The following is a 57,671-nucleotide window of genomic DNA, read 5'->3' as shown; positions in this document are numbered from 1 at the left end:
AACCATTTTTGCTGACTTCACTTCCCAAAGTCTGACCAGTCCATCCATGGAAGTGGTGAAAAAGTACTTTGAGTCGGGGGAGAATCCTGTTTGGAGAGGCCACTGGGAATCATTTTCCACAGTAAGAATAAGTTTTCCGTTTGAGGCATCCCAAATTACCACAGTTCTGTCCCACGAGAGGGTGACGATTAATTTCCCGTTCGGGCTGTATTTCCCCGATTCTATGGTTCCCGTCTGTCCCTTGAGAGAAAAAGCGACTTCACCTGTGTTTACATCCCAAACATTGATAATCCCTTCGTATCCTGTTACAAGGACATGTTTACCATCGGGACTGAACTCAGCCCCTGTAATTGATACAGTATCGATAAAGAGATTGTGAAGCATCATCCCTGTTGCAGTTTCCCAGATTTTTACCGACTTATCCCATGAATGGGTTAGAAATCTGGTTCCGTCAGGACTAAAAGAGGCCCCATTGATCTGTTTTGTGTGGCCTGTCATGTTTCGCAGGAGGTGTCCGGTTTTATTGTCCCAAAGTTTGGCTGTGTTGTCCCAGCTCGAGGAAAGGAGAAGACTGCCATCGGGATTGAAATCCACAGAGCGGACAAGATCCTTGTGTCCAACGGGAAGAATCAGTTCGGGTTTATTCTGTGAAAGGCAGGTGAGAATAGCGAGGAGTAAAAAGAAAAACACTCTCATGGGAGTACTTTCAAATAAAAATTGATCATTTTTGCTTTTATAAGACTAAAAATAATCAAAAGCAGGAACAGAGCAAAGTAATTTGAAAAAATATCATTAGGTTGTGATTCAGGATATAAATTATCCTGCCTGGAATACATAAGTTTGGCCAGGTGACACTTCCACCGTGTGGTTGGAAGTGTAGTTACCCACTTTTTTATTGGCGTTAGAATGAAAACTCTTTTCTTTATTGTTTCCTTCAGCCTGATGTTTTCCATTACATTCCCCGTGGAAGCACAAGTCAACCATGGTAAAAAGTGTCTGATAGTTGCCATAGGTGACTACAAATATCTAAAACGCATCTCCTCCGAAAACGACATTCCACTTATAAAATCAGCACTTGAGAAACAGGGATTCAAGGATTTTCGTATCCTTGAAAACAGTCAGGCTACGAAAAAGAACATACTCGCAGAACTTACAAAACTCGAAAAAGATACTAAATCGGGTGATATAGTCGTCATTCATTTTTCGGCTCACGGACAGGGGATTCCCGATGATAATGGCGATGAACCTGATGGTGTGGATGAAAGCATCTGTTGTTACGGAGCGGAGCAATATCTGTCCGACACTTACAAAGGTGAGGAGCATCTGCGTGATGATCTGCTCGGGGAAAAGCTCGACAAAATCAGAGAGAAGGCGGGTGCAAAAGGCCAGGTTTTGGTTCTGCTCGATGCCTGCTTTTCAGGTTCAGGAACAAGAGGGGAAGGAAAAGTCTCCCGTGGAGTCGGAAATCTTTTGATGAAAAAGGGTTCGGCTATTGAAAAAGCAATAAAAGACGGTCTGACATTCGGCGAAAAGGATTTGATAAAAGGGAACGGCAAGCTTTCACCCATGACCGTTTATTCAGCCGCAAGAGCCGATGAACTGAACTACGAATACCTCGATCAGGGCTCCCTTTCTTACGCTTTCAACAAATCTCTCACAAGCAACACCGGGAAGGAAGTGTCATACAGGTCGCTGTTTGCCGGAATAATCTCCACCATGTCAACCATAGTCCCGTATCAGAATCCTGTTGCAGAAGGGGAAGGGATAGACCTCCCCGTTTTTGGTGAAGGATTGATAGTTGCTCCCGATTATTTCAATGTTCTCGAATTTGATCGTGAAAAGAACCTCGCACTTCTCTCAGGTGGAAAGATTGCCGGCATTTATCCATCGTCAAAAATTGCATTTTACAAGGCGGGTATAACCGATACCACGGGACAGACACTCTATTTTACTGGTGAAGTTGTTTCTTCCGGTTCACTGACATCAATAGTGAAACTTCAAAATCTTCCCGCTGGTTTAACACCGCAGGGTGTCTGGTGCTGGTTGAGAGACGCAGTATTGCCTTTGGATACCGTGAAAATTACAATAAAAGGGGATGTGCTGCAGATTCTTCCGAAGGGTTTTCTCGAAGATGTGAAGAAGTTCAAACTCGCCAAAATAATCGATAAAAAAGATGCAGGTGATTTATCGATAGAAAAGTCAGTAACCCCCGGTCTCTTTAAAATTGTCTCGACAGGTACGGGCACTATACTGCTTGATGAAACAAAAGATGAAGCCAAGCTAAAGAAAGTGATCAAGAATTTCACCAAAGCACGGCTTTTTGAATCGATGAATTTCAATTATCCTGATATCACGCCCGGCATGGAACTGATCCCGGTCAGGTTTGACAAGGAGAAAAGGAAGATTACAGACACACTTCAGATAAGAGATTACTTTAAAGACGGAGTGTTGACGGTTGGTGACGATGATTATTTTATGCTGAAGATCAGTAATTCAGGGGAGAGGAAGGCATTTTTTAACATCGTCAGTATTGAAGAAGATTCCAGGATCATGCTGCTGATCCCCTGGCTGAAAAAAAACGAGAGTCCTGCAAACTATTTTATTGAGCCGGGAGAAGAATTTATTATACCAAATTTTGTCTATCGATTCAGAAACAAGTCTCCTTTCAACTACACATCCGAGACCATTAAAATTATTTTTACCCTTCAGCCACTCGACCTCCGGTATGCGTTTATGCGCTCCGCAGGTGATGATCCCGGAAACTATGGCGGCAACAATTCCATTCTTGAAGAGATAATGAGAATGGATGACGGATTTATGAGCAGGGGTGCACTCGATGTCCGGCAGGATGAAAAAATTTCCACTTTTACGATCACAATTCGAAAAAAACGGTTGTGATAAAGATGTTAAAACCAGACAATATCATGAAACTTAAAATATTCTTTTTACTGCTTGTTTTGTTTTCGCTTCCCCTTTTTTCACAGACAGGGGAGGAGTATTATGCTACTGCATATGAATACTATAAAGCAAATGACTACAAGAATGCCTTGTACAATGCGGAAAAGGCAATAGCTGCATTCGAAGAGGACGACGATCTTGTGGCTGAATACTACTATGCAATTTTGGTGGCGGCTTTTTCCTGTAATGCTTCTTCAAATTTTTCAAAAGCAGCGACATTGCTCGAGAAAGGAATGAACAGCTATTCCGAGGGTGAGGACGCGACCTATGCGACAATAATAAGCACTCTTGCTCAGGCATGGCAGGTACTCGGAAGGATCAAAGAAGCCGAGGAACTCCTTCTTAAGGCAATACCAATATACGGGGACAATTACGGAGAGGAAAGCGCCGAGTATGGAAAGTCTCTGACAAATTTGGCAACATTTTACTTTATCCAAAAAGATTATAACAAAAGTGAGATTCTATTGTTAAAGGCTTCGGATATTTACAAAGCGGTTTATGGCGAAGAACATCCTTATTATGGGGGCAGTCTAAATAATCTCGCCACTTTATACAGAGATATGGGAAATTATCCAAAAGCTGAACCGCTTTATCTTGAAGTAATTGGCATTTTCAAAAGGGCTTTTGGTGATGAGGATATTAATGTGGCAGACCCTTTGAACGGAATTGGTATGCTCTATTATTACACAGGAAATTTCAACAAAGCGGAATATTATCTTTCCCAGGCAGTGCAGATAAAGAAGAAAATTCTTGGCGAATCGAATGAAGACTATGCGACGGGTATTATGAATCTCGGTGTGCTTTACAATAACATGGGGAACTTCAGTAAGGCAGAGCCACTTATTCTCAAGGCTATCGAGATATATAAAAAAGTTTTGGGTACATCGGACCCAAGGTATGCACAATCTCTCAACAACCTCGCTTCTTTGTATTATTCAACAAAGAAAGTAGAGAAAATTGAGCCCCTTTTGCTTGAAGTGCTGCAAGTCTATAAAAAAGCGTATGGTGAAAAGCACCATTTGATAGCAACAACCAGACAAAATCTTGCCCAGTATTATGCAATGACGGGCAATTATTCAAAAGCTGAACCACTTTTGATGGAGTCTTTGAAGTACCTAAAAGAGGTGTTTGGAGAGGAACATTCAGAGTATCTTACTGTTTACAGCAACCTTGGAGTACTTTATTATTTGTCAGATCAATATGCAAAAGCTGAACCAATTCTCAAAGATGTACTAAGGTTGAGGAAAAAAGTTCTGGGAGAGGGGCATCCCGACAGTTTTACTTCCATGCTGATCCTCGGAGGACTCTATTTTTATGCAGGCAGAATAGCTGAAGTGAATCCGTTGCTTGAGCAGGCACTGTCTCTGTCACAAAAATGGATTAAATCTTCCTTTACCGGGCTGAGTGAAGTGGAGAAATCATATCTGGCAAAACAGTTTGATACATACTACAATTTTGCACTGAACACCATTTCTGCAAAACCCGATGCGGAGAAAAAGAGAATTTATGAAAAACTGATCTTTAGAAAAGGACTTGTGCTTAACTCAACCGTAAATACGAAAGCATTTGTTGGTTTTTCCAGTGATTCCGGGATAAAATCACTTTATTCAGAGCTTCTCAACACAAAGAAACTGATATCGGATCTCTATTCCCAGACTGAAGATCAGCGGAAGAGTTCGGGTTTTAACCTCGATTCCCTCGAAGAAAAATCGAATACGATCGAAAAAGAACTGATGAGCAGGTCTTCGCTGTACAAAAACTTCGTTATGATTCCCGATTACAAGTGGGAGGAGATTAAAAAGAGCTTGAAGCCCGATGAAGCAATAGTTGATTTGATCAAATTCCCATATTTCGATAAGAAATGGACAGAGCTGGCAGTATTTAACCTTAACAGGTATGCAGCATTCATTACGAGAAATGATTCAACAACAGATCCGGTATATTACGAATTCAAGGACGGGAACCGATTGGATACCCTCGTTATTCCCGCATTGAACATCACAAATCAGGAGGGAAGCAGGGAAACCTCACCTGATCCTGACGATGACAAGGTTATAGATTTGAATGCAAAACCTGAACTGAAGCCTGACTTTTATGCTGAACTTTTTGCCCCGCTAGCAGAACGGTTAAAGGGGATTAAAAGAATTTATTTCAGTCTTGACGGCGAGTTTTACAAGGTTAATTTTAATACAATCAAAAACACAAAAACCGGCAGATATCTGATAGAAGAGTATGAGATTGTGTACATTTCAAGTCCTGTTGATCTGGCAAAAACAGACGGGAAACAATCCCTGAACAAAACTGCTGTACTGGTCGGATATCCCAACTATGATCTCACTTTGGACAGTCTTAAAGATGCTTCGGGAGCCAGCAGGGATGTTTATGTGAATACAAGTACAATGAAGAAATATGATCTGCAGATGCTGCCCGGAACCAGGGAAGAGGCGATGAGTACGGCAGGGATATTGAAAGGAAACGGATGGGAAGTGGAGTCATTGTTGTTTGATCAGGCAACCGAATCGAATGTTAAAAATGTATCAGCACCCGGTGTGCTCTCGATTTCAACTCACGGATATTTTTCACCATCTCCCAAATCAGATTATAAAGAGAGCTTTTTTATGGGGACAGAAACCAAAAAAGCCTCTGAGAACCCCATGCTTAGAAGCGGGCTTTTTCTGACAGGGGCGGAAACTTTCCTTAATTCACCGGATGATAAGAGGTCACAGTTTTCTGAGAACGGGATTCTGACTGCTTTCGAAGCTTCGCAAATGAATCTTGTTGGAACCGATCTGGTTATCCTCTCAGCCTGTGAAACAGGGCTCGGTGAGGTAAACAACGGTGAAGGGGTTTTCGGGCTGCAGAGGGGCTTCCTGGGAGCCGGAGCGGGGTCTGTTCTGATGAGTCTCTGGAAAGTTGATGACAACGCAACGAAAGAGTTAATGATAAAGTTTATGGGGAAGTACGCTACAGGACTTAACAAACCGGCGTCACTTCGACAGGCACAGATTGAACTTATGAAAGAGTACCCGCAACCCTACTATTGGGGAGCTTTCGTACTGATCGGCAGGTAATAAAAAAAGCGGAACGACTAAAAATATGCAGTCATTCCGCTTTTCTGAAAAGTTATTTACCTCTATTTCCTGAAGAAAATCTGCCTGCTTGAGGGTCTTCCATCAATCATTACTGTGGAGGTATAAATTCCCACCGGTACTTTTTTATCGAAGCGGTCGAGTCCGGTCCAGATGATTCTGTTGTCGTACGCAAGATCTTTCACCGGAATGGTTACAACATGGTTGCCGGCAATGTCTTTGATAACAATCTCGGTTGTTTTTGCACCTGTTTTGTACTTGGTGTAGATTCTTGGGTTCACACCGGTAAACTTTGCGATTTTTTCTTTGGAGAAGGATTTAATATCAATTTTCGCCGGATTTGAGATGAATACATTCTCATTTCCGGGGAGAGTATAGTATTTCCTTCCTTTTGAAGGGAAATTTGTTCCGTCGGTTTTTTCTCCGGCGTCAAAAGTAAATTCGAGAGTCTCTTTTTTTACTGAAGCGGGAAGTGTGACTGTGTAATATTCGCTGTTGACCTTGTCCATTTTGAGTCGTTCGGTTTTTTTGTAGCCTGTCTTGTAAACCAGATATACACTCTTGGCATTAACTTCATCTTTGAATCTCTTGTGCAGTTTAATATCACCGTTCTTCATCATTTCAAGATTTGGATGTGTTGCTGCTTCAAGTGCAGAGACAAGTCCGTAACCATAAAGGTTATCAGCCAGAAGTCTCTGATCGGATGTGTATCTCAGGATAAATCTTGCCTGAGTGTTTTTCAGATGAGGGAAAAGTGACAACAGTTGTCCACCGATACCAGCGGCAATCGGAGTGGCTGCCGAGGTTCCGTTTGATCTTTCAAATTTGTTTTTTGAGGATGCGAGGGCACCAAAAACCGATACACCGGCTGCCGAGAAATCAGGTTTAATTCTTCCGTCGGCGGTAGGACCACCCGAGGAGAAGTCTGCTATTTCTCTGTTCTTTGTTACTGCACCAATAGCGAGAGCCTGATATCCGTCACCTGGGGTTGATACATAAAACCAGGGGTCACCTGCGGAGTTACCGGAAGCAGTGAAGGTAAGAATTCCTTTTGAAAAAGCGTAGTTGATCGCCTTGGTACAGATGGCAGTTTCGCCCGTCAGGTCTTCATATCTGTATGTGGCGTCATCAAAAACTGTGTATCCGAGGGAGCTGGTTGTTATATCCACACCGATACTGTCCATCCACTGAATGGCGGCTGCATAATTGTCTTCTTCCACCATCCGTTCAAATTCTGTTGTTTCGGTTTTGGCGAGTACAAATTCAGCTTCGTGAGAGGGACCGACAAGTTTGCCCTCCATAAATCCGCCACAGACAGAGAAACAGAAAGTGCCGTGACCATGCTGACCCGCAGGGTCCCCATCCTGATTTGCAGTTACATTATCTTTTTTTACAAAGTCATATTCAGCAATTACTTTTCTGGTCTTCAGGGCTTCATGTCGCTGCCAGTCGAATCCTGAATCGAGAACGCCAATTCTGACACCCTTTCCTTTTGCACCCATTCTGTTTACATCGGGGACATCGGAAATTCTATATTGAATGTATGATCCACCGTAAAGTTTTGCATCTTCTTCAGACCTGTCAGATTGTCCCGAAGGCAATGAAAACGGAGTATTGAGAAGTGAAGCAGGTGAGCCTGAGGTGGAATTTAGCGATGCCAGCAATTCTTCATCGAGTGGATTGAGTGTATTCCTGAATTCGAGAGGAACTTTAATTTTGATCACGGGTCTTACATTTTTAACAAAATCGAGGTTTTTGATCTTTTCGATTGTCTTTTTGTCGGCGGAAACAGAAACACAGTCGAACCACTTCAATATCCATCTTACTTTTGCTCCTGCGAGCTCAAGTCGTGAAATGTAGCTGTTTGAAACGGGTATATCTTCTTCAGAGATAAAAGAGGTGCTGCCCAGATTTTTGATCCTTCTCATGATACTTTCTGAGGAGAGAGAAGCAGCCGTGAGGTTCCAAATCTGTGAACCGGGTGAAAAACTGCCTGAGAACCCTTTGTTTTTCAGGAATACCATGTAGTTTTCCTGTGCTGCGACAGGGATTAGGAAAAAAACGGACAAAAGAGAAAGGAAAAGAAGATTTTTCATGACAAAAACCTTAGTTAACTGTTTTAAAGAATCTGTTGAATTTAAGATCGGGGAAAAAGCCCGTTGAAAAGGGATTCACCGACCAGTAGATGAATGATACTTCACCAATAATGTAATCGTATGGGACATATCCCCAGAACCGGCTGTCGAGGCTGTTATCCCTGTTGTCTCCCAACACAAAATAATAATCGTTTTGTACAATATAACTATTTATTTCCTTACCGTTTAACAGGAATTTATGCCCCAAAACTGTGAGAGAAGTGTCACTATGTTCCTTGCTGATTACCTCTTCCCACTGCAGATAATTACTGATGTTAAGCGAAATGGTGTCGCCCTTTTTTGGAATGTAGAGGGGCCCGTACCAATCCTCGTTCCAGTCATCATAACCGGGGAAAAGTTGAGAATTATTTTCAGTTTTGGGCTTAATTTTTTTCTTCTTTAGGTGTTCGGGAAGTGGTGATTTCTTTCCGTTGACATAGACAACACCGGCTGTAATTTTTACGGTGTCACCGGGAAGTGCTATCAGTCTTTTCACATACGCAGGGTTATTGAAATCGTCTTTTCTCCCTTCGGGGAACTTGAAAACGATAACAGTATTCCTCTCCGGTTTGGAAGAACCCGCCCAGGTAAAGAAGGGAATTTCTATGCTTGTCAGCGGGATATTTAGAGGCTCCTGCCTTGAGAAAAGGAACTTGTTTACAACGATAAAATCACCCGGTTCAAGGGAGGCTTCCATCGAGTTGGTGGTGATCCTGAAGGTCGAGATGAAAAAAAGACGGAGAGTCAGGATCATCATGAGAAACAGGAATAGAATAAAACCTATTTTACCGTAAAACTTTTTATTTGGCAAGGATTATTCTTAATGGGAATTGATGTGTGGCGAATCCCGGAATCAGGCAGTAAAAGGGGAGAACCGGCTCCCCCGGACTGCGAATTCCTGTTTTAATCTTCAATCTGGAGTACTGCCAGGAATGCTTCCTGCGGTATTTCCACATTTCCTACCTGTTTCATCCGTTTTTTCCCCTCTTTTTGTTTTTCGAGGAGTTTCCGTTTACGGGAAATGTCGCCACCGTAGCACTTTGCGATAACATTTTTGCGCATCGCCTTTACAGTTGAACGGGAAATTACTTTTGAACCGATGGCTGCCTGAATGGAAATTTCGAACAACTGCCGCGGAATCAGGTCTTTGAGCTTATCGCAGACTTTTCTTCCCCAGTCGTAGGATTTGGACCTGTGAACAATCATGGAGAGGGCATCAACAGGTTCAGCATTCAGGAGAATATCAAGTTTAATCAGATCAGATTCCTGATAACCAATCAGTTCGTAATCAAAAGAAGCATAACCTCTTGAGATCGATTTCAGTTTATCATAGAAATCGAAGATGATTTCAGAAAGAGGAAACTCAAAACTTAAGTCGGCTCGTGTGGGGTCAATATAGGTCGTATTTTTGTAGATACCCCTTTTGTCCATGGCGAGTTTCATAATTCCACCAACATACTCACTTGGAGTGACGATTTGAGCTTTTACATACGGTTCCTGAATAATGTCAATGTCTCCGGCAGGTGGCATATGGTCGGGGTTATCAACAACAACTTTTTCACCGTTTCTTTTGTAAACGATATATTCCACATTGGGGAGTGTGGTAATGATTGCCTGGTCGAACTCTCTGAAAAGCCGTTCCTGAACAATCTCCATGTGAAGGAGTCCAAGGAAACCGCAACGGAAACCGAAACCCAAAGCTGCAGAAGTTTCAGGTTCGTAAATAAGGGATGCATCATTTAAGATATATTTATCGAGGGCATCACGAAGGTCTTCAAAATCTTCGGTGTTCGTGGGATAAAGACCGCTGTAAACCATCGGCTTTATTTCCTGATACCCGGGCAGAGGATCTTCTGCACCGCCTCTGGAATGAGTGATTGTATCACCCACCTTGGTATCTTTTACATCTTTGATACCGCCGATGATATAGCCGACACTTCCTGCCGTGATGGAACCTGTTCTTATTTTCCCAAGTCGAAGTGTACCCACTTCCTCGGCAATATACTCTTTGTCGTGGGCAAAGAATCTGATTTTTTCCTTTTCTTTAATGACACCGTTCATTACTCTTACATAAGCGATGGCACCTCTGTAGGGATCGAAAACGGAGTCAAAAATGAGTGCCTGCAAAGGTTTGTCGGGATCGCCTTTTGGTGGCGGTATCTTTTCAACCACTGCTTCAAGGATATCCACGATTCCAATTTTTGTTTTTGCGCTGGCGTAGATAATCTCTTCTTTTTTACAGCCAAGCAGTTCAATTACCTGCTGGGCAATTCTGTCAGGTTCAGCACCGGGTAAATCAATTTTGTTTAACACGGGAATTATCTCGAGACCGGCGCCAATTGCAAGATAGAGATTTGAAATAGTCTGAGCCTCTACACCTTGTGAGGCATCAACAATCAGGAGAGCCCCTTCGCATGCAGCGAGGGAGCGTGAAACTTCATAGGTAAAATCGACATGCCCCGGGGTATCTATCAAATTCAGGACATAATTAGCACCATCTTTAGCCTTGTATTCCATCTGAATGGCGTGTGATTTGATGGTAATACCGCGTTCTCTCTCGAGGTCCATGCTGTCGAGTATCTGGGCTTTGGCTTCCCGGTCACTGACAGTTCCGGTGGTTTCCAAAAGCCTGTCAGCGATGGTGCTTTTTCCATGATCGATGTGTGCAATTATGCAGAAGTTTCTGGTATGATTCATTTATCTCCGGTTCGGAATTTTAAATTTTCGTAACTACAAAGTTACAAAGAAATAAGGGAAGGATTTTACCGGTTTATGGGGATTTTTTCATCCACTTAAAACAAACAACTTGATTTTTTGTTTAGTACTTGTTTTATGATCTGGCAAAATCCAGGAGCAGTTTATAGTTCATATCATCTGCTTCTTTCAGCGCTTTAAGATATACACCTCTTGCCTCCCCTTTTTTTACGAGACTCTTGCTTCCCCATGTAAACATTGTTTGATTAAAATATTTTGAAATCAGAATATCTGCCATAAGCCTTGAGTGTCTGCCGTTTCCATTGCTGAATGGATGGATCACGACCAATCTGTGACTTAACCGGATTGCTATTTCATCATATGAGAAAGATTGCTTTTCTATCCAAAAATTACAATCCTCCAAGAGGTTCTTGAGTTCAAGTCTGATTTGATATTTATCAACACCAATATTCTTGTTCGTCGTTCTGAATTCTCCAGCCCACCTCCACACATCCTGAAACATAACCTTGTGCAATTTCTGGATAAATTCAATAGTAAGAATATCCTCATTGTTAAAATTACTTAAACGAACCCATTTTACAGCGTTTGCAACACCAAGCTGTTCAAACTCATCGAGTTCTCCACGAGTTGATACAGTTTTGATCAGTAATCCTTCAATCTCATCCGGTTCTAACGGTGTCTGTCCGTCCTCGTAGTCAGGTATCAGTCCCATATTTTCCCCGGTTTGTTCTCAGTCAATTCGCGAATAATATCATTAATTGCTTCATCAATTCTATCATCAGAGACCCCTTGATTTTCCAATTTCATAGTGTGAGCAGATTGATGCACAATCTCCGTGGCAATTTGTCTTGCTCTCTTGAGTACCAGCTCTTCTATTGATTCATTTATTGGAATAAACCCGTAAACAAGTTTCATTCCCATGGCATTGCCTGCTTCGCGCAATTTTCCGAGGCTGATTGTCTCATCCCTCTCTCTTTCTTCCAATTGCGCAATCCCTTGAGGAGACATGTTAAGTCTCATAGCCAGCTGCCTCAACGACATACTCAGTGCTTTTCTGATGGAATAGAGCCACCCGGCCTGAGGAACAACTATCGCTGATTCCATTGAAGCTATCCTGGACATTTTGCTTTGGAGCTGGTTCAGCTCCAGTTTTCTTTTCTGCTTGTTCATTTTAAAGCTATAAATTGAATTTTATGGATAAAATTAATTATATATGTTTAAAATATGAAAAAATTATCAATATATAAGTTGAAAAATTAACATTCTGAATTTTGAAATTTTTATCTGCCCTCATCAAGTTTTTCCATGGTGGAGATGTAGCCAATCTCGATGAGTTCTTTTACTTTGGTGAAGTCCAGTAGGGAAAAGTCACGCGTGTCAGGGGTGATAAGGATATCCGGTTTTGCGACCATCATGTTCAGGCGACTGATCTGATCCTGGACAATGAAGAAGGACTGGGCCATTACATTCCACATGGTTGGATCGGGTTCTTTCTCCTCATTTTTACGTCCAAGCTTTTCGAAAGGTTTTTTGAGCAATTCCTGAATCTTCTCATTAATGGAGAGAGCGGCAACCCTGGGGTCGAGTGCCACAGGTTGTTGAATCTGCTCTGACTGGGCGATTACGGGGGATGTGCCGGTGATACTCACAGCGATGATTTTATCGATTTTTTTGTTTCGAAGTATGTCGACGGGAACCGGATTAACGAGGGCGCCATCCGCAAGTCTTCTGCCGTTTATGCTCGCCGGAACAAACATCACAGGGATGGAAACACTTGCCCTTATTGCAGTCTTCAGATCACCTGAATCGAGAATGACAGGTTCACCCGTATTTATATCAGTGGCTACAGCAGAGAAGGGAATTTTAAGATCGTTGAAATTTTTGTCTCCAAAAATAGAGAGGATAAATTCCTCGAGAAAAGTTGATTTAACGAGAGAGGCACGGGAAAAGGAAGGAAAGAACATTTTCGCCATCAGTTTCCAATCGTTTTGAGTAGCGATATCTTCCAGTTGTTTGACTGTCATTCCGGCAGCGTAAGCTCCTCCGATAAGTGCCCCCATACTGCAACCTGAAATGTAGTCAAGCTTTATGTTTTTCTCTTCGAGAGCTTTAAGTACACCGATATGTGCGATTCCTCTAGCAGCACCACTTCCGAGAGCAAGTCCGGTTGTCTTTTTTCTAAAAATATTGAGAAATTTCATGGAAGGAATCCTGTTTGAACAAACTGTCGGGAACTGAACGAATTACAGGGACAAATATATTCAAAACAGGTTAAAAACCTTCACATCGGGAATAAACACGATGGAAAGCTGTCGCAGATTCTACTGATTGTGGCTTTTAAATCTCTGAACGCTTTTTGATCTTAGCTTTAAGTGCTTCGTCTTTCTTCCGCTTACCCTCTCGCGCCACATCCTGAAACTCGAAGGTTTCATTTCCCGTCTCATAATGGCTCTGACATCGTTTTCTTTCAACCCGAATTGTGATTCGATGGCTTCGAAGGGTGTTCTGTCTTCCCACGCCATTTCAATTATTCTGGAGATTTCAGGGTGTGAAATTTCTTCTGTTTTCATTGAATCTCCTCGGGTGCTTTTCCTGGTTTGGCATATGAGAGGCGTGAGAGACGGGAAGTTGTGTGGTAACTGTCAAGTCCCGAAATTGCAACAGCACCTTCTTTTTCCAAATCAATAAATCCGTCCGGAAGAATCAATTCATCCGGAATAAACGCTTCGACAATTTCGCCAACAATAAAAATTGTGTTGTTTGCTTTGATTTCATGCATTTCGACAAATCTCATTCCTAATTTGACAGGGGATTCTGCAACATAAGGTGCAGGTACCGTCTGAGAAAACCAGGGAGTCAGACCGGCAGCCTCAAACTCGGAGACTCCTTTTGGATATCTCGCAGAAGTCTGATGAGCAGCTTTACAGAATTCCTTCGAGACATGGTTGATTGTGTAGAATCCAGTCGATATGATATTGTCATATGAATCTCTGACGACAGTAACGGGTCTCATAACAAGACCGATCAGGGGAGGATTTGCACCCACATGGACGACTGAGCTGAAAATGGAGAGATTATTGTTTCCCTTCCCGTCGACAGTGCCAATTAGATTTGCACTCTTAAAGCCTGTAACTGAATTTATGAGGTTCGTACGATACTGTTTTTCAAGTATGGCAAACGATTCTTTGTTGAATTCCATTTTGGTAAACCGGGTTGTTGAAGATTTTATACTCATTTAACCTGATTTCGCTGAAATAAATTCAATAGTAGAAGGAAATATTTTTTCGCCGGAGGTATAGGAAATTTCAAAAAAGAGTTTAGTTTTCAACTGTGAATTTCTGCTGACTTTGAATCACAGTAAACCATCGTGAAATCCAACAGGACCGGAGGTTGTCATGTTAAAAGACAAAGTAGAGTTACACTCAAGAGGCATCGATCACGCTGTTGTGGTCAGAACAATATTTCTTCCAAATGGTAAGATGGAACATGACTTTTATCTGTTTACAGGAATTGCCGGCAAGGGAGAATTTGATGACATTCATTATACAGGTGAAGGTCATTTGAATATAGAGCTGCATGATGCAGTTACCGGAATTGTGGTTGGGAATTTCTTCTATCCAAATGATCTTATTGCCGACCGGTACGATCTGAAAAAAGAGGAATGGGATTCAGCCTATGAAGAAAGAATGAAGAGCAGGATCTGATGGATTTGGGTTCAAAAAATTAATCTTTTCTAACAGATTAAAGTTCGTAAATTTAGCAGTTAGTTTAAATCGATTTTAGAGTATGATATCTCGAAAGGGATATACCGGTACTCAATGACCTGTAGAAAGTTAATTAATGGAATTTCTTGGCAATGTGTGGGAGATAGTAAATCATCTGGATGGCTATCTCAGTGTAATAATCTCCGAATACGGCAATATAACATACCTTTTTCTTTTCGTTTTAATTCTGTTGGAGACGAATTTTGTTCTTACACCACTGTTGCCCGGTGTTACCATTCTTTTTGCTGCCGGCACAATAGCCGCCGCCGGTCAGTTGAACCCCTATGCTCTTTATCTGCTCTTTACAATGGCGGTGTTTATTGGAGATATCTTCAATTATGGAATAGGCAGACGGCTTGGAGAAAGGGCATATAAAATGAATAACAGGTTCATACGACCTTCATATTTGATTGCCACGGAAGGATTTTTCAAGAAACACGGTAAAACCACCATGTTCCTCGCCCGTTATTTTCCGATGGTTCGAACCTTCGCTCCATTTGTTGCCGGTATCGTGAAGATGAAATTTTCAACATTTATCGTCACAAGTCTTCTTTCGGCTGCGATTTACATTCTGATTTATGTAGGCGCTGGTTATTTCTTCGGGCATATCCCGTTTGTCCAGAAAAATCTTACTCTCACACTTTTCATTGTTGCTTTTGCTTCATTGATACCAATGGGTTATAAAGCTCTCCACAACTGGCTGATCCACAGAAAACATTTAAAATAAAAAAGGCTGCGAACTTTTGAGCCCGCAGCCTGAAACACAGTAACTTCCAAATATTAGAAGTCAATCTTCATTTTGTATTTCTTTGAATAATCGAGAGCAAGGGCACTTGCCACGAATATTGAAGAATAAGTACCAACGATAATACCGAAGAAGAGAGTGAATGCAAAGGCTCTCAACACTTCACCACCAACCAAAAGAAGAACCAAAACACCCATAAGGGTCGTTCCACCGGTAAGGATGGTTCTGCTCATGGTTTTGTTCACAGCTTCATTCATCAATGCTTCTAGGTTGCCACCTTTATGAATTTTCATTGTTTCTCTCACCCTGTCGAACACAATAACAGTATCATTGATTGAGTAACCAATGAGTGTCAGGAATGCAGCAACAATGGTAAGGTCGATTTCCAGATTGAGTCCCGGAATCACTCCATAAAAGAGAGAGAAGAGGCCAATAGTGAGCAACACATCATGGAAAAGCGCGACAACCGCAGTGGAAGCAAAGAGGAATTTGAATCTGAATGCGAGATAGATGAGGATACCGAGCAATGAAAGAATAACTGCAATAATTGCATCTCTTTTCAATTCGTTTCCGACTTTAGGACCAATTCTGTCTTCTCTAAGCACTTTGAAGTTGTTTCCCGTAAGTTTTTCTTTCAGGCTCTCTTTGATAACATCAGAGACACCAACTCTTACGATAACTTCAGAATTGTTTGCCTCAAAAGAGACCCGTGAAGCCTGGAAACCCTGGTCGAAAAGCAACTGACTTACTTTTGTCGCGGTATCGGGTCCGGCAAACTTGTAGGTAAATGAACCTTTAGCTGGATCTTCGGTCTTTTCCAATTTGATTCCGGGATACGCTTTGGCAATATTGCCTTCAATAACTCCGAGCAGTTTAGGTTTAATCGCTGCAGGAATATCCTGAACTTCAGTTCTGATGAGGGCACCAGTTTCTGCACCGAAGGTTTTAACTTCGATGTTCCCAAGTCCAGAGTTCTCGAGATAACCTCTAACCTTGGTAATATCGATAACCTTTTCGAACTCCAGCACTACTTCAGTACCACCTTTAAAGTCGATACCAAACTGCAATCCTCTGGCAAAAATACTTATTAGACCGAGGACAAAAATTGTGGTAGAGAGGATATAAAAATATTTCCTCTTGCCCATAAAATCAACATTTAGATTATGAAAAATTCGCATTATTTATTTAGCTCCTTAAAAACCTTTTAAGATTAACCGATCGAAACAGGGTGACCCTTGTCGGTGAAATATTCGAAAATAACCTTCGCAATAACGAGGGCACCAAACAGAGAGGTAAGAATACCAATCATAAGAGTCAGTGCGAAACCCTGTACAGGACCTGTACCAAACTGGTAGAGGATTATACTGGTGATGAGAGTAGTTATGTTTGAATCCCAAATGGCAGCACCTGCTTTGGCGAATCCGCCTTCAACAGCAGCTTTCATGGTTTTACCCAGAGCCATTTCTTCTCTTATCCTCTCATAAATCAGTACATTTGAATCCACTGCCATACCGATGGTCAGCACGATACCTGCGATACCGGGGAGGGTAAGTGTTGCTCCGAAAGCAGCAAGAGTACCGATGATAAGGAGTATCACAAAGATAAGCGCAAAAGAAGCAATTCCACCGGCACCTCTGTAATAAATAATCATGAATCCTGCAACAAGAGCGAAGCCCAAAACAACAGAAAGAAGGCCGGCGGAGACGGAATCTTCACCGAGTGATGGTCCTACTGTTCTTTCTTCAATAATGTCAACAGGAGCAGCGAATGCACCGGCATTAAGGATGTTTGCAAGCAGTTTGGCTTCATTAAGATCTTTCATACCGTCTATCTGGCTTCTGCCGCCGGTAATTTTGTTTTTGATAACAGGAGCCGAGTAAACGACACCATCGAGCACGATTGCACATCTTTTGTCAACATTGGCACCTGTGATGCGAGCCCACTCAACAGAACCCTCTGAGTTCATTGTCATGGAAACAACAGCACCGGCAGCGCCTCCGGGATCGGGTGTGCCGACAGCTTCTGTAATAACACCACCTGTAAGTTCAGGTTTTTTGTTCACACAGAAGAGGGTGTAAATTTTTTCTCCCTTGTCAGACAGGAAGGTATGGTTTGAAAAGACGAACTCGTCATTTTCGCCCATAATTGCCTGAGCTATCTGAGAATTCAGGAGTCTCTGCAATTTATCCTTGTTTGAAGCGGGAACATAGATTTCACCAGTTTGTTCACTTGGCGAAATGAGAGCAAAAATTGGATTCTCTTTGGCAAGCTGTTCAGGAGATTTTTTTCCTGTGTCAGTTTTGGCAGTTTTGTTCGTATCAGTTTTTTTGCCGGAGTCAACTTTAGCAACAGCAGTCGAATCAGTTTTGGTCTCAGCTTTTTTATCAGTTTTTGCTACAGCAGTAGTATCGGTTTTTTTAGTGGAATCAACTTTATCAGTCTTTTCCTCTTCAACTTTGCCGCCTGCGAGAGAATTGTTAATTCTTGTAATCAGGTTAAAGGCATACTGAGGTTCTCTGACCATTTTGAATTCGAGAAGTGCGGTACTCTGAATAAGCTGTCTTGCTTCTTCTTCATTGGAGATACCGGGAAGCTCTACAACAATACGGTTCTGGCCTTGTTTTTGAATAACAGGTTCCGAAACTCCATACTGGTCAATACGGTTTCTCAAGATCTGTTCGGCTCTTGTAACCGCATCAGTTGCCTGGTCTTTAAGCTGTGATGAAATTTTGGCATCATCCTGATCGATATTGCCGAAATATCTGCTTAAGCGGATGTTTTTTTCCTGCAGTTTCCTGACCACAATGTCAACGACAGATTCATCGTTTGCGTTAGCTTCTTTGGAAGCTTCATCAAGGAGCTTCACAAATACCGGATCGGGGTCCTGGGCGAGCTTTTGCAGAAGCTGTGCAGTGTTCACTTCAAGAACGACACGCATTCCACCCTGAAGATCGAGACCGAGCTTAACTCTTTTGGCTCTAACTTTGGCATAATCCTCATCGACAGTTTTGAGGCTGTCTTCAAAGTTCTTCAGAAGATAAGAGAGGCTTTCCTTTTTCATCCCCGGGTAGGTCTTGTTCAAAAATTTCTCGTGAGCGGAAACTTTTTCTCTTATCTCTGCCGTTTTAAGGTAGTCCTGGTATGTGGGATATAAGAAGTATATCGCCAGAGCTACTAACGCAACAGTGATCAGAATCCTGTATAGGTACTTTTCCATAAATTTAACTTAACTCGACTATTTAATATGAAAAAAAATTCAGACAAGCAATTTACCTCTAACTCCTTAAAAAATCAACTAATTTGCGAGTGCACTACTCATATAATTTAAAAAAAAGATCAGAATTGTTAATTTTGTGTTAAAATTTGATAAAAATAAATTTGCGACCAACAAAACCGGATGAAAAAAGATGAAATTTGACGAGAGATTTGAGAGAATATTTTTGGCAACCGAGGGAGGATCACTCCCCGAAAGAGATGAGATAGACGAGAATTACAAGTGGGATGTGTCGCACATTTATCAAAACGATGAGGAATGGGAAGCGGAATTTGCAAAAATCCAGTCGATGATCGACGGGTATGACAAGTTCCGAGGATCCATTTCAAAGGACGCGACTGCTCTGGCTGAATGCATAAAATTTGACGAACTCGTTTCGATGACCGTTGAAAAACTCCATCTATTCGTGATGCTGAAAAAGGACAGCGACTTGCGGGTAAATAAATATCAGGGACTTAATGACAGAATAAGAAACCTATACACAATCGCCGGGTCGAAGGCATCATTCATCCTGCCGGAACTTAATGTTACGCCTGATTCAGTGATCGAAGAAGCCATTTCCAAATTTGGACTTGAAGGTTATGAACACTTTTTTGATGATTTGAAGAGAAGACGGGCTCACACCCTTTCAGAAAAAGAGGAAATGTTGCTTGCTCTCTCTTCAAGCGTAACCGGTGGGGCTTACGAGATTTTCTCGATATTTTCTGATGCTGATCTGAAATTCCCGACTGTTACCGGAGAGTCGGGTGAAGAACAGGAGATGTCGCACGGTCGTTTTTATGCCGCACTTTATTCAAAGGATTCAGCTTACCGGGAAAGGGCTTACAAAGCATTCTATTCTCCCTTTAAAGATTATGCGAATACTTTTTCAGTTATTTTCAACAATAATCTAAAAGGCAAGATTTTCAACGCTCGCGCAAGGAATTTCGGAAGTTCACTCGAAGCTGCACTTCACACCAACAACATCCCTGTATCTGTTTATGACAATTTGATAGAGACAGTCAGCCAGAATCTGGCACCAATGCACAGATGGGCTGAAATAAAGAGGAGGATGCTAAAGCAGGATAAAATTCACCCTTATGACTCATATGTAACCATTTTTGATTCGAGTGAAGTAAAAAAATATAGTTGGGAAGAAGCCCGAAAACTCGTGGTTGATTCACTTCAAATAATGGGAAGCGAGTATCTTGAAGCAATCAACAGGGCATTCGACAACCGTTGGATTGATGTTTATGAGACAGCCGGAAAGAGGTCAGGTGCTTATTCGTCAGGATGTACTTACGGTACCCATCCGTATGTTTTGATGAATTTTACGGGCAATCTAAATGATGTGTTCACACTTGCGCACGAGATGGGGCATAACATGCACTCATGGTTTACAGGTGAGACACAGCCTCCGGTATATGCAGACTACTCAATATTTCTCGCAGAAGTGGCAAGTACATTCAATGAATCTCTTCTCCTTGAGCATCTCATTAAGACAAGTGAAAGTAAATCTCAAAAACTCTCATTGATGGAAAAATTCCTGAACAGTGTTACAGCCACTTTCTACAGGCAGACAATGTTTGCTGAATTTGAGAAGATTGCCTACGCAAGAGTCGAAAATGGTGAAGCACTTACGGCGACAGAGCTTAAAGAATTGTACAAATCGCTTTACAGCAAATATTGGGGTGAAGCGATGCATGTGGATGAGGAAGAGGAGTACACCTGGGCACGAATCCCTCACTTTTACTACAATTTTTATGTTTACCAGTATGCTACCGGCATGGCAGCATCGGAAGCACTGGTTAGTCTGGTCAAGAAAGAAGGGCAGCCGGCAGTCGACCGTTATCTGAATTTCCTGAGGTCCGGAAAATCGAAATATTCAATAGAAATTTTGAGTGATGCGGGAGTGGATATGAGAAAACCGGATGCCGTAACTGCAATAATCAGCAGGATGAACAACATCATCGATGAAATGGAGACGCTGCTCTGATTATTTGAAGTTAATATTCACTTTGCCGGGGGGTGTTCTCTGCGTCTGCGGATTCTGTCCGGCAGTCGTGAAGAGAGACTGGCTTCTCATAGTAGCCTGAGTAGTCGATGGTTTTTCCGTTGGGGTGTACGAAATGGTACCCGTGCTGATCCCGCGGAAATTTGCCTGCTGATTGTTTACAACCTGAAACACATTTCTTTTTGGGATGCTCTGCTGCACAATATTCATATTAACGCGGCTTTGGGCTCGTGATCGCCGGGCTTCATCATTTCTTCTCAGTGGGGGATTTGGAGCTTTCAGTCTTTCGACATTTTCCACCGGAAGTTGCTCCTCTTTTTGTTTTGGAGCTTCTTTCTCTTTTGAAGGGATCCGTGCTTTTTTTACTTGTGGCTGATTTGGGTTTTTTTGCATCGCAAGCTGTGCGGCGTATAATTCGGGACCCGTCTTAGGAGGCTTTTTCCCCGTGATGAGAGCTTTCAGTTTGGCATAACCAAACGACAGGAGAATAAAAACAGTTATCACTATCGTAAAGATAATTACAACTTGTTTTACTAAAGGAATTATGCCGGTATCCATCTGTACGCTTTTACGCTTTCTACAATCTGCAAATTCAACAATTAAGATCGGAAAAATTTGTCAAATCCCGGGGAGATTTTATTAACCTCCCTCTAATCGAAGGACTCAACTGTTCTGTCATTTGATTTGGACATCAAAATAAATTCAAAGTTGATACTAAATGTAATAAAAAATTCATTTTCTAACGCAGACCTTTGGACGGGTAAATAAAAATATCGGTTCAAATAGTGTTAAGTTTCGGTAAAGTTTGCATTTTTCTTAAAATGGTTATAAATTGGAGGTTCGATTTGAAAAATTTTATATCCGGAGAACTGAATAATGACTAAAGCCGATCTGGTAGATATTGTAGCAGAAGGTACAGGGCTGACCAAACTTGAGACCGAAGCTGTTGTTGAGGGTTTTTTTAAGAGTGTTATAGAAGCCTTGAGCGCAGGTAAAGGAATTGAAATAAGAGGCTTTGGTACCTTCAAAGTGAAGAAAAAAGCGGCCAGATACGCACGAAATCCTAAAAATGGTGACAAGGTTTTTGTCCCTGAACATTTTATCCCTGTATTTAAGTTCTCGAAGGACTTTAAAAATCAGGTTGACAACGGATTGAAAAAAGAGAGTAAATAAGAACTAAACAAGATTGCAAATGGCAGAAAACAAAGATCAAATAAAATGTCCCGTCTGCGGAACGGTTAATCCGGGTTCAGCCACTTACTGTAACGATTGTGGCGCTTTGCTGAATCCGGAAAAGAAAAAGATGGCTCAGAAGAATCAAAAAGAACAGGGTGCTTCCAAAGGGAAGAACGCCGGCAAAGGTACTTCGTCGTCCGAGACAAAAACTGCAGGCATTGTTCTTGGAATTCTGCTTTTGGCAGGCATGTTCATTCTTATCGGTTCGGGAGTTTTTGAATCTCCAAAAGCTGTCGATCCGCACGCAGGCCATAATCATCCTCCCGGTGAGGGACATGATCAGCCTGCAAATCCAATCGGGAAAAATCCTGCGCTGGACCCTCAGATTATGAATCTGGAGAAACAACTTGCTGAATCACCCGACAATCTTGATGTGATGCTTAACCTTGCACACTCATATTTTGATTCGGGTATGTTTGAAAAGGCCGTGCCGCTTTACAAAAAATATTTGGAGAAAAAACCAAACATTCCTGATGTAATTGTTGATCTCGGAGTCTGCTATTTCAATATGCAGGATCTCAAGCAGGCAGAGGAAAGTTTCAAAAAAGCTTTGACAATAGATCCGAAGCATCAGATTGCACATCTTAACATGGGTGTAGTCAGCCTCTCGAACAACAATAAAGATGAAGCCACTAAATGGCTCACCAAAACAATAGAACTTGACCCTAATTCAAATCCTGCAAAGCAGGCTCAAAGTATTCTTGAAAAAAACAAATAACCTAATCTAACGGAGATTTAGATGCCCTGTGGAAAAAAACGCAAAAGACATAAAATGTCTACGCACAAGCGCAAAAAAAGATTGAGAAAAAACAGACATAAAAAAAGAGTAAGATAGTCCTCTTTTCAATCTTGTTATAAGAAGCCACCTTAGCTCAGCTGGTAGAGCAAATCATTCGTAATGATTAGGTCGCCGGTTCGAATCCGGCAGGTGGCTCCGTGTATTTTAAAATGCAGTAATCTGATAATGCAATAATTCAGTAATCCAATAATGCAGTAATGTGAGTTTTTGGGTATTTTTGGGTTGTGTATCAGGGAAGTTTTGCCGGATGTACTGATTAAATAAAATTTAAATCGGATTGAAGATATGGTTAACACGATTCTTTTTGGGCAATACGAAATTGAATCCACCATCGGAGCAGGTGGTATGGCTGTGGTTTACAAAGCACGACACCTCACTCTCGGTCAGTATTTTGCCATAAAGAAGCTTTCCGATTCACTCTCACAGAATTCTGATGCCCGTGAAAGGTTTATCAGAGAAGCAAAAACCCACTCGAAACTTGACCATCCCAACATCGTAAAATTCCACGACATCCTCAAAGACCCGACCTCTCAAAATGTTTTTATCGTAATGGAGTATGTCGAGGGTAGAACCCTTTCACAAATGATAGGCAGGGAAACGGGTCCAATTCCGTTCGACAGAGCGTATCCCATTTTCAAGCAGGTGCTTGACGGCATAGGCTATGCCCATTCGCAGGGAGTGGTTCACCGGGACATAAAACCCAGTAACATCATCATTACAGCTTCAGGCACTGTAAAAATCCTCGATTTTGGTATCGCAAGGGATGAAACAGGGCAGACACTTACTCAGTCAGGTACAGTTATCGGCACACTTCAGTATGCAAGTCCCGAGCAGATAAAAGGGGAGAGGGTGGACCAAAGATCTGATATTTACAGCCTCGGGATGACCCTCTACGAAATGCTCTCCGGGCGTCTCCCCCTGGAAATAAACACGAGTACAAGTTCCTATCATGTAATGCAGAGAGTGCTGAATGAACCGGTTCCCGACCCCCGCTCGTTCTATCCACACATCGAGGAAAGAATTGTGTCGGCAATTTTTATGGCAATAGAAAAGGATCATGGTAAAAGGATTGCTTCAGTAGCTGATTTTGAAGCTGTTCTTGAAGGAAAAAAAGGGGTTTCGGCGATACCCGTTCAAACCGGAATTCAGGACGATGCTCTCGAAAAAGCATATCGTGATTTAACAATGATACAGAGAACCAAAAAAAACTTTATAGTTTTTAAGAAAGATGATGGCACCATCGATATCAGAAATGGAGCAGATGGTTATCAATGGATTAGGATATTATTTATTTTCCTGATTTGCTTCTTTGGTCTCCTGCTGTTTGGGTCGATCGGAGCTTGCTCATCTTCATCGAGGAGTGAAAAATCGAACAGTATAATTGGTGTATTATTTATCGCGGGGTTGTTTGGGTCATGTTTATGGGGATATTTTTCTCTAAAATTTCAACAGATGTATGTCACACTCACCCGGGATGAAATTAAATTTCAAGACTCTAAAACAATAAAGAGTGTTGGAATAAAATACACGAACATCTTTGGAGTTTTTTACAACTCCGGCAAAAGAAGCATTTTGATTCAAGGAAGGGGGATGAGTACACAACTCTTTCGAAACTCAAAAAAGTCGGTACTACAGCCCCTCTCGATGATCCTTCGCGAGGTATGGTCAGCTAAGAAATAGATTTGAGTTTTAGTCTTAGACTGTTACTGACAACGCTCACACTGCTCAATGCCATGGCTGCCCCTGCGATCATTGGATCGAGGAGAAAACCGTTGATAGGGTAAAGCAACCCTGCTGCTATCGGAATTCCGATAACATTATAGATAAATGCCCAAAATAGATTTTGACGGATAGTATTTACTGTAGCATTCGAGAGCTTAATCGCCTTCAATATTTTTGACAGATCAGAGGATACAATTGTCATTTTCGCAACATCCATGGCAATGTCGCTTCCAGTACCCATAGCGATGCTTAAATCTGCTTGAGCGAGAGCGCCACTGTCGTTGATTCCGTCACCGGCCATACCGACTGTTTTGCCTTCTCGCTGAAGTGATTTAATAAAATCAATCTTGTCAGAGGGCAGCACTTCTGCTTCAAAGTGATCAATTCCTGCTTTTTTCGCAACTTCTGCAGCAGTGGCACGGTTGTCACCTGTCAGCATGTAAACTTCAATTCCCGACTCTTTGAGTGCTTTGATAGCAGCGGCAGATTCAGATTTGATTTTGTCTGTGATGGCTACAATTCCAAGGACTTCGCTTCTGTTCGCAAAGAAGATGACCGTCATGCCTTCCAGCATCCATTTTTCATGCGTTGAGACCATTTCTTCAGAGATTCTGATCTTTTCATTTTCGATCAACCTCTTGTTGCCGACATAATAAACCTCATTTTCCACTTCAGCCTGCACACCAAGTCCCGTCATGCTTTTGAAATTTTTCACTTCAATCGGGGAAGTGTTTCCGATATAGTTAACAACTGCATCAGCCAGCGGGTGCTCTGATCTGCTTTCGATCGATGCCAGTATGGCTTTTGATTGTTTCGTTTCATCCGGAAAAAATATGGAGTGAACTGTTGGTTTTCCCTCGGTGATTGTACCCGTTTTGTCAAAAACTATTGCATCCACTTTTTTGGCGATTTCGAGACTTTCCGCATCTTTAATCAATATTCCGTTCTCGGCACCCTTGCCAATTCCAACCATAATGGCGGTTGGAGTTGCCAGACCGAGGGCACACGGGCACGCAATCACAAGCACGGTAACCATCGCTATCAAGCCGTGTGTAATCTCCGACTCTCCACCAATAATTACCCAGACGAGGAGGCTTAAAATCGCGATTACGATAACGACAGGAACGAAAAGGGCTGCGATTTTATCCACAAGTTGCTGTACGGGTGCCCGGCTGCCTTGTGCATCCTGAACCATCTTGATGATATGGGCAAGAAGTGTATCGCTGCCAACTTTTTCAGCTTTGAATAAAAAGCTTCCTTTTTGGTTTATGGTACCCGCAAAAACTTTCGAACCTTCAGACTTTTCAACGGGGATGGGCTCACCACTGATCATGCTTTCATCGACGAAAGATTCTCCCGAAGTAACGGTACCATCTACTGCCACTTTTTCACCCGGTTTTACAACAATTGTATCGCCAACCATAACATTTGATATCGGAACCACTTTGCTTATTCCATCGAACATCACAGTCACTGAGTTTGGTTGAAGTCCTATCAGTTTTTTAAGGGCAGAAGAAGTACTTCCTTTCGCCCGGTCCTCGAGCATTTTACCGAGCAGGATAAAGGCTATTACAACCGATGCCGCTTCATAATAGACATGAGGGTGAACTCCCTTCTCACTCAAATACTCCGGAAAGAGTGTATTGAATACCGAAAAGACATATGCGACGCCGGTGCTTAGCGCGACCAGGGTATCCATGTTTGCGGTTTTGTTTTGCAACTGTTTCCATGCACCCGTGAAAAATCTTCTCCCGAACCACACGACAACAGGAGTTGAAAGTGCCCACGAAATGTAGTTTGCATAAGGCATGTGCATGAAAAACATCCCGATTATCACAACGGGGAGGGATAAAATTACTGCACCAATCGTCGTGTACTTTAATTCATCCGATTTCTTTTTATTGATGTCATCTATATCTGAATTGTCGCTGTCCAGTACAAGGTCATACCCATATTTTTGGACGGCAGTTTTCAGTTGTCCCGGGGAAACTATTTTGGGATCAAATTCTGCGACAAGTGTTGAGTTTGCATAATTTACCATCGCGGAGACGACCCCGGGTTGTTTTTCAATTGTCTTTTGCACTCTGGCTGCACATGAGGCGCATGTCATGTTTAGGACCGGATAAGTTTGCTTTGTCATTGTTTTAATTCCTTTTAATTACAAAGCAAAATTACGATTGGAGTCTTGGCGATTCATTACATTTTGAGGGAAATGATTTATATATAAATGGATTTAAAGATGATCCAGGTGTTTTCTTGAGCCAAGGCCCTGAACCTTGAACTGTGTGGGAGTGAATCCTGTAATTTTTTTGAATTGTCCCGAAAGATGGGCGACACTGCTGTATCCCAGTTTGTCGGCAATCTCACCAAGGCTATATTCATCATAAACGAGGAGTTCCTTAACCTTTTCAATCTTTTGCAGGATCACAAATTGCTCTATTGTGATACCCTCGGTTTCCGAGAACAGTTTACTCAGACTCGAGTATTCCCGGTGCAATTCCTTTGACAACACATCGGTAAAATTGAATTTTTCCTCTTCTTTGTGGTGGACATGGTTTATAATCAGAGTTTTTATTTTTTCAATCTGCTGTTTCCTAAGGTCATCGAGCAATTCGAAACCTGCTTCGGAAAGTTTTTCGCGCAATTGGGTGATTTGGTCGTCATTCAGAGGCTTTTCTGTCACCACTTCCCCAAGTCTTACCAATATGGGGGTGACGCCAGTTTCGTTAAAAATTGACTCGACAGCAGTGATACATCGTCGGCAGACCATATTTTTGATTGTGTAAGTGTTCATTTGCAGATCAAGTTAAATTGTGATTGTCAAATACGGAAAGTTAAACTAAAATATCTGAATAATATTGATTAAAACAAAGAAAGAAATGATAAAATTGGTTTCTTATATTTAGATAAAAGATTTTAGAAGTTTTGGTACCAAAATGAACAAGCGAAAAAAAATCCCTTACGGAATAGCTGATTTTAGAACCCTGATTCAATCCGACTGCTATTATGTGGACAGAACTCAGTTTATTAAGAAGCTCGAAGAATGCAGTAACTACCTGTTTTTTCTCCGCCCTCGTCGTTTTGGTAAGTCTCTCACGATTTCGATGCTCGAATATTATTACGGCCTTCAATTCAAAGATGAATTTGATTCACTCTTCTTAAATTTATATATCGGACAAAAAGAGCACACCACTCCGAATAAAAACAATTATTATGTATTAAGATTCGATTTCACAGGAATAAATACATCCAACCTTGATGATATTATGGATGGATTTAATAAAAAGATTCAAAATGCTTTGAGTATGTTCAATAGTAAGTATGAACTGCTTGATGAAATGAAGTATGCTGAGGTTATGGAAAATACATATCCATCTGACACGCTTGGGGATTATCTTTCAGAAATTAGTGAAAGACTTGAAAATAAAATCATGGTCTTAATTGATGAGTATGATCATTTTACAAACGAAATACTCTCATTCCATTTCGATACATTTTCAGACATTGTCTCAAAAAACGGATTTGTTAGAAAATTTTACGAGACAATAAAGTATTTTACAGGGAAGGGCATAATCGAAAGATTTTTTGCAACAGGGGTAACACCCGTGACACTCGATTCGATGACAAGTGGCTTTAATATTGGCACAAATATTTCCACTCATGAGTCGTTCAACGAAATGGCGGGATTTACCACAGCGGAAGTTGAAAAGATGATTTATGACCTTCTGCCTGGTATTCAAAAGGAGGCTGCAGAAAAGATTCTTGAAGATGTTGCCGCCTGGTATAATGGCAGTTTGTTCTCCCCTGAAGCAAATACAAGACTTTATAATCCGGCGATGTTACTAAGATTTTTCTCGGAGATAAATCAGGTTACGCTGAAATATCCCCGCGAAATGGTGGACAGTAATATTGTGACAGATTTCTCGAAGATCAAAAAGATTGTGGCTCTCGAGAACTACGAAGCAAATGTCGAGGTGATTGATACTATTTTGAAGACAGGTTATTACCCTTCCAATCTAACTCAAATTTTCACATTTGAGCGCAAATTTACCGTTCAGGATTTTATCACTTTGCTCTATTATAACGGTTTATTGACAATTAAGGGCGGGAGGGATTTCGATCTGTTGTTTGAGATTCCAAATTATGTAATTAAGGAAGTGTTTTGGGATTTTTTCGCGAATGAAATGAGTGAAAAAAATCAGATAGAACCCGATATTGAAGACCTGAAAAATGCTGCAAGAGCGATGGGAAACTCAAATGATGTTCAGCCGGTGATCAGGATAGTTGAGTCCATTTTACAAAATCTCTCCAATCGCGATTTTATGAATTTTGATGAGAAATATGTAAAACTGCTTTTTATCGTATATATTTCGCTCACAAAATCATTCAAAATTAAGAGTGAACAGGAAGTAAACCTTAACTACCCCGACCTTTTGTTTTTGAATTCACAAATCTACAGCCCTGCATTCCAGCACCTTTTTGAGATAAAGTACATTAAAAAAGGAGATGCTTCAACCCTTGAAGATGTGAAAACTGCCGCTATAAAACAGGTGGAAAGATACAAGCAACTGCCTGAGATAAAAGAAATCACCAATCTCAAATTTTGGGTGATAATTTTCACAGGAAGCAGTTGTTCCGTGGCATTGGAGGTGATTTAAATTATCAAGTAGTAAACCTTCTCCCGGCCCAACGAAATCCCTGCTATTTCACGAAATCGATTCAATATTGTAAATCGTTTTTCATCCCGTTTCCAAAAATTAAGACAAAATTTTATCGTTTGTGAGAAATTGAATTTTCGCTCATTAACAGATTCTTGCTTTAAGCATCAAAATTGACTCATTAAGTTTGGCATCAAATATGCATGCTTAAAAGAGATTATTGCGGAAGTTTAAGAATGTCCGGTGTAATATTTACCGTACCTGACAGATGTAAAAGGTGTTACTCGTGTATTAGAGAGTGTCCGGCGAAAGCGATCAGGGTAGTGAACGGACAGGCTCTTATAATACAGGATCGTTGCATTACCTGTGGCAACTGTGTGGTGGTATGCTCTCAGCACGCCAAATGCATCATCAGCAACATCGAAGAAACATACAGTGAAGTGCTATCAGATATTCAGTCTGAACGCATTGCCATTGTAGCCCCATCCTTCGCGGCATCCTTCCCCAATGATTACGAAAAAATACCCGCAGCTCTGAAGCGACTTGGATTTGACACAGTCGTTGAGACAGCATTTGGTGCCGATCTGGTAGGAAGCGACTATATTGATGCAGTAATGAATGCGGAAGTAAAGCCGGTGATTAGTACAGCCTGTCCCGCTGTCTTCAACTACATTCAAAAATACTATCCTGAGCTGGTTCAAAACCTTGCGGGAATAGTGTCGCCCATGATAGCACTCGGCAGGTATCTTAAAAAGGAGAAAGGGGAGAATACAAAAATTGTTTTTATCGGGCCGTGTGTCGCGAAAAAAGATGAATTCACAGACGACCCGGTGGAAAATGTTATCGATACCGTACTGACCTTTAGTGAGCTGAAGCAGATGTTTTTGAGGGAAAATATAGTTTTCTCCGATTTGGAAACAATACCATTCGATCCGCCGAGAGCGGCGCTGGGAAAGGCATTTCCTCTTGCAGGAGGGCTTTTGAAATCGACAGACCTTCCCGGGGATGTACTTGATGATGAGATCGTGGTAGTGGAGGGGAGAAAAAAAGTGATCGAAATTATTGACGAGATTGCAGCGAAGAATATCAATGCAAGGTTCGTTGACATCCTTTTCTGCGAAGGCTGCATTTCGGGACCTGCAATCGACAGTGATTTGAACTACTATTCCAAGCGGGAGAAGGTAATCGAGTTCATAAAGAAAGATATGAAGCAGGTGGATAAAAAGGTGTGGAAAAGCAATATTTTCAACAGCAGGGATATCGACTTCGGCAGGAATTTTGTCAAAACAAGTCAGAGAAGACCCGAACCTGATGAAGAGAAAATTAATGAAATTCTCTCCACATTTGGAATAAACCGGAAGAGGGATGAATTAAATTGTGGTGCATGCGGGTATAATACCTGCAGGGATTTTGCGATAGCGATTGCCAAAGGACTCAGCGAAAAAGAGATGTGTCTGCCACACCTCCTTGATGAGATACGGGATGCATATGACAACCTGCATGAGACCGAAGCCGCACTTCATTCAGCGGAAAAACTCGCATCAATCGGACAACTGGCTGCCGGGGTGGCTCATGAGATCAACAATCCACTGGGGACAATTATGGTTTATGCCGGATTGTTGAAGAAACTTTGTGAGAAGCATAAAATAGAAGCGGATATTACCGGGGACCTCGAAATGATCATGGGTGAGGCAAACAGATGTAAAAATATTGTTGCCAATCTTCTAAATTTTGCAAGGCAAGGCAAGCTAAATGTCTCAACTTTCGATATATTTGCAGAGATAAAGAATCTTGTTAAAAAATTATCGGTGACCGGGAAGCTGGATGGGATTGAAGTTAAAGCGGAGCTTCCTTTGGCTGCAATGGTAATACAGGGAGACAAGGATCAGATAGAGCAGGTGTTAACCAATCTCCTGATTAATGCAACTGACGCACTAAGAAATGCTCCTGTAAAAAAGATCAATATCAGATTTGAGGATTTGGGTGAGAGCATCAAACTGTTTGTTGCTGACACCGGAGAAGGAATAAAAAAAGAGAATCACAGCAAACTGTTTACTCCTTTTTTCACTACTAAGGAAGCCGGTAAAGGGACCGGACTCGGGTTGGCGATCGCCTATGGTATCATGAAAATGCACAAAGGTGATATCAACTTTACGAGTGAAGAGGGGAAAGGAACCGAATTTCATATTCGACTCCCGAAAAAACAGTACTTAAACATATGAAGGTATAAAATGGACTACGAAAAAAAAATATTACTGGTTGATGACGATATAGACATACTTGAGCAAAACAGGCTTCTTTTTGAGGCTGAAGGATTTACTGTTGAAACAGCCGAAACAAGTAACGACGGTTACGAAAAGTTCCTGACATTCAAACCGGCTTGTGCGGTCATCGATTTGATGATGGAAGAATATGATTCAGGTTTTATCCTGGCTCACAAGATCAAGAGGCATCCACATGGTAAAAAGATGCCTGTTTACATCGTAACGGCAGTTGCAAACCAGACAGGGATGCAATTCGATTCAATGACTCAGGAAGAGCAGGAGTGGATCAACGCAGACGACATCCTAAACAAACCGGTCGTTCTCGAAGATATCTTAAGCAGGATATCCGATTTTTACGAAAAACAAGCAGGTTAATCCGGAGATAACAGGGTGGAAGATTCAGACAGCCCTGCCAGGATACTCTTGGTTGACGACGAAGATTACCTTCGTAATGGCGTAAAAAGGATACTTCAAATCGAAGGATTTGAAGTGGACACTGCAGAGAATGGCGTTGAAGGAATTAAAAAAGGGACGGAGGGCGATTTCGATATCGCTCTCCTCGACCTTAAAATGCCCGATGTCAGCGGAATAGATGTATTGCGTGAAATTCGTCTGGCAAGACCCAACACCATCTGTTTCATGGCAACTGCCTACGCAAGTTATGAAACTGCAGTCGAAGCCACAAAACTTGGAGCAGAAGGTTACATATTAAAGCCTTTCACCCCGGATGAACTGATACACAACATCGAAAAAGGGATGCAGAAACGAAGGCTTATACTTGAAGCTGAAAGACTGCGTCGTGACCGTGAAGCCCGCCTTTTAGAGCTTGCTTTCGAGAGAAGCAGGCTTAATACCATAATTAATCTTCTTGCTGACGGTGTACTGGTAATGAACCAGTTCGGTGAAATGGTTTATTATAACCCTGCTGCTTTGAGATTACTCGATCTGGATGAGATACTTCTGGCAGAACGGATACTTGAAGTATTACCGGAGGAAGTACGGGAAATCGCCACAAGAATGATCAACCGGGAAGTCTTTGAAGATGTAAGTGAATCGGTCCAGTTGAAACTGTCAACTCAACCGGAAATGTTCGTCGAAGTTTCCTGTTCACCAATTCCCGACAATGAAAAGAAAAAGACGGCGGGAATTGTAGTTGTAGCAAAGAACATCACTCAGTTTAAGCAGATAGAAAACCTCAAATCGCAATTCGTTTCGATGGTATCTCATGAGCTCAAAGCTCCCGTTGCGGCTACCATCGGCTTCCTCGACATTCTAAGCAATCCAAAAATGAAAATCACTGACGAGCAACGACAGGACTTCCTGAACAGGAGTACAAGCCGTCTTCGCAGTCTTTTGACGATGGTGAACGATCTTCTTGATATTTCCCGGATTGAGCTGAACACGGTGAAGAGGGAGATTATCAAAATAGATCTGGACGCTCTTCTCACAGATACCATTCAGATGATGGAGTTTGAGGCGAAGAAAAAGAATGTGACGATCAATTACACAAAAGGAGACACTTCATATGCCATTGAAGCTGACCGCCTTGAAATTGAGAGAGTGATAACCAACCTGACAAGCAATGCGATCAAGTATAACAAGGAAAATGGTCAGGTCTTCGTCTCCCTTCAAAAGAGGGGAGCATACATTGTTTTGGAGATAAGAGACACGGGTATTGGCCTGAAACCTGAGGAGAAGAGCAGGCTTTTTTCAGATTTCTTCAGAGCGAAAAACGAATTTACAAAATCAATTCATGGTACAGGTCTCGGGCTTTCCATCGTGAAGAAAACGATCGATTACTATTCAGGTAAAATCGAGACGGAGAGTGAGTACGAGAAGGGGAGCACCTTCAGGATTTTCCTTCCTGAAAAGGTTGTGAATAAATAAATTTCAATAAAGTCGGGCGTGCCACCGGGGCACAGATCATAACTGCGGAACTATTATTCTTTGATTCAGACAGTTCCAGTCGGGAGAAGTCTCCCGTGACTTGTCGGAAATTCCGACCGGAACATATATAACAAAACAAAGCAACAAATTAATGCAAAGGACTGATATGTCTCTCATAGCAATAATTGATGACGACCCGGATATTATAGATGCCACTACCCTGGTTCTGATGGCCAACGGTTTCGAAGTGATAACCGCAAACAATCCCACCGATGGATTTAAAATAGTGAAGGAAAATTCTCCTTCCCTCATCATTCTTGATGTAATGATGCAGGAGCCTGATGACGGATTTTTCCTCGCCCAGAAATTCCGCCGGGAAGGTGTAAAAACCCCTATTTTGATGTACACATCTGTATCCAAAGCACTCGGATTTGAGTTTGGAAAAAGCGACATGGTTCCTGTTGACGATTTCGTTGAAAAACCTGTTTCAGCCGATGTGCTAATCGATAAAGTTCTCAAACTCTTAAACAGGAAATAAGAGGTGATGAGATGCTAGAATTAGAGAAAAACAGTTTGACTCAGGAAATTGAGGATTTCGCAAAGCAGTATGAATTCCATCGTACTGCTCTTATGCCACTCCTCAATTACATCCAGAACAGATATAATTACATCCCCGATTTTGCGCAACAGGAAGTGGCACGGGTGCTGGATATCCATCCCGTGGAAGTTTTTGGCGTGGTTTCGTTCTACTCATTTTTCAATTGCAAACCTAAAGGCAGAAACATTGTTCGCTTGTGCCGTACCATTATTTGCGATATGGCTGGCAAATGCAACATCGAGAAAGCAATCGAGAGAGAGCTCGGATTAAAGTTTGGCGAGACCAGCAAAGACCAGAAAATCACACTCGAATTTACCAATTGTCTCGGTATGTGTGATCAAGGACCTGCCATGATTGTAAATGACAGGGTTTACACTAAACTTGATCCTGAAAAAGCATGTGCCATTTTAAGAGAGATCAAGTGAGGAGGATGATAAAATGCATAACGACATAGTAAATACAATACATACTTCCAGTCTCCTTTTTTCGGATTACATCGCCGGATCATCAGTAAAAAAAGCCCTTGAAATGAGCCGGGAGGATATCCTGTTTGAGCTTAAGACTTCCAGACTGAAGGGAAGAGGCGGAGCCGGATTCCCCACTTCAACAAAATGGATGCTTGTGGCAGCGGCTAAAGGCGAGGATAAATTCATCGTTTGCAACGCAGATGAAGGAGAGCCCGGTACATTCAAAGACCGCGTGCTCCTTATGAATTCCCCCTTCCTTATCCTCGACGGAATGGTAATTGGAGGATATACTGTCGGAGCTGTTCAGGGATATATTTATCTTAGAGGTGAATACATCTACATGAAACAGTTCCTCGAGGATTGCCTGACTGAAATGCGCGAAAACAACCTGCTCGGAGAGAATATTCTTGGAAAAGAAGGTTTCAACTTTGATATCGCAATTGTAATGGGAGCAGGAGCATATGTTTGCGGTGAGGAAACCGCTTTGATAGAGTCCCTCGAAGGTCAGAGAGGTGAACCGAGAAACCGCCCTCCATATCCTGTAAATACAGGCTTTTGCGGTGCTCCCACAACCGTGAACAATGTAGAGACACTCGCCGCTGTGCCACATATCGTGCTCCAGGGTGGTGAAAAATATGCTGAGCTGGGTACTTCGGCATCGTCCGGTTCCAAGCTGTTTTCCGTTTCAGGCGACTGTGAGAAACCCGGAGTTTACGAACTCAACTGGGGAATCAGCATAAATGAGCTGCTTGAAAAAGTCGGTGCAAAAAACACCAAGGCTGTTCAGGTAGGCGGAGCATCGGGAGTTTGCATTCCAAAATCAAAATTTGACAGAAAACTTTCCTATGAAGATGCTGCCACAGGTGGTTCGATAATGATATTCAACGAAAGCCGTGACATGCTTTATGTTCTGAAAAACTTCATGGAATTTTTTGTTGAAGAATCGTGCGGACAGTGCACCCCATGCAGACTCGGGAACCAGAAACTGCTGGAAGGTGTGGAGATGATCGAGAGAAATGAGTATACATTTGCCCATATCAACAACCTGAAGGACCTCGGGCAGACGATGCGAGTTGCTTCAAAATGTGGTCTGGGACAAAGCAGCCCCAATCCGTTTCTTTCAATTCTGGAAGACTTCAAAGACGAGATATTTCATTCCAAAGGAGAAGGAGTTTACCAATGAAACACTTAAAGACATCCCGTGCTCCGATGAGTCATAAGACATTTGTTCCGAAAGCACCGGAAAATACCGAGACCATTGGTGGCACCGTATCTGTACAAATAAACAGTAAAACGATGAATGTTCCTTTTGGGACGACCATTCTCGAAGCCTGTCAAATGGCTGACATTCATATCCCGACCTTGTGTAATCATGATGATCTCGGAATTGGTGGTCATTGCCGTTTGTGTCTGGTGGATGTGGAGGGAATGAGGACATTACAGGCATCGTGTTCATACCCCATTACGGCTCCGCTTAAAGTTAAGACATCAACCATTGCTGTCAGAAAAGCAAGAAAACACATAATGGAATTGCTGCTCAGTGAGCATGTGGGTGAATGTTACGCGTGTGTAAAGAATGGCAACTGCGAACTTCAAACTCTTGCCAAAGAGATGGGAGTGGACAGCTTTACTTTTGGACATGAAACAGTCAGCAAATTTGATGTCGACAGATCGTCATTTTCCGTTGTCAGGGATATGGACAAATGTGTTAACTGCCGCCGTTGTGTAAGAACCTGTATCGATTTACAGGAGGTGGGTACTCTCGATGTTATTGGAAGAGGTCCACACACTCACATTTCCACTTTTATGGAAAAACCGCTTGCTGATGTTGTTTGTATAAATTGCGGGCAGTGCATCAACAGATGTCCTACCGGAGCATTATATGCAAATGATCCTTCAGACGAAATATTCAGAGCAATCGAGGATCCTACGAAACATGTGGTTATTCAAACCGCTCCATCTCCTCGTGCTGCCATTGGTGAGGAATTCGGGTTGGAACCCGGCACTTCGGTAACCAAGCAGTTGAATACAGCATTGAAGCGCGTTGGATTCGACAAAGTGTTTGACACCAACTTTACAGCCGATTTAACGATCATGGAAGAGGGGACAGAGCTCCTTACCAGACTTAAAAAAGCAATAGTTGATGGTGATACGGATGTCAAACTGCCTCAGTTCACTTCATGTTCTCCCGGCTGGGTAAAGTATATCGAGCATTTCTATCCTGAATATCTCGATCACCTTTCATCGGCTAAATCGCCTCAACAGATGTTTGGTGCCATCATCAAAACATTTTATGCCGAACAGGCCGGAGTGGATCCTGCAGATGTTGTCAGTGTTGCTCTGATGCCATGCTCCGCAAAGAAGTTTGAATGCAACCGTCCCGAGATGAATGCATCAGGTTACAAAGATGTGGATTATGGACTTACAGCCCGTGAAATGGCCAAGATGATAAAGGAAGCAGGAATGATGGTTCCGTCACTTCCCAAATCAGAATTCGATGACCCGTTCGGAATCGGATCGGGAGCAGGACTCATCTTCGGTGCTACCGGTGGTGTTATGGAAGCAGCACTTCGTACCGCTTATGAACTTATCACAGGCAGAGAAGTACCGTTCGACAAGCTTCGTATAGAAGCCGTCAGAGGCTTTGAAGGCATCAAGCAATCATCCGTGGTGCTTGAAGGTTGTGTGCCCGACTGGGCTTTCCTCGAAGGCGTCGAGCTTAAGTTCCTCGTTGCACACGGTACTGCCAATGCCAAAAAGGTGATGGAAATGCTGAAAGCCGGAGAACTTTACGATGTACATTTCATCGAAATCATGGCATGTCCGGGTGGCTGTCTTGGTGGTGGTGGAATGCCCGTACCTACCAATGAAAAGATTCGTAAGGCACGCGCCAAGGCTATCTATCAGGAAGAGGAAGAACTTCCAATAAGGAAATCTCACGAGAATACACATGTGGCAGAGTTCTATGCCAGGTTCATTCCCGAGGGTCCTTGCAGTCACAAGTCGCATGAATTGTTGCATACTCATTATACAAAGCGCGGCAAATTCATCGTGTAATTGATTAATTACTTATTTTGAGGTTGTTTTTATGAAAAATAGAAGCAACCTCTTTTATTTTTAAACATCCAATTACCATAACAAAGGAGAAATTATGCGTAACTTGATTGTGCTGACAATTCTGACAGCGTTTTTGCTGACAGGATGCATCAGAAAAGTTGAACCTAAGAAGGATGCAGCCCTCGAGGCGGCAAAAAAAGAGGCTTTATCCGCCGCCAATGGATATTTAAAAGAGTTGAAGAGTATACTTGTAAAAGAGATGAAAAGTGGCGGTCCGGAAGCAGCATTGACTGTTTGTTCAGATACGGCACAGGAATTTACGAACAAATATTCACGGGAGAAATCAATTGACATCCGGAGAGTCGCTTTCCTGAACAGAAATGACAAGAATGTTCCCGATGCTGGTGAGATGATGTGGCTAAAGGAATTTGAAAACATGATGAAAGGGAGCACCTTCAATAAAGATACCGTACTTTACAGAGTCGAAAAGAATGGAAATGAAAGAACCCTGCACCTGGTTAAACCGATTTTACTCTCGGAGGAGTGTGTGGTTTGTCATGGCACAGAAGAACAAATACCTGAAGGGATCAAAAAGATTTTGGCTGAAAAATATCCCGATGATAAAGCCGTAAATTTTAAACCCGGAGACCTGCGTGGGGCCGTCTCAGTCAAGCTAAAAATTAAATAAAATTTTTAAATAAATATTTCAAGTGTTACTTTCTTGAAAGCAATCTATTTATCTTTTTTGACTAATTGTTAAACCGGTTTAATAAAAGTAATACATTAACAAAAATTTAAAAACTTTTTACCCTTATTTTATCATAAAAGAAGTGCTGGTAATCCTGGTAAGGGATCCATTCACCACCCCAGGTCCAGCCATTTTCCTTAAAGATTTTATAGATAAATGATTTTTTGTGGATGGTGCCGGGTCTCTTAATGTCATACTTGGCACCTTTCGGAGAGATATGTTTCCCGGAGACAAAGGGGTTCCAGAAAGGATTTATATCTATTGCAAGTCCATTGGCGTGTTTGCTGATGCTCCGGGTTCCGGATACAAGCCGGTAATTAAAGCAGGAGGTATTGTTGTTTGCCATAGAGCTGCTGTCCGACCATTTATATTTACTCATTGGCTCGATTCTTTCGATTATAAAGCCCGAGTCAGCCAGTTGTTTGAATATTTTTGATATCGTTTGAGCGACATCTTTGTGGGTAATCAACCATCCTTTCTGTCTGACACTGTTTGTGTCGAGATACTCCACTTCCACAGCTTTCAGGATTTCGGAAAGCTTCTCCTTCTGCTTGTTGGTGATTAGTTTAAGTTTTACCATCGATTCAAGCTCCGACTTCAGGAACAGATCCGATGTATCAACAGACTCTGTCTTTACTTTACCGGGTTGTGCGACTGCAACTGTCGGCTGCTGTGAAATCGTGATTGAAAACAGGAAAACCGAGAGCAGGAAAAGGGGATAGTATGCCATCATTTCCTCATAAATTTGAAGTATTCCAAAAAGATGCCGATCAGTAGTGCCAGTCCAATGACAATTACTCCTGTTATTAAAGCATCGACAACAATCTTCGCAAGAAACATGGCAAGCAGAATGCCAAGAGTCAGGGTAAGTCCTAAAAATGTTCCGGGTTTTTTCATAATTCGGTTACTTGCTGTTAATCTGTTAAATTAGTCATATCAAATTTACTTTATTTTTCACTCTTTTTTAGAATCAATCCGGAGCCGGACAGTCCCACCTGATGAAAAAAATCCATAAAAACCTTGTAGAAGCTGTAATCAAGATCACGACGATGACCATTCTGGAGAACAGATACAGCGATTCCGTTATCTATTATGTACTTAAAACCAATCCGAAGTGGGGAGGCAGAGACAGGAAATTTATAGCAGAATCGTCATACGAAATAATAAGGCATCTCAGACTCCTTGCTTATGCAGCATCCACCGGGACAGAAAATGAGGAGCAAATCAGAAAAATTGTGACGGCCTATCTTTTCCTGAATCACCAGATAGATGAGGTAATGCTCGACGGTACAGGGTTGAAAAAAGAAAAACTTCTGCAACGGTTCGAGGAAGGGAAACAGATCAGAAAAATAAGGGAATCCGTGCCCGACTGGCTAGATGCCCTTGGGGAGCAGGAACTGGGAGCACGGTGGGAAAAGGAACTTATTGCCCTGAACAAACAGGCGGAAGTCATAATCAGGGTCAATTCACTCAGGACAAACAAAAGATATCTGACTGAAAAACTTGCCGAACAGGATATACCTGTAAAAGAAAATCCCGCATTCCCTGATGCGCTTATTCTCGAGAACAGAAAAAACATTTTTCTTACTGATGAATTTAAAAAGGGATTTTTCGAGATTCAGGATGCATCATCTCAAATGGTGGCATACTTTACCGGAGTACAGCCGGGTATGAGAGTGATCGATTCATGTGCCGGAGCAGGTGGCAAATCTCTTCATCTGGCAGCAGTAATGAAAAACAAAGGGAAAATACTCTCGCTCGATATCGAGGATAAAAAATTATTTGAGCTTAAGAAAAGAGCCAAGCGAAACGGAGTTTCGATAATAGAGACACGATTGATTGACAGTTCGAAGGTAATCAAAAGGCTTTCTGAAAGTGCTGATCTTGTTCTGCTTGATGTACCCTGCTCGGGGCTTGGTGTCCTGAAAAGAAACCCCGATGCCAAATGGAAACTCAAAAAAGAGAGAATTGAAGAGCTGATAAAAACTCAGGAGGAGATACTTTCCCTTCATTCCACGATGGTGAAGAAGGGAGGCACTCTCGTATATGTTACCTGTAGTATCCTTCCCTCAGAGAATGAGCGTCAGATAAAGAAATTTCTCGCTACACGCAAAGATGAGTTTGAATTGGTCGAGTCAAAATCAATTTCTCCGGCAGACTCCGGTTTTGATGGTTTCTATATGGCAAAGCTCAAAAAGAAGTAAAAATTCATCTCCAAAGTCCAAAATTCCAAATTCCCGTGATTTCATGGGAATTTGCCCCACATAAGAACAGTCCACTCCACAAGTTCTTCGATAAAACCTGTAAATCATTATCCTGACTACAATTAAAAGTTTCGTCTGTAAAATTATTTTAAAATAATTTAAAATTTGCTTGACTATTTGCTAAAAAATAAGTAAGTTTTGGGGTGAAGTGTGGAAAAGTGGGTAAACTGCCCACAAAACAAACCAAAAACAAACAAAAGGACCGCCTGAGTGTTCAAAGGACACTTTTTACATACTCTAGATTCCAAAAACCGAATCAGTATTCCTTCGAAGCTGAAGAAGTTTATCAGTCCGGCTGCTGAGAACACCCTGGTACTAACCAAAGGTGTGGGTCTGGATGAGGTAGGTCATTGTATCGATCTGTATCCTAAAGATTTATTTGCAAAGATCGAGGATAATCTCTCAAAGTTGAACCAGTACAATAAAAGTCATGCGAGATTCATTCGAATCTTTCTTCACAGCGCTGAAGAGCAGACTATGGATGGTCAGTCAAGAGTAATTATCCCGCCGCATCTCCTTGAATATTCCAAAATTGAGAAGGAAGTGCTGGTATTGGGTTCACTGAACAGAATCGAATTCTGGAATCCTGCGATCTACGAGCAATATGAAAAGGCTTCTGTGGACAGCTTTGAAAACATTGCCGAAAATGTGATGCAAATAAATGGACAAGTTTCATAGTCCTGTTCTCCTGAAAGAGTCTGTAGAATATTTAATAACAGACAAAGACGGAGCGTACTTCGACGGTACATTTGGTTTCGGTGGACATACGAAAAGGTTTCTTGAGAAACTTGATTCGGATGCTATAATAATTGGAACAGATCTAGATCAAACAGTCTTCAATAAATCGATGGAAGAGTTTTCAACTGACAGCCGGGTCAGGCTCTACAATTTTAATTTTACCAAAATTGGGATAGCTGCCAGGCTGGAACAGGTTGATGCGTTTTCCGGGATTTTTGCAGATCTTGGTGTTTCTTCCTACCAGCTCGATGAAAGCGACGAGGGATTTTCCTACAGAGTTACAGCACCCCTCGATTTGAGGATGAGCAAGTCAGAGGGAAAACCTGCCTCTGCAATAGTAAACAATGCAGAACCGGAAGAGCTCGCAAGGATCTTCAGGGAATATGGCGAGGAGATACAAAGTGGATTTCTGGCTAAGTTGATCGTAAAACAGCGACAAATAAAGCCGTTCAAGACCACAACCGATCTCGCAAAACTGTTGGAAACTGTTACACCTCAAAGGTTTTTGTTTAAAAGATTGTCCAGAGTGTTTCAAGCTCTTCGTATTGAGGTGAACGGGGAGCTTGATTCCTTAAAAGAATTTTTGAAGGAATCGATTACACTTCTGAAACCGGGCGGGAGGATTGTGATACTTACCTATCATTCTCTTGAGGACCGGATTGTAAAGGAATTTTTTAGAGAGGAAGAAAAGGGTTGTATATGTCCGCCGAATTTTCCGGTTTGCATCTGCAATAAAAAACCCTCTCTTAAGATTTTGACGAAAAAGCCCGTTTCTCCTTCCGTTGCCGAAGTGGAGGCTAACAGAAGAGCAAGAAGCGGAAAACTCAGAGCGGCTGAAAAAATCTGAACATGAAGAAGTCATACAAAAAAAATATCGCGTTATATCTCTCCTTTGCAATTGTCATTGCAGTGATGGCGTATTTTTATATCAGTATGAATATCGAAAGCAACAAATTGTCGAAACAAATTGATGACCTTAAATCGGAGATCAAAGTTGAACTCTCCGGAATCAATTCCAACAAGGCAATCCTCGACAAGCTGGTGTCAAAAGAATTTCTCGTCCCTCTGGCTGAATCCAAACTCAATCTTACAGTTGCAAATGATACAACAGCTCCAATTACCATTTCACGGGAGCAGGTTGAGGATTTGGAAGAAAGGATTAATCTGTTAAATGAGCACTAACAGAATCCTTCTCATCATCGGGGTAATGACCCTGTTTTTAGGGGTTTTGCTCACCAGACTGATTTTTATTCAAGTGGTGAAGGCTGAGGACTATTCCTATTTTGCAAACAAACAGCAGGTAGGGATTGAACCTCTTCTGCCTGAACGGGGATCGATTTTTGACAGGAATGGTACCATACTTGTCTATACCAAAAATGAAATATCGTTCTTTGTTGATCCGAAGCTTGCGAGGAAATATAAAAAGGATTCGGTCATCGCAAAAATACTCGCAGATTCGCTCGAGTTGAATTACGCTGAACTGAAAGCGAAGATTGACTCGTCGAACAAAACTTTTTGCATTTTAAAGAAGGTCGATGCGAAGAAAGCATTAAAGCTTAAAAATGTTGTAAAGGACGGACTATTTTACGAACCTGACCCTACACGCGTGTATGAGTACAAATCACTGGCATCCCACATAACGGGATTTGTGAACCGGGAGGGTAAGGGAACTGATGGTATCGAATCAAGCTTCAACGACCTGTTAAAAGGGAAAGAGGGAAGCCGATTCGTGTTGAAGGATGGAACCGGTGCCGTGATGTCGGTGCTCGAGGAAAATTACAAAGATGCGGTACCGGGTGACAACATAGGCTTAACCATCGACCGGGCAATTCAAAGAGCTCTCGAAATGGAGCTTGAAGCGGGGGTAAAGGCCGCCAAAGCCGAGAATGCAACCGGAATAGTGATGGACCCGAATACGGGGGAAGTGCTTGCGCTGGCTAATTATCCATCGTATGATCCTGAACTCTATATGAAATTCTCGGATGATACAAGAAGAAACAGAGCCATTTCCGATGTCTATGAACCGGGATCAACATTCAAAGGTATCGCAATCGCCGGAATACTTGATAAAAAGCTCGCGACTGTTTCCACTGTGGTTAATACTGAAAACGGCAGATACAATTTTATGGGGAAGGAAATAAAGGATCATCATGCGCAGGCTTCCATGACTGTGAGGGAGATAATCAGGTATTCGAGTAACATCGGAATGCTGAAACTCTCTCAAAAAATGGAAAAGAATGACTTTTATCAGTATTTGAGAAGTTTTGGTTTCGGAAATTATACTTATGCAGGATTACCCGGTGAAGTGAAGGGACGGCTCGGGCTGCCCGCTGAATGGTCAGGCACAACCAAAGGTTCAATTGCCTACGGATATGGAATCTCTCTTACTCCGATACAGTTGATTACTGCCTATTCAGCTCTTATAAATGGCGGGATTCTCTACAAACCGCTTCTTGTCAGAGAGATCAAGGATGTTAGAGGAAATATAAAAGAATTTAACAATCCCGTAAAAATCAGGGAAGTGATAACAGCAGAGACTTCGCAGATTATCCGTTCACTTCTCACCGATGTTGTGGAGAACGGAACAGGAAAAAAAGCGCGGATTGAAGGAATAAAAATCGGCGGTAAAACAGGAACCTCAAGAAAGATTGTTAATGGTGAATATTCGAAAGAACGCTACAACTCTTCTTTTATTGGATTTTTCCCTGCTGAAAATCCAAAGTACATCTGTCTGATCCTTGTGAATTCACCCAAGAGCATCGGAATCACAGGTGGAGAAGTGGCAGCTCCGGTTTTTAAGAATGTTGCCAAAAGGATTCTCGTTCTTGACAAGTCCATTGGGGGCAACCTGAAACTTGACAGCACGCCGGAGGAGAGTGATATCGAGATAATCAGTCCTGAAGGTGAGGCAGAGGAACCCGAAACAGAAATTAAAGAAGAAGTAAGAATAAAAAGAGTGGATGCCGGGAAGCTTGATACAAAAGAAATGCCGGACCTGAAGGGAGTTTCCCTGAAAGAAGCGATTGCCGTAGCAAAAAGACTTGATCTTGTGGTCACCTGGACAGGTAGCGGAAGAGTTATTGAGCAGAGTATAAAGCCCGGATCAGCAATACGAAAAAATTTAAAAATCAACCTGACACTGCAGGAAAAGCCGGTTTACGGTGCAAACATCTATTGACATGAGATTAAACGAAATATTAAACCATCTTTCAGTAATTCAATTAACCGGTGATTTCTTCGCGAAAGAGATCACCGGAATTCATTATAACTCTGCAAAGGTTACCAAAGACTCCATCTTTGTCGCAATCAAGGGATACAAGACCGATGGTCACCTCTACGCCCTTGATGCCTACAGCAAAGGCGCAGCAGCGGTAATTGTTGAAGACTTGCACTCAATTCCTGATGAAATATTCAGAAGAAGCGGTCAGGCAAAGATTGTTGTGGAAGACTCCAGAAAAGCACTCGCTCAACTCGCAAATGCCTATTATGGATTTCCTTCAAAAAACCTCCTCTTGTTCGGTGTAACAGGTACGAAAGGAAAGACTACCACGACCTTTATCATTAAACATATTCTTGAAAAAGCGGGACACAAAACCGGAATGATTGGCACCATCGCCAATATGATCGGCGATGAAAAAATTCCAACAGACCTGACGACTCCTGAATCAGTGGAGTTAAATGCACTTTTTGCAAGAATGAGGGCAGAAGGTTGTACCGCTGCCGTGATGGAAGCTTCATCACACTCGCTTTACCTTAAAAGGACATTTGGTCTCGATTTTGATGGAGCTGTTTTTACTAATCTTTCCAGTGAACACCGTGATTTTCACGAGACTATGGAAGATTATGCATCCGCAAAAAAGATTTTGTTCGACGGTTTGAAGAGCGGAGCACCTGCTGTTTACAATATTGATGACGAATATGGCTGCTTTATCTCAAAAGATACCGAAGGAAGAAAAATTGGTTTCGGCAAGACCGGTGGAAGTTACACAATCGAAAACATCAGCTATGATTTTTCAGGTACTTCATTCACTCTTCTTCACAACGGAATAAGAGTCGATTTGAGAACTTCCCTCGTTGGTGAGTTCAATGCATACAATGCCGCGGCTGCTTATGTCCTTATGGTCGAAGCTGGATTTGACAGGGAACTTGTAGCTGCCGGTATATCAGAAGCACCACAGGTTGATGGCAGGTTTGAACTGATTCAAAAAGGGGACAAAAAAGTTTTGATTGACTATGCACACAGTCCCGGAGCTCTTGAGCAGGTGTTGATCAGCATCAATAAACTTGCAGGAAATTCCCCGATTTTTACAGTTGTGGGATGCGGTGGAAACCGCGACAGGACAAAGAGACCTGTAATGGGAAAAATTGCCTCAGACATGTCTACCAAGGCGGTAATCACAAGTGATAATCCCAGAGACGAAGATCCGATTGCTATTATAAACGAAGTTACAGCAGGCATCCAGAAGGACAATTTTGTCGTATATGCCGATCGTGAAGAGGCTATCAAAAGAGCGATAACTGAAAGTCCTGAAAATGCAATCATACTGGTAGCCGGCAAGGGGCACGAGGATTACCAAATAATTAAAGGAGTCAAGAGCCATTTCTCAGACCGCGAAATTGCAAATAAATATTTATCTCAAATCTGATAAAACAAGATGATCACAGTAAAAGATATTCTTGAAACAAGCAACAGTGAATTCAAATCTGCGAATATTGATGAAAATACACATTTTTCATCCGTTGTGATTGATTCAAGGAAGGTTACTCCGGGTTGTCTTTTTATCGCGATAAAGGGAGAGAAGTTCGACGGTCACGATTTTATAAGTGAAGTCCTTGATAAGGGAGCAGGATGTGTAGTTGTGAAAAAATCACGCTATGCTCCGGTGGCACGGTCTGGTGCTCCCGTTATCGGTGCTCCCGATACAGTGGGAGCATTAGGGAGTATTGCGGGAGCATGGAGATCAAAACTTGGTGCCACCGTTATAGGAATTACGGGCAGCAACGGTAAAACCACCACCAAGGACATGGTGGCTACACTTCTCCGGACAAAATACTCGACAGTTGCAACAGTGGCAAATAACAATAATCACATCGGTGTGCCACTTACTCTGCTTGATGCAAAGTATGAGACAAAGTTTGTAGTCTGCGAGACAGGAACAAATCATTTTGGGGAAATAAGATATTCTGCGAATATCGCTCAACCTGACATTGCAACCATTACGAATATTGGTGACTCTCATCTGGAGTTCCTTATTAACAGAAAGGGAGTCAGAAAAGAAAAGGAAGCTCTGCTCGAGATTACTGCTGCCAGGGGTGGAAAGGTCATTCTAAACTGTGATGATCCTTTCCTTAAGAGGATGACAAAGGAATATCCAAACGCAATAAAAATTTCGATAAAAAACCGTATGGATGTTTCCGGTACTGTCTTAAACTATTCCGAATCCGGTCTGCCGGTAATGAAAATAGAAGCCGGCAACAATTCAGTGAGATTTGAACTTCCTTTGTACGGTAAAAAAAATTGTGATAATGCACTAATGGCTGCTGCAATTGCCCTTGAGTGTGGAATGACTCTTGAAGAGATTGGTAAGGCTTTCAGTCTGGTAAAAGCTCCCAAGGGAAGAATGAACAGAAGTACCCTCGACGGTTTTGATGTAATTGATGATACCTATAACGCAAATCCTGAAAGCATGAAAAGTGCGTTTGAAGCGATGAAAAAGGATATCATCCATGAGAGAAAAATCGCGATTCTCGGCGACATGTTCGAACTCGGTGAAAATGCTGTGCAGATGCATATTGATCTGGTGCACTCCATAAAGAAGGGGAGAATAAAAACCATTTTTCTCACCGGGAAGAATATGAAGCACCTCCACTCCGCAGCAAAAGCAGAGGGTATTAATTCAACATACTTCGCTTCCAAAGAGAAGATGATAGAGTACTTGAAAAATTATGAATTTAGAAACTCCCTTGTTCTCGTGAAAGGGTCGCGAGGCATGCAGATGGAGGTAATTGTTAATTTCCTTAAAGAAAAAGGCAATTAGATGCTTTATTATTTACTGGATTACCTGAACAAAACTTTTAACCCTCCCGGTCTGGACATGATTAAATTCCTGACTTTCAGATCTGCGATTGCAGCCATTACCGGGCTTTTCATGGCATTTTATTTTGCTCCGAAAATCATCAAGGCATTACAAAAGCATCAGATTGGTGAGAAAATAAAGGATTTTGGTCCCCAGTCGCATTTCAGTAAAGCCGGTACACCGACCATGGGCGGACTTATCATTCTGGTATGCGTCTTTATTCCTGTGATACTTTGGGGAGATTTGAAGAGCACCTACATCTGGCTGTTGTTATTAGGTACACTTTTACTCGGTGGTGTCGGATTTCTGGATGACTACCTGAAAGTTGTAAAAAAGATGCGAAACGGACTTATTGCCCGTTATAAACTCGCCGGACAGGTTTCTGTCGGGTTGCTCGTTGGTGCCGTGATGTATTTTTCACCTGAGTTTGCTGATGTACAGGGATTGACAACCATTCCTTTCTTTAAGGATTTGAATCTTGATTTGTCGTATCTCTACATTCCGGCGATAATTTTTATTATCACAGCTACTTCAAATGCGGTAAATCTGACTGACGGACTTGACGGACTGGCAATTGGTTTGACAATAATTGCAATGCTGGCACTCGGTCTGATAAGCTACATCTCGGGAAATGCGATTTACTCCGATTATTTGAATATTCTTTATCTGCCCGGATCGGGAGAACTTACAGTATTTATTGCAGCACTTATCGGAGCAGGACTTGGCTTTTTGTGGTTCAATTTTTATCCCGCTCAGGTATTCATGGGAGACACAGGAAGTCTTGCACTCGGTGGTGCCTTGGGAATAATTTCGGTAATGGTAAGGAAAGAGCTTCTGCTTCCGTTTCTGGCAGGTGTGTTTTTCTTCGAGACCATCTCGGTAATTATTCAGACCTCATACTTCAAATACACGAAGAAAAAAACAGGGGCTGGAAAAAGAGTTTTCAAGATGGCACCAATTCACCATCATTTTGAAGAAATTGGATGGGCAGAACCCAAAATAGTCGTCAGATTCTACATAATTGGAATCATTCTGGCGATCATCAGTTTAACATCGTTTAAGATCAGGTAAGCCTGTGACAAGTTACAAAGGAAAGAAAATCTCAATTATCGGTGCTGCCAGAAGCGGTGAAGCTGCGGCTTATCTGGCTGCAAAGCTGGGTGCAGTTCCTTTTGTCAGTGACAGCGGAGCACCTGAAAAAACTGCGGATGTCACCACAAGATTGAAGGCTGCGGGAATTGAATTTGAAGCAGGAACCAACAGTGAGAGAGTTTATGATTGTGATTTGATGATAGTATCTCCCGGAGTGCCACTTGAATCAGCAGTTGTTCTCGAGGGGAAAAAGAGAAATATCAGGATGATCAGCGAGATCGAATTTGCCGCATCCGTGTGTAAAGGAAAAATTTACGCGATCACCGGAACTAATGGAAAAACCACAACCACTTCGCTGCTCCATCATATTTTTTCTCTCTCAGGGAAAAAATCTTTTTCTGCGGGAAATATCGGTATAGCATTTTCGGAAATAGCTCTGGAATGCGAGACAGACAGCCTGGTGGCTCTGGAAGTGTCAAGTTTTCAACTTGATTTGATTGAAAAATTCAAACCAAACGGTGCTGCAATTCTGAACATAACACCTGATCATCTGAACAGGTACGAAAACAAGTTTGAAAATTACATCGCCTCGAAGTACCGGATTGTGGAAAATCAGACCGGAAGCGATATTTCACTTTACAACGCTGACGATGAAGTATTGCAAGAAAATGGTTACAAGGGAGCTTCACTCAGATTCTTTTCCACAAAAAAGGAAGTTGACAACGGCACTTATCTTTCGCATCCGCGATTAGTCACAAGGATTGGCGGAAATTTTATCTTTTCGTTTGATATAAACGACCTGCAGATTAAAGGTGAGCATAATCTTGCAAACGCTGCTGCGGCAATTACGATGGCGATTGATGCCGGTATCGACAAAAAAGTAATTGAACAGGGTCTGAAGTCGTTTAAGGCGGTTGAACACAGGCTTGAACCCGTTCCATCAAATGACGGGATTGTGTACATCAATGACTCCAAAGCGACCAATGTGGACTCGGTTGTTTACGCTCTTAGAAGCTTCGATTCCCCGATTATTCTTATACTTGGCGGACTTGATAAAGGGAACAACTACGATTTGATCCGTGATCTGGTCTCCAAAAATGTGAAAAAGATTTATGCGATTGGTGACTCTGCATCAAAAGTATATGACTATTTCTCAAAAATTGTTGAAGTCGAACTCGTTGGAAGTCTGGAAGAATGTGTGCAAAAGGGACACTACGAAGCCCAAAAAGGGGAAGTGGTACTTCTCTCTCCTGCATGCGCAAGTTTTGACATGTTCAAGAGCTACGAGCATCGTGGTGAAGTTTTTAAATCTGCAGTGAAGGAGATTGCCGGTTGAAATTTTATGCTTTCATGATTCTGATAGTTTCGATAGCACTGGTCCTTTTTGGATCGATGCTCGTTCTTAGTGCCAGCAGCACTTTTTCAGACATGAAGTTTGACAATCCCCAGCATCTTTTTTGGGGACACATTGGCAAGGCGATTGGTGGCATCGTAATAATGTTGATTTTGATGCTTGTTGATTATCACTGGTATAAGAAATACAGCAAATGGGTGTTGATCGGTGGAATTGGTCTGCTGATAATGACATTTATGTTTGCTCCGTCAATCAAGGGATCACTCAGATCGATCAGTATTGCGGGCATTTCCTTTCAGCCTGTGGAACTCGTAAAACTTGCTCTTTTCATTCATCTGGCTGCAATGCTGGAAAAAGTCGGAGACGACATTACCGATTTGAAAAAGGGTGTCATCAATCCAATGATCTGGATTATGACAGTGGCGGGTCTGGTTTTTCTTCAGCCCAATGTCAGCAACGGTGTTCTGATTCTTGCAATCGGGATTACGGTACTTTTTGTTGCCGGCATCCAGATCAAACACTTTTTGTCGTTTGCTGCCTCGGCTGCCACACTGGCTCTTGCCTATGCACTTATTAGACCCCACTCATTGAAGAGGATTGCTTCACATGTTGGTGTAGTGTTTGGAAACGGGGATTTTCATCCTCAGGTGTTGCAATCACTATACGGACTTGGAAGCGGTGGTTTTTTTGGAGTAGGATTGGGAAACAGCGCACAGAGAAATCTGTTTCTGCCCGAAGCCTACGGAGATTTTATTTTTGCAATCGTGGGTGAGGAAGCGGGTCTTTTGGGTACAGTGCTGGTGTTGCTTGGCTACGGTACAATTCTGGTTTTTGGAATACTGATAGCAAAAAATGCAAAAGACAAATTTGGAAAACTGCTCGCGTTTTCAGTTTCATTTTCAATCGCACTTTACGCTTTCGTAAATGCGGCCGTGGCAATTGGTGTATTTCCCGTTACAGGTCTGCCGCTGCCGTTGATAAGTCACGGGGGAACCGCTATTATTATTGTTTGTGCATCACTTGGTATTCTCCTGAACATCGGTTGGACAGCAATTCCAAAAGAAGCAAAAGTGAAGGAACCAAAAGAGGCAAAAACCTGGCAGGAACAGACAGTATGAGGATCATGTTCACGGGCGGAGGAACCGGGGGACACATTTTCCCTGCAATAGCTGTTGCTGAACGGGTCAGGGACATGGTTCCCGATTGTGATATTCTCTTCCTTGGCACCAGGGATAAAATAGAGGGAAAGGTTGTTCCTGCAGCCGGATTTAAGTTTAAAAGTATCTGGATTTCCGGTTTTGCAAGAAAAAGCATTAAAGAAAATCTGCTTTTCCCTGTGAAGCTGGTGGTGAGCATAATTCAGTCGATAGTAATTGCGATGAAATTCAAACCACAGGCGATAGTTGCAACGGGTGGATATGTTTCGGGTCCTTCAGTAACAGGTGCTCACATCATGGGTGCAAAAGTATTTTTGATTGAGCCAAACAGTTATCCGGGAATTACAACACGGTTTCTGGAAAAAAAAGCAACAGAAATACACCTGATGTTTAAGGATGCAGCCTCTTTTCTGCGGATGAAGGAAAGAATTCTTGTAACCGGCAATCCGGTCAGAAAGAGTCTGACAGCGGTATCCAGAGAACAATCCCGCAAAAAACTGGGGATCGGGCTCGACAGAAAAGTTTTACTGGTGATGGGTGGAAGTCTTGGAGCAAAGGCAATCAATAATACAGTTGCAGCTTCCCTACAGAAACTCAAAGAAGCGGGAATATTTTTATTGTGGCAGACGGGAGCATCATCGTTCGAGGAATACAGGAAATATGAATCGGAGGATGTGAAGGTTCTCTCCTTTATTGATGATGTAAACGAAGTTTATGCCGCGGCAGATCTGGTGACAGCCAGAGCGGGAGCCACGACGATTGCAGAGCTTATCTATTTGAAGAAACCGGCTATACTTGTTCCATTTCCTTATGCTGCTGAAAATCATCAGTATAAGAATGCCCGGTCAATGTCCGATGAGGGTGCTGCGGTTCTGATAGAAGAGAAGGAAATTTCCCTCCGTCTTGCGGATGAAATTGTAAATCTGATCTCCGCAACCGGACGGCTTGAAGAAATAAAGAAAAATCAGGAAAGAATTGGCGGAATTGACGCCGCAAAAGAGATCGCTGGCAGAGTGGTAAATGCCTGCAGATCCGGAATTATTTAGTTAGAGGATTGAATGTTTTCAAAATTTACTAAAGTGCATTTTGTTGGTATTGGTGGAATTGGAATGAGCAGCATTGCTGAGATTCTGATTTCGAAGGGATTTGAAGTATCGGGTTCCGACAAAAATAAGAGTGACATTACAGAAAGACTCGAATCAATTGGTGCGACAGTCTATGAAGGACACAGTGCATCCAATATCAAAGATGTTGATGTGGTAGTCTATTCTTCTGCCGTTGTGGAATCGAATCCCGAGGTTCAGGAAGCAATTCACAGAAATATCCCTGTGATAAAAAGATCTGAAATGCTCGCCGAAACGATGAGAATGCAAAAATACGGCATCGGAATCGCAGGTACTCACGGTAAAACAACCACCACTTCAATGACGGGACTCGTGCTCACCGAAGCAGGAATTGATCCCACCATTATAGTTGGTGGCAAGCTTTCGGGACTTGGCGGAACGAACGCACGACTCGGAGCAGGTGACTTTATCGTGGTCGAAGCCGATGAATTTGACAGAACCTTTTTGAAATTGATGCCGGCAATAGCAGCAATCACTACTCTCGAGAGGGAGCATCTTGATACCTACAGGGATCTCGATGACATAAAAGGTGCATTTATTGAGTTTGCAAACAAAGTGCCTTTCTATGGATTTGTTGTTCTGTGCATGGATGAACCTGCACTTCTGGATATCAGACCATACATAAACAAAAGAGTGATCACTTACGGCATTACACCGCAGGCGGATCTTCGTGCAGTTAATATCGTGCATGACGGCTACAAAACGAAATATACGGTCGTTTACAATAAAAAAGTGCTCGGCGATATAACAATTAAGGTACCGGGACTGCATAATGTTAAAAATTCACTGGTAGCGGTAACTATAGCTCTCGAACTGGAAGTCCCATTTGAAGTTATCAAAACCGCCTTGGAGCGTTTTAATGGAGTTTACCGTCGTTTTGAAGTGAAGTATGACAAGGAAATTATGGTAGTTGATGATTACGGACATCATCCGACTGAGACAACTGCCACTTTGGAAGGAATCAGAGCCGGCTGGCAAAGACGACTCGTTTCAGTTTTTCAGCCTCACCTCTTTTCAAGAACGCGTGATTTCTATCAGGAATTCGGAAGGTCTTTCCTCAATTCTGATATTTTCATTTGCACAGATATATATCCCGCGCGGGAAGAACCCGTGGAAGGGGTAACAGGTCAACTGGTTGCAGATGCTGCACGGAAAATGGGACACAAAAATGTTATTTATGTCCCAAACAAAGAGGATGTACCGGCTGTTCTACAGAAAATTACGGAACCCGATGATATCGTGGTAACGCTGGGAGCAGGTGACATTTGGAAGTATGGTGAAAAATTTGTTGAACTGTACACTTCCGGTCTGAAATAGCCGATGAAAAAAAGCAGGATTATCCCCGCACTCATTCTTCTTGTCATTCTGGCAGCCGGAGCTACGGCTCTGCCGGGGCTCTTTATGAAGAAGGAGATAGAACAAAAAATTACGGGGTATCAGTTGACGGGAGCATCAATGCTCACACCTGAAGATTATATCAGGTTTACAAAATCGTCACCTGAAAAGGGTGAATTTCCACCCCTTAATGTCCTTTACGACAGATTGTTGAACCACCCGTATTTGAAAAGTGTGGAGATGCAGCTTGGAGAAGAGGGGATTGTAAAGATAACAGTTGTTGAAAAAGAGATTGTTTTGTCGGTTTATTCCGGTGACAAACTGATGCTCATATCAAAAGAGCTGGAATTGCTCCCTTTGATGGGCGAATTGAAAAATTTTGACTGGCCTGTGATTCGCAATACGAAGGTTAATAAAGCCGGTTATTTCAGGATATTTCCGGATTCCACGATTTTACCGGGGTATAAAATAGCCAAAGCCTGCCGTTTGATTGGCGGTTCGATGGCTACAAGTCTCTCCGAGATTGATTTAAGACAGGGTGGCGACATCGTTCTGGTTTTTTCCGATATGAAACCACCTGTCATTTGCAAGAAAAAAGGGGTTGCCGAGCAGATTCTTATTCTGAAGCAAATCAGAGATATGAGTGAACAGCTCTCCCTTAATAAAGAAATTGAATACATAGACCTGAGGTATTCCGGAAAAATATTTTTGGGCAAGACGAAGAAAATGGAAAAGAAAGATGAAAAACGAGATAATAACAGGGCTTGACATCGGTTCTACCAAAGTTCGTGCCGTAATAGCCGAAAAAATTGACCGAAACAGGTTCAAGATTCTTGGCAGTGGCGAGGCAGATTGTGACGGATTGCTCAAAGGAGAAGTAAGTAACATCATCAGCACCGCAGAATCGATTAAAAATGCCGTAAAAGCGGCAGAAGCTGAAGCCGGGGTGGAAGCAACAAACATTGTGACCGGTATTTCGGGCGAAAATCTGAGCAGTATACGGTCGAGAAACTATGTAAGCATTACAAACGATGAACAGGTTGTAACGGTTGATGATCTTCGCCGCCTGAAATCTGACATACAGAGTATTTCATTTTCGAAGGATATGACCATACTTCATATTCTTCACGAAGAGTTTTTTGTCGACAGACAGGGAAGTGTATCCAAACCGCTGGGAGTCGCATGCTCGAGACTGGAGGCAGCCAATTATGTGGTGATGGGTTCTTCAGGAGCTATCCATAATATTCGAAAAGCTGTAAAAAAAGCCGGGTATGAAGTTTCTGATCTGAAGATGCAGTCACTTGCTTCAGCGTCGGCAGTACTCGAACCCGCGGAAAAGGATCTCGGAATTCTGATGATCGACATCGGCTCGGGATGCACAGATGTACTGATTTATCAGGGGAATGCGATACGGTTTTCGAGAGTTTTTGGCATTGCAGGTAACCGCGTTACCCTCGATATCAAAGAGTTTTTAAGCGTTATTGAGGAAGAAGCAGAGTTGTTGAAACTGGATTACGGTTATGCGACTGAATCCGCAATCATAAAAGACGATCTGATCACAGTTAAGGGTGTAGGTCCCAGACCAAGCACCAAGATACCTGTAAGTCTGCTCACACAAATAATAAAAAGCAGAGTGGCAGAACTCTTTAAGATGATCAACAACGAACTTGAAAAAGCTGATGTAAAAAACAAAATCAGGGCGGGAATTGTAATCACCGGCGGTGGAGCCTGGCTAAAAGGGATAACTGATCTTGCGGAGCAGGTTTTTGGTGCTCCCGCGAGAATAGGTCTTCCTGATGAAAGTCATTTCGAGGGAGAATTCGGGAAGCTGAACAAACCCGATTATTCGTCGGTTCTCGGACTTCTATTGCCAATCGAAGAAGATTTTTCTTCGGACGATGAAGACGAGGAACCGAAGAAAAAGAAGGGATTCTTCACCAGAAATAAAGCTGAAAAACCCGTGAAACAAGACTCGAAGACAAAAAGCAGGAGCAAATTCAAAGATTTTCTCTCTCAAATAAAAAGTCAGTTTGATGATCTCTAAACACCCGGTAATCTTTGTAATTGGAAAGCTCCTCTCGGATCATCTCGAGAGCGTCAGTGCAAAATTTCTTGACAAGGTAAAGTTCGTTTTTGTCGGAACCGATGAAAATGAGTTGAAAAATTACAGTGCCGGGAAGAAACTTATTGTCAATGAGGGAATCAGGGATTTTTATGTTGATGATTCGATACTCTTTCTGAATCAGAAGGAATTTGATAATCTGCAGAAAGCCATCCTCTTTTTGTTGGGTGAATCGACTTCCATGATCGTTCTGTTTACAGCAGAAGATCCGCTTGCATTGTCTGTCACTCCGATGCTGGTAAGGGCATCTGAAGAGACAGGAACTGACCCAAGTTTTATCGCAGTGAAACTGCAGAGCCATGAAGATAGAGTAACAACGGAGAATCTCGAGTTCTTTCTTAAAAACGGGTATAGACTATATATGCTCGAGAAAAACGACGGTGATTTTTTGCTGAAAGCTAATGAAGAAAAGTCAAAGAATGAATTGCTGATGAGTGTCATCAATTCTTTAGTCAAAAGTTTTAAACAGGCTGAATTAAAAAACTTATAGTACGGAGGTATTATGCCATTTGCAACATTAGAAACACAAGTACCAGTTCTGCGCGCCAATCTTAAAGTAGTCGGTGTCGGTGGAGGAGGATGCAACGCAATAAATTCCATGATTAAACAGGGAATTTCAGGCGTCGAGTTCATCGCCATCAACACAGACGCTCAGAGCCTTGACTCAAATCTTGCCACAAAAAAGATAACCGTTGGAACCAAGATTACCAAAGGTCTTGGAGCCGGAGCGAATCCTGAAGTTGGGAAAGCTGCCGCTGAGGAAGACCGTGCCCGGATTGAAGAGGCACTCGTCGGAGCCAACATGGTTTTCATTACGGCAGGAATGGGTGGTGGTACAGGAACCGGTGCCGCACCAATTGTGGCTCAAATAGCCAAACAAAACGGTGCTCTTGTTGTTTCGATTGTTACCAAACCTTTCAACTACGAAGGACCGACAAGAAAGAAAAATGCCGAGTCGGGATTGTTGGAGTTGAAGAAGCATGTTGACAGTTTGATCATCATTAAAAATTCAAAACTGCACGAGCTGCTTGATAAAAATCTTCCCGCTTTTTCGGGATATGACAAGCCAAACGAAATTTTGTATGAAGCAACAAAAGGAATCGCAGAGATCATCACTTTCGAAGGAAAGATAAATGTCGACTTTGCTGATGTGAAGACCGTTATGGAATCGAGTGGAATGGCACTGATGGGTACCGGAACAGCCACGGGTGATAACCGTGCAATAGAAGCCGCTCAGAAAGCAATTTCAAGTCCTCTTCTCGAAGGGATGGATATCAGAGGTGCGAAGGCAATGCTCGTCAATATCACTGCATCATCAAATTTGACCATGCACGAAGTGGAAGAAGGTATGGCTACCATACTGGATGCCACCGGAGAAGATGTTAATGTGATTTTCGGTCTGGTGGAAAAGGAAGAGATGAAGGATTATGTTTCATTTACAGTGATTGCAACCGGATTTGATTCGGCAGTTGCAAAACCGACAAGCAATCCCGAGATGATTCGTACAGCAGTTCCGAACCCCGTGGTTGGCATGCCTCAAGCCCCTGTCGTTCCACAGGTTGAGACTCCAAGGGCTCCACAGATACCGCAGGTTCAAATCAACAGTGATGATATCAATATTCCGGCGATACTTCGTGACGGCAGAATGGGTGTTTCAGCAGGCGTTCCCGAGCAGAAAACCTTCAGTTTCTCCGAAACGAGAAAAGAGAATATCAATGAACTTAAGTTCAAAAGCAATCCGAATTCAGTACCGAAAGAGGAAGAAGAAGACAGAAGTGCTGCATTTCTGCGTAATATAATGGACTGATTTTCTACTTACACACGCTAAATACCTCCGTTTGGACGGTGTGCAATTCAGCCGGCACACCGCTCCAAACATTATTTATCCATCCCCTTGGTAGCCCAAAAGTTTCGATATATACAACTGTAAAAAGCCGCAGAGATCACAGAGATTTTTTAGGACGCGGATTCACGCAGATTTTGCGGAGTTACGCAGAGAAGGAAAAGCCCTTGCGGCGACATATGGGTAGAACCGCAAGTACCCCCTCCAAGAAAGCCCTTGCGGCGACATATGGGTAAAATTACCCCCGTAGCGGGGTTTGATATTCGTAGATGATCACCGAACTACAAATAATTCTACCCCCGTAGCGGGGTTGAATGTTCAGCCCTTATGGCGATATATGGGTAGAACCGCAGGTACCCCCTTCAAAAAAGCCCTTGTGGCGATATATGGGTAGAATTACCCCCGTAGCGGGGTTTGATATTCGTAGATGATCACCGAACTACAAATAATTCTACC

General features: G+C 42.3%; 49 protein-coding genes and 1 tRNA gene (1 of these 50 running past the window's edge). 34 read left to right on the top strand and 16 right to left on the bottom strand.

Annotation, left to right across the window (positions count from 1 at the left end; genetic code table 11):
• Positions 1-696, bottom strand: partial view of a caspase family protein gene (locus J0L60_16190; protein ID MBN8547670.1) — the start only. 2,949 nt of this gene lie to the left of the window's left edge; the window shows 696 of its 3,645 coding nt (coding positions 1-696); it begins with the start codon at positions 694-696; its stop codon lies off the left edge, out of view.
• A gap of 210 nt (positions 697-906) precedes the next feature.
• On the opposite strand from J0L60_16190, the gene J0L60_16185 reads away from it, so the two are divergent.
• On the top strand, positions 907-2,898 hold the full coding sequence (locus tag J0L60_16185; GenBank protein ID MBN8547669.1) for a caspase family protein: 1,992 nt from the start codon (positions 907-909) through the stop codon (positions 2,896-2,898).
• A gap of 26 nt (positions 2,899-2,924) precedes the next feature.
• Positions 2,925-6,029 carry a tetratricopeptide repeat protein gene (locus J0L60_16180; protein MBN8547668.1) on the top strand — a complete coding sequence of 1,035 codons (3,105 nt, stop codon included), beginning with the start codon at positions 2,925-2,927 and terminating at the stop codon, positions 6,027-6,029.
• A gap of 62 nt (positions 6,030-6,091) precedes the next feature.
• Here J0L60_16180 and J0L60_16175 read toward each other — a convergent pair whose 3' ends face one another.
• From J0L60_16175 to J0L60_16140, 8 genes are all read right to left on the bottom strand, one after another.
• Positions 6,092-8,143 (bottom strand): S8 family serine peptidase, encoded by a 2,052-nt coding sequence (locus J0L60_16175; protein MBN8547667.1) that lies wholly within the window; start codon positions 8,141-8,143, stop codon positions 6,092-6,094.
• A gap of 10 nt (positions 8,144-8,153) precedes the next feature.
• Positions 8,154-8,993: a signal peptidase I gene (gene lepB / locus J0L60_16170; protein ID MBN8547666.1), complete on the bottom strand. Its 840-nt coding sequence runs from the start codon at positions 8,991-8,993 to the stop codon at positions 8,154-8,156.
• 92 nt (positions 8,994-9,085) lie between these two features.
• Positions 9,086-10,879, bottom strand: coding sequence for an elongation factor 4 (gene lepA, locus J0L60_16165; protein MBN8547665.1), 1,794 nt, complete (start codon positions 10,877-10,879; stop codon positions 9,086-9,088).
• A gap of 133 nt (positions 10,880-11,012) precedes the next feature.
• A complete protein-coding gene (locus J0L60_16160) occupies positions 11,013-11,609 on the bottom strand; it encodes a mobile mystery protein B (protein MBN8547664.1) in 597 nt (198 codons plus the stop codon).
• Positions 11,600-12,067, bottom strand: a complete 468-nt coding sequence (locus J0L60_16155) for a mobile mystery protein A (protein ID MBN8547663.1) — start codon at positions 12,065-12,067, stop codon at positions 11,600-11,602. The genes J0L60_16160 and J0L60_16155 overlap by 10 nt, the downstream gene beginning before the upstream one ends.
• 110 nt (positions 12,068-12,177) lie before the next feature.
• Positions 12,178-13,098 (bottom strand): patatin-like phospholipase family protein, encoded by a 921-nt coding sequence (locus J0L60_16150; protein ID MBN8547662.1) that lies wholly within the window; start codon positions 13,096-13,098, stop codon positions 12,178-12,180.
• A 120-nt stretch (positions 13,099-13,218) separates the two neighbouring features.
• On the bottom strand, positions 13,219-13,467 hold the full coding sequence (locus J0L60_16145; GenBank protein MBN8547661.1) for a TIGR03643 family protein: 249 nt from the start codon (positions 13,465-13,467) through the stop codon (positions 13,219-13,221).
• Positions 13,464-14,096 (bottom strand): flavin reductase, encoded by a 633-nt coding sequence (locus J0L60_16140; GenBank protein ID MBN8547660.1) that lies wholly within the window; start codon positions 14,094-14,096, stop codon positions 13,464-13,466. The genes J0L60_16145 and J0L60_16140 overlap by 4 nt, the downstream gene beginning before the upstream one ends.
• Before the next feature lie 196 nt (positions 14,097-14,292).
• Between J0L60_16140 and J0L60_16135 the strand changes: the two genes are divergently transcribed.
• Together J0L60_16135 and J0L60_16130 are read left to right on the top strand one after the other, a co-directional pair.
• Positions 14,293-14,601 (top strand): hypothetical protein, encoded by a 309-nt coding sequence (locus J0L60_16135; GenBank protein ID MBN8547659.1) that lies wholly within the window; start codon positions 14,293-14,295, stop codon positions 14,599-14,601.
• 136 nt (positions 14,602-14,737) lie between these two features.
• The gene (locus J0L60_16130) at positions 14,738-15,388 is read left to right on the top strand and encodes a VTT domain-containing protein (protein MBN8547658.1); all 651 of its coding nucleotides are present in this window, start codon (positions 14,738-14,740) and stop codon (positions 15,386-15,388) included.
• 53 nt (positions 15,389-15,441) lie between these two features.
• Here J0L60_16130 and secF read toward each other — a convergent pair whose 3' ends face one another.
• Both secF and secD read right to left on the bottom strand, forming a co-directional pair.
• The gene (gene secF / locus J0L60_16125; protein MBN8547657.1) at positions 15,442-16,584 is read right to left on the bottom strand and encodes a protein translocase subunit SecF; all 1,143 of its coding nucleotides are present in this window, start codon (positions 16,582-16,584) and stop codon (positions 15,442-15,444) included.
• 32 nt (positions 16,585-16,616) lie between these two features.
• On the bottom strand, positions 16,617-18,623 hold the full coding sequence (gene secD / locus J0L60_16120) for a protein translocase subunit SecD (protein ID MBN8547656.1): 2,007 nt from the start codon (positions 18,621-18,623) through the stop codon (positions 16,617-16,619).
• Positions 18,624-18,813: 190 nt separating this feature from the next.
• On the opposite strand from secD, the gene pepF reads away from it, so the two are divergent.
• On the top strand, positions 18,814-20,655 hold the full coding sequence (gene pepF / locus J0L60_16115) for an oligoendopeptidase F (protein ID MBN8547655.1): 1,842 nt from the start codon (positions 18,814-18,816) through the stop codon (positions 20,653-20,655).
• Here pepF and J0L60_16110 read toward each other — a convergent pair whose 3' ends face one another.
• A complete protein-coding gene (locus J0L60_16110; protein MBN8547654.1) occupies positions 20,656-21,231 on the bottom strand; it encodes a hypothetical protein in 576 nt (191 codons plus the stop codon).
• A gap of 318 nt (positions 21,232-21,549) precedes the next feature.
• Here J0L60_16110 and J0L60_16105 point away from each other — a divergent pair, with 318 nt between their 5' ends.
• The 4 genes from J0L60_16105 to J0L60_16090 all read left to right on the top strand — a co-directional run bounded on the left by J0L60_16105 (position 21,550) and on the right by J0L60_16090 (position 24,388).
• A complete protein-coding gene (locus J0L60_16105) occupies positions 21,550-21,846 on the top strand; it encodes an integration host factor subunit beta (protein MBN8547653.1) in 297 nt (98 codons plus the stop codon).
• A 19-nt stretch (positions 21,847-21,865) separates the two neighbouring features.
• A complete protein-coding gene (locus J0L60_16100) occupies positions 21,866-22,627 on the top strand; it encodes a tetratricopeptide repeat protein (protein ID MBN8547652.1) in 762 nt (253 codons plus the stop codon).
• Positions 22,628-22,770: 143 nt separating this feature from the next.
• A tRNA-Thr gene (locus J0L60_16095) sits at positions 22,771-22,843 on the top strand.
• 150 nt (positions 22,844-22,993) lie between these two features.
• A complete protein-coding gene (locus J0L60_16090; GenBank protein MBN8547651.1) occupies positions 22,994-24,388 on the top strand; it encodes a serine/threonine protein kinase in 1,395 nt (464 codons plus the stop codon).
• On the opposite strand, the gene J0L60_16085 is transcribed toward J0L60_16090, so the two are convergent.
• On the bottom strand, positions 24,378-26,570 hold the full coding sequence (locus tag J0L60_16085) for a copper-translocating P-type ATPase (GenBank protein MBN8547650.1): 2,193 nt from the start codon (positions 26,568-26,570) through the stop codon (positions 24,378-24,380). The two genes, J0L60_16090 and J0L60_16085, sit on opposite strands and share 11 nt — an antisense overlap.
• 93 nt (positions 26,571-26,663) lie before the next feature.
• Complete coding sequence (locus J0L60_16080) at positions 26,664-27,224, bottom strand: helix-turn-helix transcriptional regulator (GenBank protein ID MBN8547649.1); 561 nt, start codon at positions 27,222-27,224, stop codon at positions 26,664-26,666.
• A 142-nt stretch (positions 27,225-27,366) separates the two neighbouring features.
• Here J0L60_16080 and J0L60_16075 point away from each other — a divergent pair, with 142 nt between their 5' ends.
• The 9 genes from J0L60_16075 (at position 27,367) to J0L60_16035 (ending at position 38,049) form a co-directional block, all read left to right on the top strand.
• A complete protein-coding gene (locus J0L60_16075; protein ID MBN8547648.1) occupies positions 27,367-29,088 on the top strand; it encodes an AAA family ATPase in 1,722 nt (573 codons plus the stop codon).
• A gap of 236 nt (positions 29,089-29,324) precedes the next feature.
• Complete coding sequence (locus J0L60_16070) at positions 29,325-31,310, top strand: 4Fe-4S dicluster domain-containing protein (GenBank protein MBN8547647.1); 1,986 nt, start codon at positions 29,325-29,327, stop codon at positions 31,308-31,310.
• Between the two features lie 9 nt (positions 31,311-31,319).
• Positions 31,320-31,727, top strand: a complete 408-nt coding sequence (locus J0L60_16065; protein MBN8547646.1) for a response regulator transcription factor — start codon at positions 31,320-31,322, stop codon at positions 31,725-31,727.
• 15 nt (positions 31,728-31,742) lie between these two features.
• Positions 31,743-33,239, top strand: coding sequence for a response regulator (locus J0L60_16060; GenBank protein MBN8547645.1), 1,497 nt, complete (start codon positions 31,743-31,745; stop codon positions 33,237-33,239).
• Between the two features lie 166 nt (positions 33,240-33,405).
• Complete coding sequence (locus J0L60_16055) at positions 33,406-33,777, top strand: response regulator (GenBank protein MBN8547644.1); 372 nt, start codon at positions 33,406-33,408, stop codon at positions 33,775-33,777.
• Between the two features lie 11 nt (positions 33,778-33,788).
• Positions 33,789-34,262, top strand: coding sequence for an NAD(P)H-dependent oxidoreductase subunit E (locus J0L60_16050; protein ID MBN8547643.1), 474 nt, complete (start codon positions 33,789-33,791; stop codon positions 34,260-34,262).
• Between the two features lie 13 nt (positions 34,263-34,275).
• Positions 34,276-35,487 (top strand): iron hydrogenase, encoded by a 1,212-nt coding sequence (locus J0L60_16045; GenBank protein ID MBN8547642.1) that lies wholly within the window; start codon positions 34,276-34,278, stop codon positions 35,485-35,487.
• Positions 35,484-37,361, top strand: coding sequence for an iron hydrogenase small subunit (locus J0L60_16040; GenBank protein ID MBN8547641.1), 1,878 nt, complete (start codon positions 35,484-35,486; stop codon positions 37,359-37,361). The genes J0L60_16045 and J0L60_16040 overlap by 4 nt, the downstream gene beginning before the upstream one ends.
• 94 nt (positions 37,362-37,455) lie before the next feature.
• Positions 37,456-38,049: a DUF3365 domain-containing protein gene (locus tag J0L60_16035; GenBank protein ID MBN8547640.1), complete on the top strand. Its 594-nt coding sequence runs from the start codon at positions 37,456-37,458 to the stop codon at positions 38,047-38,049.
• A 106-nt stretch (positions 38,050-38,155) separates the two neighbouring features.
• Here the strand turns inward: J0L60_16035 and J0L60_16030 are convergent, their stop codons facing one another.
• Together J0L60_16030 and J0L60_16025 are read right to left on the bottom strand one after the other, a co-directional pair.
• Entirely contained in the window at positions 38,156-38,839 is a 684-nt protein-coding gene (locus tag J0L60_16030; protein ID MBN8547639.1) for a M15 family metallopeptidase, read from the bottom strand.
• Positions 38,839-39,006 carry a hypothetical protein gene (locus J0L60_16025; protein ID MBN8547638.1) on the bottom strand — a complete coding sequence of 56 codons (168 nt, stop codon included), beginning with the start codon at positions 39,004-39,006 and terminating at the stop codon, positions 38,839-38,841. The genes J0L60_16030 and J0L60_16025 overlap by 1 nt, the downstream gene beginning before the upstream one ends.
• 101 nt (positions 39,007-39,107) lie before the next feature.
• On the opposite strand from J0L60_16025, the gene J0L60_16020 reads away from it, so the two are divergent.
• The 16 genes from J0L60_16020 to ftsZ all read left to right on the top strand — a co-directional run bounded on the left by J0L60_16020 (position 39,108) and on the right by ftsZ (position 57,179).
• Positions 39,108-40,313 (top strand): RsmB/NOP family class I SAM-dependent RNA methyltransferase, encoded by a 1,206-nt coding sequence (locus J0L60_16020; protein MBN8547637.1) that lies wholly within the window; start codon positions 39,108-39,110, stop codon positions 40,311-40,313.
• 270 nt (positions 40,314-40,583) lie between these two features.
• Positions 40,584-41,051 carry a division/cell wall cluster transcriptional repressor MraZ gene (gene mraZ / locus J0L60_16015; GenBank protein ID MBN8547636.1) on the top strand — a complete coding sequence of 156 codons (468 nt, stop codon included), beginning with the start codon at positions 40,584-40,586 and terminating at the stop codon, positions 41,049-41,051.
• The gene (gene rsmH / locus J0L60_16010) at positions 41,035-41,958 is read left to right on the top strand and encodes a 16S rRNA (cytosine(1402)-N(4))-methyltransferase RsmH (protein ID MBN8547635.1); all 924 of its coding nucleotides are present in this window, start codon (positions 41,035-41,037) and stop codon (positions 41,956-41,958) included. Before mraZ ends, rsmH begins: the two co-directional genes overlap by 17 nt.
• Positions 41,959-41,960: 2 nt before the next feature.
• Positions 41,961-42,293: a hypothetical protein gene (locus J0L60_16005; GenBank protein ID MBN8547634.1), complete on the top strand. Its 333-nt coding sequence runs from the start codon at positions 41,961-41,963 to the stop codon at positions 42,291-42,293.
• Complete coding sequence (locus J0L60_16000; protein MBN8547633.1) at positions 42,283-44,289, top strand: transpeptidase family protein; 2,007 nt, start codon at positions 42,283-42,285, stop codon at positions 44,287-44,289. The genes J0L60_16005 and J0L60_16000 overlap by 11 nt, the downstream gene beginning before the upstream one ends.
• 1 nt (position 44,290) lies before the next feature.
• Positions 44,291-45,757 (top strand): UDP-N-acetylmuramoyl-L-alanyl-D-glutamate--2,6-diaminopimelate ligase, encoded by a 1,467-nt coding sequence (locus tag J0L60_15995; GenBank protein MBN8547632.1) that lies wholly within the window; start codon positions 44,291-44,293, stop codon positions 45,755-45,757.
• Between the two features lie 9 nt (positions 45,758-45,766).
• On the top strand, positions 45,767-47,149 hold the full coding sequence (locus J0L60_15990) for a UDP-N-acetylmuramoyl-tripeptide--D-alanyl-D-alanine ligase (GenBank protein MBN8547631.1): 1,383 nt from the start codon (positions 45,767-45,769) through the stop codon (positions 47,147-47,149).
• Entirely contained in the window at positions 47,150-48,259 is a 1,110-nt protein-coding gene (locus J0L60_15985) for a phospho-N-acetylmuramoyl-pentapeptide-transferase (GenBank protein ID MBN8547630.1), read from the top strand.
• Positions 48,260-48,263: 4 nt separating this feature from the next.
• Complete coding sequence (gene murD / locus J0L60_15980) at positions 48,264-49,616, top strand: UDP-N-acetylmuramoyl-L-alanine--D-glutamate ligase (GenBank protein MBN8547629.1); 1,353 nt, start codon at positions 48,264-48,266, stop codon at positions 49,614-49,616.
• On the top strand, positions 49,613-50,752 hold the full coding sequence (locus J0L60_15975) for an FtsW/RodA/SpoVE family cell cycle protein (GenBank protein MBN8547628.1): 1,140 nt from the start codon (positions 49,613-49,615) through the stop codon (positions 50,750-50,752). Before murD ends, J0L60_15975 begins: the two co-directional genes overlap by 4 nt.
• A complete protein-coding gene (gene murG, locus J0L60_15970; GenBank protein ID MBN8547627.1) occupies positions 50,677-51,837 on the top strand; it encodes an undecaprenyldiphospho-muramoylpentapeptide beta-N-acetylglucosaminyltransferase in 1,161 nt (386 codons plus the stop codon). Before J0L60_15975 ends, murG begins: the two co-directional genes overlap by 76 nt.
• A gap of 12 nt (positions 51,838-51,849) precedes the next feature.
• Complete coding sequence (locus J0L60_15965; GenBank protein ID MBN8547626.1) at positions 51,850-53,232, top strand: UDP-N-acetylmuramate--L-alanine ligase; 1,383 nt, start codon at positions 51,850-51,852, stop codon at positions 53,230-53,232.
• Between the two features lie 3 nt (positions 53,233-53,235).
• Entirely contained in the window at positions 53,236-54,018 is a 783-nt protein-coding gene (locus tag J0L60_15960) for a hypothetical protein (GenBank protein MBN8547625.1), read from the top strand.
• Entirely contained in the window at positions 53,990-55,294 is a 1,305-nt protein-coding gene (ftsA, locus tag J0L60_15955) for a cell division protein FtsA (protein ID MBN8547624.1), read from the top strand. Before J0L60_15960 ends, ftsA begins: the two co-directional genes overlap by 29 nt.
• Positions 55,284-55,862: a hypothetical protein gene (locus J0L60_15950; protein MBN8547623.1), complete on the top strand. Its 579-nt coding sequence runs from the start codon at positions 55,284-55,286 to the stop codon at positions 55,860-55,862. The genes ftsA and J0L60_15950 overlap by 11 nt, the downstream gene beginning before the upstream one ends.
• Before the next feature lie 12 nt (positions 55,863-55,874).
• The gene (gene ftsZ / locus J0L60_15945) at positions 55,875-57,179 is read left to right on the top strand and encodes a cell division protein FtsZ (GenBank protein ID MBN8547622.1); all 1,305 of its coding nucleotides are present in this window, start codon (positions 55,875-55,877) and stop codon (positions 57,177-57,179) included.
• The last annotated feature ends 492 nt before the right edge of the window (positions 57,180-57,671 follow it).

Source organism: Ignavibacteria bacterium, assembly GCA_017302895.1.
Classification (GTDB): domain Bacteria; phylum Bacteroidota; class Ignavibacteria; order Ignavibacteriales; family Ignavibacteriaceae; genus UTCHB3.
This window is presented reverse-complemented; position numbering and strand designations above follow the sequence as displayed.

Excerpts from the sequence above, each read along its gene's own strand:
- lepA (MBN8547665.1), bottom strand. The coding sequence starts at position 10,879 with ATGAATCATACCAGAAACTTCTGCATAATTGCACACATCGATCATGGA.
- J0L60_15960 (MBN8547625.1), top strand. The coding sequence starts at position 53,236 with ATGAAAAAAAGCAGGATTATCCCCGCACTCATTCTTCTTGTCATTCTG.
- J0L60_15950 (MBN8547623.1), top strand. The coding sequence starts at position 55,284 with ATGATCTCTAAACACCCGGTAATCTTTGTAATTGGAAAGCTCCTCTCG.
- ftsZ (MBN8547622.1), top strand. The coding sequence starts at position 55,875 with ATGCCATTTGCAACATTAGAAACACAAGTACCAGTTCTGCGCGCCAAT.
- J0L60_16025 (MBN8547638.1), bottom strand. The coding sequence starts at position 39,006 with ATGAAAAAACCCGGAACATTTTTAGGACTTACCCTGACTCTTGGCATT.
- J0L60_15985 (MBN8547630.1), top strand. The coding sequence starts at position 47,150 with ATGCTTTATTATTTACTGGATTACCTGAACAAAACTTTTAACCCTCCC.
- J0L60_16045 (MBN8547642.1), top strand. The coding sequence starts at position 34,276 with ATGCATAACGACATAGTAAATACAATACATACTTCCAGTCTCCTTTTT.
- J0L60_16185 (MBN8547669.1), top strand. The coding sequence starts at position 907 with ATGAAAACTCTTTTCTTTATTGTTTCCTTCAGCCTGATGTTTTCCATT.
- J0L60_16135 (MBN8547659.1), top strand. The coding sequence starts at position 14,293 with ATGTTAAAAGACAAAGTAGAGTTACACTCAAGAGGCATCGATCACGCT.
- J0L60_16065 (MBN8547646.1), top strand. The coding sequence starts at position 31,320 with ATGGACTACGAAAAAAAAATATTACTGGTTGATGACGATATAGACATA.
- J0L60_16020 (MBN8547637.1), top strand. The coding sequence starts at position 39,108 with ATGAAAAAAATCCATAAAAACCTTGTAGAAGCTGTAATCAAGATCACG.
- J0L60_16000 (MBN8547633.1), top strand. The coding sequence starts at position 42,283 with ATGAGCACTAACAGAATCCTTCTCATCATCGGGGTAATGACCCTGTTT.
- J0L60_16080 (MBN8547649.1), bottom strand. The coding sequence starts at position 27,224 with ATGAACACTTACACAATCAAAAATATGGTCTGCCGACGATGTATCACT.
- J0L60_16005 (MBN8547634.1), top strand. The coding sequence starts at position 41,961 with ATGAAGAAGTCATACAAAAAAAATATCGCGTTATATCTCTCCTTTGCA.
- J0L60_16055 (MBN8547644.1), top strand. The coding sequence starts at position 33,406 with ATGTCTCTCATAGCAATAATTGATGACGACCCGGATATTATAGATGCC.
- J0L60_16105 (MBN8547653.1), top strand. The coding sequence starts at position 21,550 with ATGACTAAAGCCGATCTGGTAGATATTGTAGCAGAAGGTACAGGGCTG.
- J0L60_16030 (MBN8547639.1), bottom strand. The coding sequence starts at position 38,839 with ATGGCATACTATCCCCTTTTCCTGCTCTCGGTTTTCCTGTTTTCAATC.
- J0L60_16155 (MBN8547663.1), bottom strand. The coding sequence starts at position 12,067 with ATGAACAAGCAGAAAAGAAAACTGGAGCTGAACCAGCTCCAAAGCAAA.
- J0L60_16175 (MBN8547667.1), bottom strand. The coding sequence starts at position 8,143 with ATGAAAAATCTTCTTTTCCTTTCTCTTTTGTCCGTTTTTTTCCTAATC.
- J0L60_16145 (MBN8547661.1), bottom strand. The coding sequence starts at position 13,467 with ATGAAAACAGAAGAAATTTCACACCCTGAAATCTCCAGAATAATTGAA.
- J0L60_16140 (MBN8547660.1), bottom strand. The coding sequence starts at position 14,096 with ATGGAATTCAACAAAGAATCGTTTGCCATACTTGAAAAACAGTATCGT.
- J0L60_16085 (MBN8547650.1), bottom strand. The coding sequence starts at position 26,570 with ATGACAAAGCAAACTTATCCGGTCCTAAACATGACATGCGCCTCATGT.
- secD (MBN8547656.1), bottom strand. The coding sequence starts at position 18,623 with ATGGAAAAGTACCTATACAGGATTCTGATCACTGTTGCGTTAGTAGCT.
- J0L60_15965 (MBN8547626.1), top strand. The coding sequence starts at position 51,850 with ATGTTTTCAAAATTTACTAAAGTGCATTTTGTTGGTATTGGTGGAATT.
- J0L60_16130 (MBN8547658.1), top strand. The coding sequence starts at position 14,738 with ATGGAATTTCTTGGCAATGTGTGGGAGATAGTAAATCATCTGGATGGC.
- J0L60_16180 (MBN8547668.1), top strand. The coding sequence starts at position 2,925 with ATGAAACTTAAAATATTCTTTTTACTGCTTGTTTTGTTTTCGCTTCCC.
- J0L60_16150 (MBN8547662.1), bottom strand. The coding sequence starts at position 13,098 with ATGAAATTTCTCAATATTTTTAGAAAAAAGACAACCGGACTTGCTCTC.
- J0L60_16040 (MBN8547641.1), top strand. The coding sequence starts at position 35,484 with ATGAAACACTTAAAGACATCCCGTGCTCCGATGAGTCATAAGACATTT.
- J0L60_15990 (MBN8547631.1), top strand. The coding sequence starts at position 45,767 with ATGATCACAGTAAAAGATATTCTTGAAACAAGCAACAGTGAATTCAAA.
- secF (MBN8547657.1), bottom strand. The coding sequence starts at position 16,584 with ATGCGAATTTTTCATAATCTAAATGTTGATTTTATGGGCAAGAGGAAA.
- J0L60_15995 (MBN8547632.1), top strand. The coding sequence starts at position 44,291 with ATGAGATTAAACGAAATATTAAACCATCTTTCAGTAATTCAATTAACC.
- pepF (MBN8547655.1), top strand. The coding sequence starts at position 18,814 with ATGAAATTTGACGAGAGATTTGAGAGAATATTTTTGGCAACCGAGGGA.
- J0L60_16110 (MBN8547654.1), bottom strand. The coding sequence starts at position 21,231 with ATGGATACCGGCATAATTCCTTTAGTAAAACAAGTTGTAATTATCTTT.
- J0L60_16050 (MBN8547643.1), top strand. The coding sequence starts at position 33,789 with ATGCTAGAATTAGAGAAAAACAGTTTGACTCAGGAAATTGAGGATTTC.
- J0L60_16100 (MBN8547652.1), top strand. The coding sequence starts at position 21,866 with ATGGCAGAAAACAAAGATCAAATAAAATGTCCCGTCTGCGGAACGGTT.
- J0L60_16075 (MBN8547648.1), top strand. The coding sequence starts at position 27,367 with ATGAACAAGCGAAAAAAAATCCCTTACGGAATAGCTGATTTTAGAACC.
- ftsA (MBN8547624.1), top strand. The coding sequence starts at position 53,990 with ATGAAAAACGAGATAATAACAGGGCTTGACATCGGTTCTACCAAAGTT.
- J0L60_16160 (MBN8547664.1), bottom strand. The coding sequence starts at position 11,609 with ATGGGACTGATACCTGACTACGAGGACGGACAGACACCGTTAGAACCG.
- J0L60_16070 (MBN8547647.1), top strand. The coding sequence starts at position 29,325 with ATGTCCGGTGTAATATTTACCGTACCTGACAGATGTAAAAGGTGTTAC.
- J0L60_16035 (MBN8547640.1), top strand. The coding sequence starts at position 37,456 with ATGCGTAACTTGATTGTGCTGACAATTCTGACAGCGTTTTTGCTGACA.
- rsmH (MBN8547635.1), top strand. The coding sequence starts at position 41,035 with ATGGACAAGTTTCATAGTCCTGTTCTCCTGAAAGAGTCTGTAGAATAT.
- J0L60_16090 (MBN8547651.1), top strand. The coding sequence starts at position 22,994 with ATGGTTAACACGATTCTTTTTGGGCAATACGAAATTGAATCCACCATC.